Below are 57,671 nucleotides of genomic sequence, written 5' to 3' on the forward strand. Positions count from 1 at the left end.
GTAAGGGGGCTGCGAGTTGGCGTGGCAATAGAGGTACTGATCGCCAGCCCGGCACGCTCCTTTCAGGAGTGACTTGCCGGTCTGGTCAATTGCGATGTTCAAGTCACGCAGCAGCGGGCTTTTTCTTATCCTAGGTGCCTGGACGCATTGGACCTTGCCTGGTTGGTTCACCGCACTCAGCTGGCAAATCGGCGCCGGTATTCCGCCGGGGTGCAGTGCAACTCGCGCTGGAACAGACGGCGAAAGCTGGCCAGATCGGCATAACCCACCCGGCTGACAATTTCATCCAGCGGCAGGGTGCTGGTTTCCAGCAGGTGGCGCGCCGCCTGCAAGCGTAGCTGCTGCAGATAGCGCAGTGGTGGTTGTCCCAGCACCTGCTGGAAGCGTCGCATGACGGTCCGTTCACTGGCACCTACGCTGACAGCCAGTGCCTCCAGCCGGTATGGCTGATCCAGCTGCCGCTGTAGCCAGTCCTGACAGCGCAGTACCAGCTCATCGTCATGGCCGGCAAAATTTCGCATGGACATATAAGGTGCCTGACTAACCCGGTTGAGGTCGGTCAGCATCAGGCGGGCGCATGAAGTGGCCAGTTGCACACCGGCCTCTTGGCGGATCAGGCGCAAGGCCAAGTCGATATAAGAGGTGGTGGCCCCGCCACACCAGACGCCATCCGCCTCGCTGCAGGTGGCGTAATCATGCAGCTGTACCTGCGGGTAGCGCTGACGGAACCAGTGGTGCAGCCACCAGCTGACGGTTGCCTCGCGGCCATCCAGCAGGCCATGCTCGGCCAGCAGGGGGACGCCCGTACAGAACGACATGACACGGCGGCCGGCCCGATGCAGCCTTTTCGCCAATGCGCCCGCGGTCTCTTCCGCCATCAGGCGTGCTTCAAAATCACTCAGGCGATGATAGCTGATGGGCGGCAATACCAGGGTGTCAGCCTCTTCGGCTAATGACAGGTCTCCGTTTGGTGTCAGCACAATGCCGGATGCCGTGGTCACGGCTTGGCCGTCCAGGCTGAACAAGCGCCAGGCAAATGGTTGGGGCCGGTTTTTGTAGGCTGCAATCTGGTTGGCAAAATGCAGCAAGTCGATCAGCCCGGTCACGCTGCCGGCATAACAGTCCTGCAGTAGCAATACACGTAATTGATGCATGATTTTGGCAATATCGACATTTAAGTTGTCGATATTGCCACTGCGGCATGTTGATTGCCACTGCTAGACTGCCGCTTGTCGTTTACACCAGCCATCAGGCTCAGGGAAGTCAGCATGCATATCGATGAAATTTGCCGCAGCATCACCCCCGTCATCGGCCAGCCTGGCCTGTTTCAAGCCGAGGTGGATGATGGCTGGGCGCAGGGGCGTACCCTGTTTGGCGGCATACAGGCCTTGTTGGCCGTGCGTGCCATGCGAACCGCCATGCCGAACTTGCCACCGCTGTGGTCGCTGCATACCACCTTTGCTGCGCCGGCAGCTGCGGGCAGGCTTGGCTTGCAAGTGGAGATGCTGCGCCAAGGACGTTCCGCCGTACAGGTGGCGGCACGCCTGATGGCGGGCGAGCAGGTGGCGGCCATGTTTGTCGCTGTTTTCGGTGCGTCAAGAGACTCGGCCTTGTCGTTCAAGCCAGTGCTTACGCCGCTGGCTGACAATGTCAAACCCGGACCGGAGCTACCCTTTATGGCCGGCTTGTCGCCCGAGTTCACCCGGCACTATGCCTATCGCTGGGTGGAAGGCGGCCTGCCTTTCAGTGGCCATACCGCAAAGACAAACCGCATCCTGTTGCGGCAGCGTGACCCGGGCCTGATGAATGAGGAGCAGATTGTTGCCATGGCCGATGCCATTCCGCCGGTGGCCCTGTCGCTGGTGCAAGGGCATGCTCCTGCCAGCACCATCAGCTGGGAGCTGGAGTTCGTGCATCACGGCCAAGCAGTCAGCACCGAGGGATGGTGGCGCATGGATGCCAGCCTGGTTGCTGCACGAGATGGTTATGCCAATCAGGATGCACATCTGTATGGTCCGGATGGCGAACTGGTTGCGTTGTCACGCCAGGTAGTGGCGGTATTTGCCTGAGGGGGGGGCCGCGAGCGCGTCCATCTGGTCGCGTGCGGCCTATCCCAGCCAGGCTAGCACCCCGCCGTGACGGGAGCAGGTGCCACGATGGTGCTGGCTGAAGCTATAGCTGCCGTCCCGGCATTGCGCAGTGGCACCCTGTGGTTTTTGCCCGGATTTGCTGTGTGCGGGCCGGTGTACTGCGTTGCCATCCTTGTTGGTATAGCTGCCATGCTCGATCAGCTGCGTTTCGTCAGGCGGATTGCCCGCTGCTGCTGGTGCTTTGGCGTAGGTCAGTGGGCAGGCGAGGGTGGCGAGCAACAAAAGGATGGCGCGGTTCATGATGGTAATTTCAGAGTGATGGCCAATCATGACATACAAGTATTATCATATGCCAATTTTGCTACCGCCTTTCAACTGCGCGCCGCCAGCACGCAAAGGATAAATGATGCACAGCATGCCGCTCTCCATGCGCTTACCGCGTGATGTTCCCGCACAGTCTGTATTTTCCCTTGGCCATGGGGCAGTGGTGACGTTCGGCAAAAAGCGGGCTGGCTTTGTGATTGCCAGCGGCTTGTGCAGGATGGATGGCGTTTGAGCATGGCACTGTACACGCAGTCCCATGGCAAGCTGCATGCGCGTTTCGACATTTTGCTGCGACTATGGGCGGTTGCGGCTGTTTGCGCGGCAGTCTCGCATCTGGTGCTACCGGGCTGGACAGCGGCTGGTACTACCTGGGCGATGTCTGTGCACTGGCAGCGGGAAATTGCCTACTTTGACTTGTTTATTGCCATCATCTTTGGCTGGTCTGCCCGGCAAGCGGATATCCGTATCAAACGTGCGGCCACCATGCTGTTATGCGGGCTGTCCTTGCTGCTGGGGGAGAATCATCTGGAGGGGTGGCTGACCGAGGCCAAGCTGTTCCATGTATTGTTTACCCTGGGCAACGGCCTGGCCGTGCTGTGGGGGCTGGTGGCCTGTGTCAGTGTACGCAAAGCCTTGGCGCGGGCATGAGTAAAGGAAAGGACTAGCGCATATATTTGCGCATGGTCTGTTCGTAAAAACCATCCTGTTTCATGTCATTGATGGCCTTGGCCAGTCTGGCTGCTATTGCCGGTGAGAATCTGGGGCCGGAAGCCAGCCAGCTTTGGCTGCTGTATACCACTGCACCTTCCGTGGGCAGGTTGCCGTGCTGTACCTGGTAGGTCTGGTTGAAGGTGATGGATGCGCCCAGAAAGCTGCCTATCCGGCCTGCGTTCAGCATCTTGGCCATTTCGGGCAACTGGCCTTCTACGAGAGTGGATGCGCTGACGCCTTGCTGCGTCAGCCAGCTACGAATGCTTGAGCCTGATCGCACGCCGATCAAACCCCGGTTAATCGCTTGCTGCAGGGTATTGCATGGTTCAGCCCCATTGCGGGTAAAAAACCTGAAGTCCGTGGTATTGGTCACGACAATCCAGTTGAACAAAGGCTCACGCTCCGGCGTGCGGGCGAAATAAATGATCAGGGCATCAGGGCTGGCCAGCACTTCGCGCATCGCGCGGACCCAGGGGCGGATTTTGACATTTGGCACATAACCTGCCCGGCGGATGGCCTCACTGCCTATCTCTATCATCAGGCCAGGCGTGGCATCTTCTTTTTGGTTGCAGATTTTGGGCAGGTAGTCACATTCCAGGTCCAGCGTCTGTTTGCCGGGACCAGCCCAAGCGCTGACTGCGCCAAACAGCAGGCCAAGCCGCAACATCAAAGATGGCAAGGACATCAACATATGCTCCTTGGCAATGTGAAATCAATGTACTGCCTTCTTTATATAGCGCGAGATGCCTATTTTGTGCAGGCATATTCGCCCCTGGGCGGTGATTTGGCATCGTGCACAGCAACAAATTCATGACATGGTCAGCTTGTGACAAGCATGGTCTTGCGATGATCCGATTTGCGAGGAAAGTACTTGTCAATGAAATGGTCATTATTTGCGCTGACTGAAAATAGCAATCAAATCAACATTGTTAGCGGTTTGGTGATGGCTTGTGCTGCATGATGGGCGGGCAGGTGCAATCTTGTTGTGTGGCAGCCTGGCACTGAGATTGCGTGGACAATTTGTCCACGTATTCGCGAATGCGACTGACTTTGATTTTGATCAAGGGTGTTCGTTCTAGGAACTTGGCTAATTCATTTTCATATTATTATCCGCCACAAGAATTAGACCAATGTACTAAACCGTTGCAGCTTGCTGCACTTTACTCCCAGCCCACTACCCAGTCCTTGTTATGTCTGAATCGCACACCATTTCCCCTCGTTCACTCAGCATTGCCGCCAAGCTCAATCTGGTGCTTTGCCTGCTATTGATTGTTGTTCTTGGCATTGCTGGCACCTGGCTGACCCATTGGCAAGGCTTGCGCATGGAAAACCAGATGCAGCAGGAAATGCAGCAAGCAAACCGACAGGTCATCGACATGATGGATGCCTATGCTGCGCAACTTGAACGTTCGGCGGCGCTGGCGGAAGTGGCCTTGCGCAGCGTGCTGGCCGGCCCGGTGATGGTGGGAAGTGGGCGGGTGGAAAGTGCCGGCAAACAGCTGCCGCAATTGCGGATTGGCGAGCACGTCATCAATAACGCAATCAATGAGGTGGACCGTTTCACCCGCATGAGTGGCTCACTGGCCACGGTATTTGTGAAAGATGGCAGTGAGTGGGTGCGGATTGCCACTTCGGTCAAGAAAGAAGATGGCAGTCGTGCAGTAGGGACGCCGCTCAGTCACGATTCCCCAGCCTATGCCAGTCTGAATGCCGGACAGTCTTATACCGGCCCGGCACAGTTGTTCGGCCGTGACTACATGACCTTATACACCCCGCTGACCAATGAGGCCGGTCAGGTGGTGGCGGCACTGTTTGTGGGTGAGGAGTTCACTGCCAGCCTGGCCGCTTTGCGACAGAAAATCATGTCGGTCCGCTTTGGTGAGTCCGGTTACATCTATGCTTTTGATACCCGGAGTGAGCCTGGCCGCATGATGATTCACCCGCATTCGCAGGGTAAGAATCTGCTGGACTTCAAAGACAAGGACGGCATTGCCATCAACCGTGTGATGCTGGAGCAAAAGCAAGGCAGCTTGCATTACCACTGGGCCAAGCCGGGTAGTGACGAAGCAGCCCGTCCCAAGATTGCCGTGTTTGACACATTCCAGCGTTGGGGCTGGGTTGTGGCAGCCAGTAGTTATGAAGATGAATTTGCCACGCAGTTGAATGCCATGCGGATTAGGCTGGCCTTGGGTACGGTCATCATCATTGCATTGTTGTCGGCTGCCACTTATTGGGCCAGCAAGCGCTGGGTGGCACGTCCGCTGGCCGGGGCGGTAGAGGTTATCCGCAAGGTGGCGGATGGCGACCTGACCGTACATTTCGAAGTGACAAGCCAGGATGAGGTAGGCGAGTTACTGCACGCGGCGGATGAAATGAGCAGTCATCTGCGCAGCATGATCGGTGAAGTGGAAAGCAGCCTGATTTCGCTGTCGGTGCAAGCCCAGCAGCTGGTGAGCATTGCGGAAGATGTTTCTACCGCATCCGGCGAACAGAATTCATCCGCCAGCACCATGGCCGCCTGTGTGGAAGAAATGAGCAGCAGTATCAACCAGGTGGCACGCCATGCCGAACTGGCACGTGAAATGGCGGTGGATGCCAATGAAAAATCGCATAGCGGCGTCCATGTGGTTGGTCAGGCTACACAAACCATGGGGCAGATTGCGACGGCAGTGCAGCAGGCGGGTCAAACCGTAAAACAGCTGGATGGCCTGTCCGAACGCATTGCCGAAGTTGTCACCGTGATTCGTGACATCGCCGATCAAACCAATTTGCTGGCCCTCAATGCAGCCATCGAGGCAGCCCGGGCCGGTGAGGCCGGACGTGGCTTTGCCGTGGTGGCCGATGAAGTGCGTAAACTGGCTGAGCGCACCACGCAATCGACTTTGCAGATCAGCGACACGGTCAGCAAGATCCAGAGTGGTGCCCGCATGGCAGTAGAGCATATGGAGCAGGGTGTGGCTCAGGTGGAGCAGGGCGTGAGCAGTGCCGCCAGTGCCAGCAACAGTCTGCAGGCCATTCAGGAAGGTGCACGTCAGGTAGGGAGTGCCGTCAGCGGTATTTCCGAGGCACTGAGCGAGCAGGATGCTGCCAGCCGGGATATTGCGCTGAACGTGGAAAAAATCGCGCAACAGGCCGATGGCAATCATGGCAAGGCACGTGCGGCAGCCCAGTCGGCCAGCGCACTGGCTGGTCTGGCCGGCACGCTGCGTACCAGTATTAGCCGTTTCAAGCTTTAAAATCAGCCTATCCTTACCCTATACCTTGTTGGCTGGGTTATCCTGCACACTGTAATCAATCCATGACAGTGTGCAGCACCGCCGGTGCAGTGACTGCCAGCTTCCCAGTCGACACAATGACCCCTAACAATTCCATCCTGGAAGGTTTGTTGCATGAGGCCGTGCCATTGCTGCGCGGCTTGTGCAGCAATGCGCTGATCGGCGTATATGTCATTCAGGATGACCGTTTCGTCTTCGTTAACGAAAGACTGGCCAGTCTGTTCGCTTACACAGCCCAGGAGCTGTGCAGTGGCATGGGCCCGCAGCACCTGACGGTAGAAGACGATAGGCCCCTGGTGCGTGAGCAGGTGGCGCGCCGCATGAGCGGTCAAGTGCAAAGCAGCCATTACAGCTTTCGTGGTATCCGCAAGGATGGGACAGGGCTGGATGTGGAAGTATTTGGCGTCAGCACCTGTTTCGGTGGTCGGCCTGCCATCATCGGCATGTTGATTGATGTGACCGAGCGCAATGATGCCGAGCGTGCAGTGAAAGACCAGTTGCGCTTCATCACCCGCCTGGTCGACAACATCCCGAATCCGGTTTTCTACAAGGACGAGGTGGGTCGCTACATCGGTTGCAATGCCGCATTTGAACAATTCATTGGCACCCCGCGCGAGCAATTGATTGGCTATTCGGTTTTCGACCTGTCTCCACCAGACCTTGCCGCGCGTTATCACGCAGCAGACCAAAGCCTGTTCAACAGTCGTGGCACACAGATTTATGAGGCGCAAGTGCAATATGCCGACGGCAGCCGGCATGATGTGGTGTTCTACAAAGCCACTTTTGACAAGGCAGATGGCAGCCTGGGAGGCCTGGTCGGCCTGATACTAGATATCAGCGAACGCAAGCAGATGGAGCAGGCCATCTGGCACGAAGCCAATTACGACGCCTTGACCGGTCTGCCCAATTTGCGGCTGCTGCGCGACCGGCTGTCCGAGGAGCTGGAGCGTGCGCGCAGGCAAGGCAGCACATTGGCCTTGCTGTTTATCGACCTGGACCGATTCAAGGAAGTCAATGACACGCTGGGCCATCAGGTGGGGGATCAGTTGCTGATTCAGGCGGCTGAACGCATTCAGGCGGTAGTACGCAGCAGCGACACAGTCTCGCGCCAGGGAGGTGACGAATTCGTGGTCATTCTCTCGGACATCAATAACGCGCAGGCAGCCGGGATGGTGGCCAGCAAAATCATCCGCTTGCTGCACCTGCCCTTCCTGTTGGGCAGCAATGAAGTCTATGTGTCGGCCAGTATCGGTATTGCGCTATACCCTGACGACAGTACCGGACAGGAAACGCTGGTCAGTTATGCCGACCAGGCGATGTATGCCGCCAAGGCCAGCGGTCGTAATTGCTTCAGTTACTTCACGCCGTCCTTGCAAGAGGAGGCGATCCGGCGTCAAGCCATAGGCAAGCAGTTGCGTCGCGCACTGGCAGAAAACCATTTCGAGGCCTGGTTCCAGCCCATCATGCCCTTGCATAAAGGGCTGCCGGTCAAGGCTGAGGCGCTGCTGCGCTGGCATCACCCCACAGATGGCATCCGCTTGCCCGGTGAATTCATCGCCGTGGCTGAGGAAATCGGCATGATTGGTGATATTGGCAATCTGGTGTTCCAGCAAACCATGGACTTGCTACAGCAATGGCCGCAAGGGCAGGTCAGCGTCAACATCTCGCCACGACAATTGATCAGCGGCGAATGTGGCCTGTGGCCGCAGGAGATGGCGGCGCGTGGCTTGCCAGCGTCCTGTCTGGCAGTAGAAATCACCGAGAACCTGTTGCTGGATGAACGGCCGATTGTGGTGAATACCCTGCTTGGCTTTCACCAGGCAGGGATGGAAGTGAGTATCGACGACTTTGGCACCGGTTACTCCGCCATGTCCTATCTGAAAAAATTCAATATCGACTATCTGAAGATAGACCGCAGCTTCATTCAGGGGCTGGCCAATGACAACACTGACCGTGCCATTACCGAGGCGGTGATTGCCATGGGCCACAAGCTGGGCATGAAGATCATTGCTGAAGGCGTGGAAACCCAGGCGCAGCTGGATCTGCTGCTGCAGGCAGGCTGTGACTATGCCCAGGGTTATCTGTTTGCGCGGGCCATGCCGCCGGCAGACTTCATCGACTACATCCGTCAGTATCAGTCAGCATAGAATTCAATCGGCAAGTCATCCGGGCCCTGGCAGAAGAAAAAATGCCGGTCGGTAATTTCATCCAGCCGGATATCCTCACATGGCACACCTTGCTCAATCAGCGTCTGGCGCACCTGCCCGAGATGGCTCACGCGCAAGGCCAGATGGCGCAAACCGCAAGCCTCAGGCCGACTCACCCGCGCAGGGGGTGACGGGAAGCTGAACAGCTCCAGCTGACAACCATCCGGCAAGGCCAGATTCAATTTCCACGATTCGCGTTCCGCCCGCCAAACCTCGCTGATAATCGGCAAGCCCAGAATGCGATGGTAAAAGTCCCGGGCTTGCGGGTAGTCAGCCGTGATGATGGCGATGTGGTGAACGCCGTCCACCAAAGAACTGTTTGTGCGCATGTCGATAGAAAATTTATATCAATACAGAAATGGTAATCAATTGGACAAAATTACTACCGGGCAAGACAATAGCCAGCACTGACTGACACTCAGTACCCGCGGAAACCGGTCTGATCAGGACCGGTTTCAGTCGCCAGTCGCACGCTGTGCCTTGCTTGTCGTGTAGCTGGCGATCCTCCCGCTTTCGGCGGTTTCGGGCCTTGACGCCGCCGAATGCTCTTGGGGCTGGCGCCACCTGGTGGTGCCAGCCTTTTTTTATGCCTTACTTGTCGATGGTTGCTTTAAGCCAACTGGTGCGCTGCTGCCAGATGACAGGTGCCTGCCACAGCAGATGCAAGGTAGCCAGAATATTCAGAATGGCCGTGCCCAGCAGCAAGTAAGCGATGCTGCCGAATTTCTGCAGCACTACCACGCTGGCCAGTGCGGCTGCCACCATGTAGAAGCCGTTGATGATGTTGTTTGCGGCGATGGCTTGCGAGCGAAAGCTGTCCGGGCTGGAGATTTGCAGCCAGGTATACAGCGGTACGGTGAAGAAACCACCAAAGAAGCCCAGCAGTGCCACATCCAGCATGTGACGCCAACTACCCAGTTGCGTCAGGAAAGTACCCAGCGGCATCAAGGCGCCTTGATAGCGCTGCATAGCACCCAGCGCCAGGTCAGCCCCGAATACTGTCATGCCGGCGCTGCCCAGCAGCACCAGTCCCAGCTGCAGGCGACCGTGCGACAGCTTGGCACAGATGACCGAACCCAGACCGATACCGATGGAAAACAGCGCCAGCATCACGGTGTAAACCTGCGCATCCCCACCCAGGTGCAGGCGGGTAAAGGTGGGTAGCTGAGTGGTGTAGACGGCACCCATCAGCCAGAACCAGGAAATCCCCAGAATGGCACTGCGGACATCGGCAATACGCCAGGCCTGACCCACCAGCCGTACCGAATCAGCCATGAAGTTGAAGGACAGCTGCAGATCCGGCGCGCCGGGAGGGGCGGCTGGCATGCGGCGGCTGAACAGCCAGCCACACACGGCGGTGAGCAACAGCAGGGAAACAATCAGCAGCGGGCCGCCTTCAGTCATCAGACTGCCGATGATCTGGCCGATGAGAATGGCCAGGAAAGTACCCATTTCGATCATCCCATTGCCGCCTACCAGCTCGTGTTCCTTCAGGTATTGCGGCAGGACGGAATATTTCAGCGGGCCAAAGAAGGCCGAATGGCAGCCCATCAGGAACAAGGCCGCCATCAGCGGGCCTGCCGCATGCAGGAAGAAACCGACACCGGCCAGCAGCATGATGCCAATTTCGGCCAGCTTCACGCCGCGCGCGATCATTGCCTTGTCAAACCGTTCCGACAATTTGCCGGCCGTCGCCGAAAACAGGAAAAAGGGCAGAATGAACACGCCAGCCGCCATATTGACCAGCAATTCAGGAGACATGCCACTCAGGGTGAGGCCGTGATAGCTGATCAGCACCACAATGGCTGTTTTCAGCAGATTGTCATTGAAAGCGCCCAGAAACTGGGTGCCAAACAAGGGAAAGAAACGGCGTGAGCCGAAGAAACTGAAGTCTGTTTTCACGGTGGATCAGCACGGGGTGGCAGGAAGGGCATGCTAGCCTATTCCCCCCGTGCTGTCAGCCATGCTCGTGTCAAGTTGGCTGCACTTAGTGCTCATCCGGTGTGCCGGTCTTGCTGGCAGGGCTTTTGTCACTGGGGGCGCGGTCGTCGTCCATCAAGATACGATGTGCCGGGCCTTCCATATCATCGAACTGGCCGGAGCGGGTGGCCCACCAGAACACCACGGCAATGACAAATGCCAGCACGATGCTAAGCGGGATGAGCAGATAAAGACTTTCCATCAGGATTTCCGTTTGACGAGTCGCAGGGCGTTGCTCACCACGATGAGCGAACTGGCAGCCATGCCCAGGCTGGCCAGCCACGGGGTCAGGTGACCACTCATGGCCAGCGGCAGGGCCAGCAGATTATACCCGGCTGCCCACCACAGGTTCTGCCTGATTACACCAAGGGTTTTGCGCGATAGCGCCAGCGCTTGTGGAATGAGAGCCAGCTGGTCGCCCATCAGCACCATGTCGCCACTGGCGCGGGCAACATCGGTACCGCCACCCATGGCCAGCGAGACATCAGCCCGCGCCAGCACCGGCGCATCGTTGATGCCATCACCCACCATCAGCACGCGCTTGCCTGCTTGTTGCAACTGACCGACAAAGGCCAGCTTGTCCTCGGGTGTGGCACGCGCATGCCAGTCGGCAATATGCAGCGTGTCAGCCAGGTATTTAACGGCATTGCTGCCGTCGCCGCTGAGCAGATGCACCTTGATGCCGCGCTGTTGCAGTTGGTCCACCATGGTGATGGCATCGCTTCTGACCGTGTCGCCAATGGCAAACACGGCTTGCGCGCCTGCCGAGTTGGCCAGCACCACCAGAGTGCAGTCGGGCTGCCAGTCGGCGGGCAGCGTCAGGGGCTCGGTCAGGCACTGATTGATGAATTCGACCGAGCCCAGTCGCCATGCCATGCCATCAATCACACCTTCCACACCCTTGCCGGGAATGCTATCAAGTCGCGAGGTGGCTGGGCCGGGGAGTGTGCCAGCGGCCTGGCGCAGTGCTTGCGCCAGCGGATGTTCCGATGCCTGCTCCAGGGCAGCGGCAATGGCCAGTGCCTGTTCCGCAGGCAGTGTGCCCAGTTGCATTTGCTCGCGCAGGCGCATGTCGCCATGCGTCAGCGTGCCGGTTTTGTCGAATACCACATCCGTCACCCTGGCCAGGGTTTCCAGTGCGTGGCCGCGGGTGGTCAGCAAGCCCAGTGCGGCCAGATGGCCGGTGGCGGCGGTCAGTGCCGCCGGAGTGGCCAGGGACAGGGCACATGGGCAGGACACCACCAGCACCGCCACCATGATCCACAAGGCACGTGCCGGTTCGATGAAGTGCCAGGCAAGATAGCTGCCAGCGGCTGCTAGCAGCAGCAGGGCGACAAACCAGCTGGCAAAGCGGTCGGCCGCCACGGCAAGACGTGGTTTTTCGGCCAGCGCCTGATCCAGCAGACGCACAATGCCGGCCAGTCGGGTTTGCTGGCCAGTCTGGCTGATCTGCACATACAACGGGCTGCTGGTGTTGACGCTGCCGGCAATCACGCTGTCGCCAACGTTCTTGGCAATCGGTTTGCTCTCGCCACTGATCAGGGATTCATTGGCGGCACTGCTGCCGTCCAGCACCAGGCCGTCGCCGGGAATGGTTTCGCCCGGTTTCACCAGAATCACATCGCCAGCATTGAGCATGGTGACGGTGGCTTCCTCGGTATCACGGCTCTGTGGCCAGTTGCTGGCGCGGTGGGCAAATGCCGGAATCAGCTTGACCAGGCTCTCGGTAGCCTCACCGGCTTTGCGCCGGGCAATGCCTTCCAGATAACGCCCGCCCAGCAGCAGGAAGACAAACATCGATACCGAATCGAAATACACGCCGTGGGGAATCTTGTTGATCAGTGCCCACAGGCTGGCAAAGAAAGACGTGAAAATGCCGATGGTGACGGGGGTGTCCATGCCGACACGACCCGACTTCAGGTCGCGCCAAGTATTCTGATAAAAGGGGACGGCCGAGTACAACATCACCGGCAGGGTCAGGATCAGGCTGGCCCAGTGCAGCAGCCAGAGGAAGTCCGGGTCGATGTCGCCATCCGGTGCCAGGTACACCGGCACCGCATACATCATTACTTGCATCATGGACAGCCCGGCCGCCCACAAGCGGCTGATGGCCTGCTTGCGCTGCTTTTGTGCCAGCGCCTCTTGCCGTTCGGCATCATAAGGATGGGCGCGGTAGCCAATGGCCGAAATGGCTTCCAGAATCTGCGACAGCTTGATGCGGTTGTTATCCCAGCAAACCCTGGCGCGGTGGCTGGTATAGTTGATGTCCACCGACAGCACGCCGGGCAACTGGCGGATGTGCTGCTCATTCAGCCAGACACAGGCGGCGCAGGTAATACCCTCCAGCATCAACGCAGCCTCGCGGCTGTTTTCGTCGCGCTGATGGACAAAGCTTTTTTGCAACTCTTCCGAGTCATACAGCCTGATCTGCTGCAAAATATCTGCCGGCAAAGCCTCGGCTTGCCGTGCGCCTTGCGTGCGGTGGGCGTAGTAGTCGGACAGGCCGGAATCAATAATGGTCTGGGCGACGGCCTGGCAACCTGCGCAGCAGGTGGCTTCGGTCTTTTCCCGGTAACGCACCGGAAAGTCGACAGCGTCGGGAACGGGCAGGCCGCAATGGAAGCAGTGATCAGTCATGGCGCGCCATTGTAAACAATACTCGAATGCATTGCTTGATCTGGCTCAGTTTCATGCAGTGCGGATTCTGCCTGAGTACAGGCGGCATAAGGAAAGGCAAGCAAGATGATGCAGGCAGTTTTGCAAGACGCACCGGGCGGGGTGGAAACGCTTTATATCGGAGAAGCGCCGCGTCCGCAGCGCCAGGTTGGCCAATTGCTGGTGCAGGTGATGGCGGCCGGTGTCAACCGGGCCGACATTGTACAGCGTGATGGCCATTATCCGCCGCCGCCCGGTGCCAGTACCATTTTGGGTCTGGAGATCGCCGGCGTGGTGGTGGAAGCCGACGCCAATAGCCCCCATCAACCGGGCGATGCCGTGTTTGGCCTGGTGGCGGGCGGTGCCTATGCCGAATATGCCGTGCTGGATGAAGTGCTGGCCATCGCCAAGCCGGATGAAATGTCCTGGGTGGAAGCGGCCAGCCTGCCGGAGGCCTGGATGACGGCATGGTTGAATCTGGTGCAGGTTGGGCAGATCGAAGCCGGAAAAAGCCTGCTGATCCATGCCGGAGCCAGCGGGGTGGGTGCCTGTGCCATTCAGCTGGCCTGCTTGCTGGGTGCACACCCGTTTGCCAGTGCCGGCAGCGCAGACAAGCTGCAATTCTGCCGTGCGCTGGGTGCCGAGCATGTATTCAACTACAAGGAAACGCCTGCCTTTTCCCGTCTGGTAAAAGAGTGGGGAGGGGTGGACATGATTCTGGATCCGGTAGGCGCTGCGTATCTGGCAGAAAACCTGGCGTGTCTGAAGCAGGACGGACGTCTGGTGAATATCGGCATCATGGGTGGTGGCAAGGCTGAGCTCAATCTGGGGATGGTGCTGATGAAACGGCTGTCTGTCATTGGCTCCACCTTGCGTTCCCAGCCACTGGCAAAAAAGGCCCCACTGGCGCAGGCACTGGCCAACACCATTCTGCCGGCCATCACGGCGGGCAAGCTGAAAACCACGGTGGATAGCTGCTATCCCTGGCAGCAAGTGGCAGATGCCCATGCCCATATGGAAGCCAATGCCAATCTGGGCAAGGTAGTGCTGACCTTCTACCCTGTCATGACGGCGTAATCTTCAGCACGTACTGTGTGCGCCGTGGGAGGTGTTTCACCTCTGACTGGTATGGATGGGATTCGGGGCGATGCGGCTATCGCCCCCTTTTTTTGCCCAGCGTTTCCAGACTGTGTTTCAGGCATGAAAAAAGCCTGCCGCATTGTACTGGCAGGCTTTGGCTGAGTGCAGCTTGATTACGCGGCTGTCGGGCTGACTGGCAAGGGCGACAGCGCTTCAATCAGCGCCACTTCCTGAGAGTAAGACAGGTTCTTCATCTTGAGCAGCAGGGCTTCGCCATCCACCCTGAAGTGCTGATCCAGCTCCTCGTCGATCATGCAGGCTTCCACTGCCAGCCATACTCCGCGGCAGGAGGCTGCTTCTTCAAAGCGCACATTTTTCAGTACATGTGCAATCAGTTGCAGTTCTGCGTCGCTAAACTGGCGTGACAGCACAGCCTGTTCGCGACGCACGATTTCCGCGTAGCGGTCGCAAATCTGCTGTACCCGCGCATCGTCACCATAATGATGCGGCTCGGCGGAGCTGGCGAGGTCGGTGTGATCAAACCAGGCATCAATCAAAGGCTTCAGCTGCGGCAAGTCCTCTTGCCACACGCGATGCAGCTCATCACGGAAATGCGCATTGTCGGTAAAGGACAGCTCGTCAAACGGCATGGCGGGCATGACTTGCTCTTCCAGCGTGCGATTGCCCACCCAGACGCGGCCTTCTTCGTCGCGGCTCACCGCGCCGCGCCATACCGATTGTTCTTCGGTGGCCAGGTTGTCGACATGAATTTCGACATAGGGCAGGGCAGGCTCGTCCAGTCCTTCATCTTCGGTGACCAGGCGCAGCGTGATGTCGAACATGCCATGCTTGAACACTTCCAGCAGCTGCAGCCCATCGTCGTGGCCGGCCAGGATGAATTTGTCCGGTGTTTCATAGACAGCCACGTCAGTCGTGTGCTGGGCCGGTTTCATCAGTTTGGCCGACAGCTCGTCTGCCAACAGGTTGGCATCGTTGTGATGCACGGAAAAACCGGTGCGATAACCTTCGTGTTCATGCCACAGGGCGTCCCAGTCATACATGGTCGACTCCTTGAGAATCTGTGTTTGCGTGGATTTCGGCGCGCAGTGTAACCAAATCATCATTGCTTGTCGCGATAATGCTTTGGGCAGTTGGCGCTGTACGTGATAGAATCTTACGATTTTTCCGCTTCAACCGACCGAATTCCGAAAATGACACGACAGATTCGTAATATTGCCATTATCGCCCACGTGGACCATGGCAAAACCACCCTCGTTGACCAGTTGCTGCGCCAGTCCGGCACCTTCCGCGAGAACCAGCAGGTAGATGAACGCGTAATGGACAGCAACGATCTTGAAAAAGAGCGTGGCATTACCATTCTGGCCAAGAACACCGCCATCGATTACGAAGGCGTGCACATCAACATCGTGGACACTCCGGGACACGCCGACTTCGGCGGTGAAGTGGAGCGTGTACTGGGCATGGTAGACGGCGTGCTGCTGCTGGTGGATGCCGTTGAAGGCCCGATGCCGCAAACCCGTTTCGTCACCAAGAAAGCCCTCGCCCTGGGCCTGCGCCCTATCGTAGTGATCAACAAGGTTGACCGTCCGGGCGCACGTCCTGACTGGGTTGTGGATCAGACTTTCGACCTGTTCGACAAGCTCGGCGCCACCGACGAACAACTGGATTTCCCCATCATCTACGCTTCCGGCCTGAACGGCTTTGCCAAGCTGGAACTGGATCAGGAATCCGACAACATGCGTCCGCTGTTCGACACCGTGCTGAAGCATGTTCCGCTGCCGAACGGTAGCGCAGATGCACCGCTGCAACTGCAAATCTCCGCGCTGGACTACTCCACCTATACCGGCCGTCTGGGTCTGGGTCGCATCCTGAATGGTCGCATCAAGCCGGGTCAGCAAGTTGTCGTGATGAACCATGAAGAGCAGGTTGCTGCCGGCCGTATCAACCAGCTGCTGGGCTTCAAGGGCCTGGAGCGTGTGGAAGTGGCCGAAGCCGAAGCCGGTGATATCGTGATCATTTCCGGTATCGAGGATATCGGTATCGGCGTCACCATCTGTGACAAGGACCAGCCGGCTGGCCTGCCGGTACTGTCGGTGGATGAACCGACCCTGACCATGGACTTCATGGTGAACTCTTCGCCGCTGGCCGGTACCGAAGGCAAGTTCGTGACCTCGCGTCAGATCCGTGACCGCCTGACCAAGGAACTGCTGACCAACGTAGCCCTGCGCGTTGAAGAAACCGAAGACTCCGACGTGTTCCGTGTTTCCGGTCGTGGCGAACTGCACCTGACCATCTTGCTGGAAAACATGCGTCGCGAAGGCTTTGAAATGGCCGTAGCCAAGCCGCGCGTGGTGTTCAAGGAAATCAACGGCGAGAAGTGCGAGCCGTACGAAAACCTGACCATCGACCTGGAAGATGATCATCAGGGCGCCATCATGGAAGAAATCGGTCGTCGCCGTGGCGAACTGACCAATATGGAATCCGACGGCATGGGTCGTACCCGCCTGGAATACCATATTCCGGCACGTGGCCTGATCGGCTTCCAGTCCGACTTCATGACCATGACCCGTGGTACCGGCCTGATGAGCCACGTATTTGACGACTACGCACCGGTCAAGCCGGACATGCCGGGTCGCCATAATGGCGTGCTGATCTCCCAGGAAAACGGCGAAGCCGTTGCCTATGCACTGTGGAAGCTGGAAGACCGTGGCCGCATGTTTGTTTCCCCGGGCGACAAGCTGTACGAAGGCATGATCATCGGCATCCACAGCCGTGATAACGACCTGGTGGTAAACCCGGTGAAGGGCAAGCAGCTGACCAACGTTCGTGCCTCCGGTACTGACGAAGCCGTGCGCCTGACCACCCCGATGAAGATGACCCTGGAGTCGGCTGTTGAATTCATCGATGATGACGAGCTGGTAGAAATTACTCCGAAGTCCATTCGCATCCGCAAACGCTACCTGCAAGAGCACGAGCGCCGCAAGATGAACAAACAAAGCTCCTGATCAAAAGGCGCAATGACAAAGGCAGCGAAAGCTGCCTTTTTTTGTTATTTACCTTCATATGTAAGCAAATATTTATTTGACTGGGGTTTATTTGATAGTTATAAATACAAGTGCGAGGTTTCCCGCCTCGTATCTATCCCCGCTAAACGTTTGATCCCGGTCCCCGCCGGGATTTTTTTTGTCCGTTTCTGGGGGTGTTGCACAATTTCCAGCACACAGAGTGCCACATGTTCGCACCGCTGGACATCGCTCTGCGCTGCTGCCGGCATGTTGCAGATCATTCAGACTATTGACACAGCACGGCAGGAGAGATCAACTCTTGCCCTCACGTGGGAGCTGGCAACAACCGCACCCTAGCACAATTCATGGCCAGAACACTGGCACTTGCCCGACAAATAACAGCGGGCAATGGAGAACAATCAATGAAATTGCACTTGCTGGCGCTGCTGGCGCTAATGTCTGGTCTTTCTCCGCTCGCACAGGCGGGGCGTGCCCTGGTATTTTGCGCCGAAACCGCGCCGGAAGGCTTTGATCCCGCCTTATGGGACAGCGCTTCTACTTATAACGTGACACGGCAGATTTTCCAGGGACTGGTCGCGTTCAAGCGGGGAGGGGCCGACATCATTCCGGCACTGGCCAGCAAATGGGAATTATCACCGGATGGGCTGACTTATACATTTCATCTGCGCAAGGGGGTACGTTTTCAGACTACCGATTATTTCAAGCCGAAAAGCGGTTTTTCTGCCGATGATGTCATGTTCACCGTGCAGCGCTGGACGGATCCGGCCCTGCCATTCAACCTGGCATTCAAAACGCAGCTGCTAGGCCCGGCCAATTCGGGGCTTGCATCATCGATTCAACGCATCGAAAAGGTGGACCCGTACACGGTCCGCATTGTGCTGAAACAGCGCAATGCCGCCTTCCTGAGCTTTCTGGCGATGGGTTTTGCCGGCATGCAATCGGCCGAGTACGCCAATCAACTATTGCAGCAACATCGGGCCGCGGATATCAACCGCTTCCCGGTTGGCACGGGCCCTTATCAATTCAAGAGTTATGCCAAGGATTCTGCCGTACGATTTGCGGCCAACCCCTCGTACTGGGGCCACCCCCAGCAAACCGGCAGCCTGATTTTTGCCATTGTCACCGACCCGCAGGTGAGGATTCAGAAGTTGAAAAATAATGAATGCCAGATTGCCGCGGCGGTGCGTGAGGATGATCTTGATGGTTTGCAGTCCGACCCGGCCATCAAGCTGGTCAGCACGGGTGCGATGAATATTTCCTATCTGGCTTTTAATTTGCAGCGCCCGCAGCTGGCCAAGCGCGAGGTGAGGGAGGCACTGGATATTGCGATTGATCGCAACGCCTTGTTCAAGGCACTGTTTCCCAAAGGGGGTGCCATACAGGCCATCAACCCTTACCCGCCAAGCGTATGGAGCTGGAATCCGCGTACCCGCAATGAATACAATCCGGCACGGGCGCGCCAGCTATTGGCCAGGGCAGGGTATCCGGATGGTTTTACCATCAATCTGTGGGCCTTGCCGGTACAACGCCCCACCAACCCCAATGGCAAGCTGATGGCGCAGATGATTCAGCAGGATTGGGCCAGGATCGGCGTCAAGACCACCATCCAGAGCTACGAATGGGGCGAATACCTGCGCCGTGCGGCGCAGGGCGAGCACGATGTGTACATGAGTGGCGTAACCAGCGACTCTGGCGATCCAGATGACTTCCTGTCCACCTCGCTATCGTGTGCAGTCAGCAAGGGCGGGCAGAGATTCTGCAATGCCGAATTCGATCAGCTACTGGAAAAAGCCAGACAAGTTGCCGATCGCAAACAGCGCACGGTCTATTATCTGAAGGCGCAGGAAATCTTCAAGCGCGAACGTCCGTGGATCACCATGGCGCACTCGCGTATTTACATTCCGCTGCGCAAGGAGGTGGAGGGCTTTGTAATGAACCCCAATGGCTCCTTCGGCTTTGAGGATGTGCGCTTGCGCTAGGCTGGTTTGCAGCCGCGGCTGGCATAATAAGAAAAGGCCGCTTGCGCGGCCTTTCAAGTTTTGCCCTTCATTTTTCATGCCGTTTCTGGTGCGTGTCAGCGAGGTCCCCACCCGATGCTGACTTTGCTCACGGCTTGTGCGTACTTCCGGCTACTTCGCATCTTCCCCGATGCTATTCTCCCGCTGCAGTGACCCTCCCCAGGGCCGGTCTGCTTGTTCACCCAGTATTCAAGGCTTGTTCTCTTCGTTTGGCTTTGCTTGGCTGTCTGACGCTTTGATCATAACTCTGCTGCATGCTTGCCGCATCGCCAACATGACAAAAACCACGAAAATATACTAAGTAAAAATACGTGGTGTGGCAAAAAAGTCATTTTTATTAATCGTCGTTAACAAAACATTCGACTAAAACGTAATAAATCACACGAAAACTCGCTAGTTTTCACGCTTGCCGCTTGGTCAGCGGCTGTCCTTTACATTTTTTCTCCGCAAAAATTAATGCATACAAACGCGTATGTATTTAAAATGCCGGTACTGCATCATGAACTGGGCAGCCATGCACTGGCTCAGCGCAGCTTTCATAAAATCAAGAACTGGAATGTCTATGCACATCAAGCAAGCCACACCCGCACTCAAGGCTGTTGCCGCTTTGCTGCTGACAGCCGCACTGAGCAGCTGCGGTCAGTCGCAAAACGCCGGCATGCCTGCTGCCGGCCCGGCCAGCGTCGGCGTGATCACGCTGCAGCCGCAGGATACTGTCATCACCCGCGAACTGCCAGCGCGTATTTCCGCCTTCACTGTTGCCGAAATCCGCCCCCAGGTTGGCGGCATTATCCAGAAACGCCTGTTTACTGAAGGTAGCAACGTCAAGGCAGGCCAAGTCCTGTATCAGATCAACCCTGACACCTATCAGGCCGCCTATCAAACAGCCCAGGCCAGCCTGGCCAAGGCCGAGGCGACACTGACCTCGGCTGACTTGAAAGCCAAGCGCTATTCGCAGCTGGTTGAAATCAAGGCCATCAGCAGCCAGGACAACGATGACGCGCGAGCTGCCCTGCTGCAGGCGCGCGCCGATGTGGCCACCGCCAAGGCTGCAGTGGAGACTGCCCGTATCAATCTGGCTTATACCCGCATTACCGCGCCAGTCAGCGGCCGGATCGGCAAATCCAGCGTGACCGCAGGTGCGCTGGTCACGGCCAATCAGACCACGGCCCTCGCTACCGTACAGCAGCTGTCCACTGCCTATGTGGATATGACCCAGTCCAGCACCGATTTGCTGCGTCTGCGTCGTGACTTTGCCAAGGGCGCTTTGCAGAACCAGTCTGGCAAGGCCAAGGTAAAGCTGATCCTGGAAGACGGCAGCGAATATGCACAGCCTGGTGAGCTTGAGTTCTCTGACATTACCGTTGATTCAGGCACCGGCATGGTGACCTTGCGCGCCACCTTTGCTAACCCGACTGGTGAGCTGTTGCCCGGCATGTTTGTGCGCGCACGGCTGGAGCAGGGTGTGCGTCATAACGCCTTGCTGGTTCCTCAGCCTGCCGTGAGCCGCAACCAGAAAGGTGAGGCCGTGGTCATGGTGGTAGACCGGGATAATAAGGTGCATGCCCGCACCATCAAGACCAGTCAGACCATTGGTGACAAATGGCTGGTGGATGGCGGCCTGCAAGGCGGCGAGCGCATCGTGGTGGAAGGCCTGATGAAGGTGCAGGATGGCGCCACCGTCAAGCCCGAGCCGCTGAAGTCCAATGCCTCTGCCGCCAAGTAAATCAGGGAAAGATTCATGTCCAAATTTTTTATCGACCGGCCAATCTTTGCCTGGGTGATTGCCATCGTGATCATGCTGGCGGGTTTGTTGTCGATCCGTAGCTTGCCGATATCGCAATATCCGGCCATTGCACCGCCGCAGATCGCCATCAACGCCACTTATCCGGGCGCGTCGGCCAAAACCGTAGAAGACAGTGTCACTCAGGTGATCGAACAGAAAATGCAGGGTATCGACCACCTGCGTTACATGAACTCCACCAGTGATGACACCGGTGCGGTCACCATTACCATGACCTTCGACGCCGGGACCAATCCGGATACCGCGCAGGTACAGGTGCAAAACAAGCTGCAATCGGCCATGGCCACCTTGCCGACCGTGGTGCAGCAGCAGGGCATTACCGTCACCAAATCAGCGCGTAACTTCCTGATGGTGGTGGGCTTTGTTTCCGAAGACGGCAGCATGACCGGCACTGACCTGGGCGATTACGTTGCCAGTAATCTGCAGGATTCGCTCAGCCGGGTGAACGGAGTAGGGGAAGTCACCTTGTTTGGTTCGCAATACGCCATGCGTATCTGGCTGGACCCGAACAAGCTCAACAGCTACCAGCTGACTACCGCAGACGTCACCACGGCCATTACCGCCCAAAATGCGCAGGTATCGGCCGGTCAATTGGGCGGCCTGCCTGCCAAACCGGGTCAGCAGCTGAATGCCACCATCGTGGCGCAAACCCGCCTGTCCAGCGCCGAACAGTTTGGCAAGATCTTGCTGAAGGTAAGTGCCGATGGCTCGCGCGTGCTCCTGAAAGACGTGGCCCGTATCGAGCTGGGTGCGGAAACCTACCGCACCAAAGCCTTGTTTAATGGCAAACCGGCAACCGGTGTGGCCATCAAACTGGCTAGTGGGGCCAATGCGCTGGATACCGCTCAGGCCGTGCGCAACAAGGTGACCGAACTGTCGGCCTACTTCCCCAAGGGTGTGAAGGCGGTTTATCCCTACGACACCACCCCCTTCGTGAAGATTTCCATCGAAGAAGTGGTCAAGACCCTGGTTGAAGCCATTGCCTTGGTGTTTGTGGTGATGTACGTCTTCTTGCAAAACTTCCGCGCCACGCTGATTCCCACCATCGCCGTGCCGGTGGTGCTGCTGGGTACTTTTGGTGTGATGGCGGCTACCGGCTTTTCCATCAATACACTGACCATGTTCGGTCTGGTGCTGGCCATCGGCCTGCTGGTGGATGATGCCATTGTGGTGGTAGAAAACGTGGAGCGGGTGATGAGCGAGGAGGGCTTGCCACCGCGTGAAGCCACCCGTAAATCGATGGGGCAGATTACTGGCGCGTTGATCGGTATTGCGCTGGTGCTGGCTGCGGTGTTCGTGCCGATGGCCTTCTTTGGCGGCTCCACCGGGGTGATCTATCGCCAGTTCTCCATTACCGTGGTGTCCTCCATGGCGCTGTCGGTGCTGGTGGCGCTGGTGCTGACTCCGGCACTGTGTGCCACCTTGCTCAAGCCGGTAGAGAAGGGTCATGGCGTCGGTCATGAATACACCGGCGTATTCGGCTGGTTCAACCGCACCTTCGACCGTAATAACGAGCGTTATCAGGGCATTGTGTCGCGCATGCTGACCAAGAGCCTGCGTTATATGGTGATTTACGCTGGCATCATCATTGCCATGGCGGTGTTGTTCATGCGCCTGCCCACGTCCTTCCTGCCGGAAGAAGACCAGGGCATCCTGTTTACCCAAGTGCAATTGCCACCGGGTGCCACGCAGGAACGTACCGATGCTGCGCTGCTGCAAGTACAAAAGCACTTCCTGAACGACCCTGCCGTCAGCTCGCTGTTTACCGTTTCTGGCTTTGGTTTTGCCGGTAGCGGTCAGAACATGGGCCTGGGCTTTGTCCAGCTCAAGCCCTGGGACGAGCGCAATCGCCCGGACCTCACCGTCAAGGCTGTGGCTGGCCGGGCCATGGGTGCTTTCAGCCAGATTCGCGACGCGATGATCTTTGCCTTTGCCCCGCCAGCCGTGATGGAACTGGGTAATGCGTCCGGCTTCGACCTGCAATTGCAAGACCGTGCAGGGCTGGGGCATGACAAGCTGATGGCTGCGCGTAACCAGTTGCTGGGCATGGCGGCGAAGAATCCCAAGCTGATGGCAGTACGACCCAACGGCTTGAGTGACAATCCGCAATACCTGCTGGATGTCGACCACGAAAAAGCCAATGCACTGGGCGTGTCGGTGTCGGACATCAATACCACCCTGAGTACGGCAATTGGCTCCAGTTACGTCAATGACTTCATCGACCGTGGCCGTATCAAGAAGGTATACCTGCAAGGTGATGCGCCTTATCGCATGTCGCCGGAAGATTTGTCCAACTGGTATGTACGCAACAGCAGCGGTGCCATGGTGCCATTCTCGGCCTTTGCCAGTTCGCACTGGGGCTTTGGTTCTCCGCGTCTTGAGCGTTATAACGGCCAGTCGTCGGTGGAAATCCAGGGCTCTCCGGCAGCTGGCGTCAGTACCGGTACGGCCATGACGGAAATGGAAAACCTGATCAAGCAATTGCCTGCCGGCATTGGTTTTGAATGGACCGGTCTGTCTTATGAAGAACGCTTGTCCGGCTCTCAGGCCCCGGCACTGTATGCCATTTCCTTGCTGATTGTGTTCCTGTGCCTGGCTGCGCTGTATGAAAGCTGGTCGATTCCGTTCTCGGTGATGATGGTGGTGCCGCTGGGCGTGATTGGTGCCTTGCTAGCAGCCAGCCTGCGCGGGCTCACCAATGACGTGTACTTCCAGGTAGGTTTGCTCACCACCATTGGTCTGGCGGCGAAAAACGCCATTTTGATTGTGGAGTTTGCCAAGGAGCAGCAAGAGCACGGCAAGGAATTGATTGCCGCCACCATGGAAGCCGTGCGCATGCGTCTACGTCCCATCCTGATGACTTCGCTGGCTTTCATTCTGGGTATTTTGCCGCTGGTTATCAGCCATGGCGCGGGCTCAGGCAGCCAGAACGCCATTGGTACTGGCGTAATGGGCGGCATGATTTCTGCCACCGTGCTGGCAATTTTCCTGGTTCCGGTATTCTTCGTGGTCGTCCGCCGTCGCTTCCCGCCCAAGAAACTGGCGGATGACATGCACGGCATCAGCAAGGAGGGCCTGTAATGTCCCGCTTTATCAAGGTTTTCAGTCTGGGCATGCTGGCTAGTGCGCTGGCGGGCTGCTCGCTGATTCCGGTTTACCAGCAACCGGCCAATGTATTACCCGCTCAATGGCCTACTGGTCCGGCCTACCAGGGCGTTCCGGCTGACAAGGCTGGTAGCACGGATGCTGCTCAATTGGCCTGGCAGCAATTCTTTACCGACCCTGCCATGCAGCGCTTGATCCGCCTGGCACTGGAAAACAACCGCGATCTGCGCGTGGCGGCTTTGAATATCGAAACGGCAAGAGCGAGCTACCAGATTCAGAAGGCCAATCTGTTTCCGGTCATCAGCGCCAGCGGCAGTGGCACCAATCAGCGCATTTCTGCCAATAGCAGCAGCACCGGCAGTGCCTATATCAGCCACAGTTACAGCGCAGGCCTGGGTTTCAGTGCTTACGAACTGGATATCTTTGGGCGCCTGTCCAGCTTGAAGCAACAAGCACTGGAAAACTTCTTCTCGCTGGAAGAAACCCGCCGCAGCACGCAAATTTCGCTGGTTGCCGAAGTGGCCAATGCCTACCTGACCTTGCTGGCAGACCGCCAACATCTGAAGGTGGCTGAAAACACACTGCAATCACAACTGGCTTCGCTGGAACTGACACGCCGCAAGCTGGAACTGGGTGCAGCCACCGACCTGGACCTGAGCAGTGCCGAAACCACGGTGCAATCTGCCCAGTCGGCCCAGGCCAGTTACCAGAGCCAGGTGGCGCAGGACGAAAACGCGCTGACGCTGCTGCTGGGTACGGCCCTGCCGGATGATCTGCGCAGCAGCAATGCCCAGCTGCTGCCGGGACAGCTGGCAGACCTGCCAGCCGGTCTGCCGTCCTCCTTGCTGCAACGCCGCCCGGACATTCTGGCGGCCGAACACGACCTGAAAGCGGCCGATGCCAATATCGGTGCGGCACGTGCCAAGTTCTTCCCCAGCATCAGCCTCACGGCAAGTGCCGGAGCCAGCTCCAGCAACCTGTCTGATCTGTTCAAGGCGGGCAGTGGAGCCTGGTCGTTCAGCCCGTCCATCAACCTGCCCATCTTCAATGCCGGCAGCTTGAGTGCCAATCTTGAATCAGCCAAAGTGGCGCGGGAAATCGCGGTTGCCAAGTATGACAAGGCCGTGCAGACCGCATTTCGCGAAGTGTCCGACGCGCTGGCTATTCGCGGCACCGTGGGAACCCAGTTGAAGGCGCAACAGGCACTGGTACAGTCCAGCCAACGCAGTTTGCAATTGTCCGAAGCGCGATTCAAAGCGGGTATTGACAGCTATCTGACCTTGCTGGTGGCGCAGCGTACGCTCTACAGCGCGCAGCAGGATCTGATCAGCACGCAACTGTCGCAGGCCTCTAACCTGGTAACGCTGTACAAGGTACTGGGAGGGGGGTGGCAGCCGGTAGAGCAGGGCAGCAAAGGCGGGTAGAATCCCGGCCTTTCTGCAGGTAATACGGGAGTGCGCGTCAGTGTGCTCCCCGAAAAAACAGAATGACCGGGCAATGTACCCGGTCATTTTTTCCGGATGGATGACGTCATGGCACGCAAAACGAAAGAAGAAGCTGACAAAACCAGGCAGCTGTTGCTGGATGCAGCAGAACATCTGTTCTGGGAACAAGGCGTCAGCAAAACCACACTGGCCAGCATTGCCGAATACGCCGGCCTGACCCGCGGCGCCATCTACTGGCACTTTGACAACAAGGCGGACTTGTTTAACGCAATGTGTGATCGTGCGTTTCCTCCATTCGAAGAAATGATGGAGGTATTGCTACAAGCCGGCCACTGCCCGGAACTCAACCCGGCACAGCGGCTATGGCTGCACAGTTGCGGCGTGTTGCGACTGGTCACCACCACACCGCGCATTGCGCGGGTTATCGGCATCATCAATCTGCGTTGCGAATACGTGGGCGAAATGCAGAATTCCCATTTGATGGACCGCAACTGGCTGATGGAAAAGGTAGGCAATCTGCACACCATCCTCAGCCAGGCTGCCGCAGCCGGACTGGTACGTCCAGGAATTGATCTGGCTTGCGCTGCCGGCTGCCTGCATTCAACGATTTGCGGCTTGATCGACAGCTGGTTGCTTAATCAGGTGGTGGACCTGGTTCAGGATGCCGACAAACTGCTTACGCCTTTCTTTGCCGGCGTCTTCCTGGATGAGTGCTGGCTGCGCAAGTCTCCGGCCCACAGCTGATTGTTCACATCAGACTGTCCATACATGCCAATTCTGACTACACTGTCATGCGCGGTTAATCGCCTGTCTTTTTGGCTGGCCCGCATGGCTAACTGTTCATGTCAGCGAGTAAATAATGTTTAAAAAGATATTCGGCGGCTTGCTCAATCGGGGAGAGCAGGTCACACCGGAAACTCCCCAGGCAGCCCAAGCGCCCGTGCAAGTGGAAGAGGCTGCCGCAAGCAGCGCACCTCTCAATCTGCCGCAAACACTGGGCTTTGTTTCCCACCAGCCCATTCAGGACAAGTCGCAGCGCATTGTTGCCTATGAGTTCTCGGTCAAGGATGGACTAAGTGGCAGTCGTACCGCAGCCGGCCGGCGCACGTTTGACCGCCTGTTGTTCAGCACGCTGAAGAACATGAACATCTTCCGTTTGCTGACTTTCCGCCGTGCCTTTATTCATGTCTCGCTGGCCTCACTGGATGAATTGCCCTCGCTACAGCTACCTTCGGACAGCACCATTTACCTGCTCGATTTGCTGGAAGGTGAACAACTGACCGAAGACCTGATTACCCAACTCGATGGCTTGCGCGCAGCAGGGCTGCGATTTGCTGTTGAGCCTGCCCGCTATGGCAGCAGCCCCACAGCACTGGAGCTATATCAAAGGTTGGATTATCTGGTGTTGGACTTTGCCGCTCCCAATACCCGCGCCTTGTTTCCCTTGCTGGAACAACTGCCGCAGCGTTATCCGCAACTACGCTGGTTGGCACGCAACATCAATACCGCAGAAGAACTGGCGCTGTGCCGCCATGCCAAAAACAATGAGCGGTTTGCCCTGTTTCATGGCTCGTATCTGTCAGTTGCCCAGCAAAGGGTAAGCCAGAAAGAAGGGGCGAATCAGGGCAGGGTGCTTGAAATCATGCGCCTGCTGCGTGCCAATGCACCCACAGCAGATGTTGAAGCCCAGTTCAAACTGGACTCCGTATTACTGTTCAAGCTGCTGCGCTTTGTCAATTCGCCAGTCAATGGCCTGTCGCGCAAGATCCAGACCATTGAAGACGGCCTTATGTTGCTTGGGCGCAATGCCTTGTTCAAATGGCTGTCCCTGTTACTTTTCACCTCGGAAAGCGATAGTGGCGCCACCTTGTCTTTGCTGGAAAAATCCCTGATCCGCGCTCATTTCATGGAAGAACTTGGCATCGTACGCGGCAACAAGCTTGAGGCCGAACACTTGTTCCTGACCGGCATGTTCTCCTTACTGGGTGATTTGCTCAGCATGCCGCTAAGCGAAGCTCTGGAACCATTGGACCTGCCGTTCATGATTTCGGATGCCTTGTTGCACGACAAGGGCCTGTTTGCCGCGCCATTGCAACTGGCTAAAGCCTGCGAACAGGATGACAGCAACAGCATCACCCGTCTGGCAGCCAGCATGGAAGTGGACATTGGCCAGGTTAACAGTGTCTACATGGAAGCCGTGGTCTGGGCGCAAGAAGTACTGAGCGAAAGCGAAGTGCAAAGTAATGTCGACAGCGTATGACCAGTCAGCTGTAACAAAAAAGGCCTCACGGGGCCTTTTTTGATACCCATTGCCAAGCAGCTGACGCGAGAGCGGTGAGGCCTTGACTGCTTGTGGTCAGGTATTAAGTTTCTGGGATGATATTTGCATTATTTGACATAATATATATTATGCGAACTAAAGTATTCACATACGGAGGATTGCTTATGGAAGTAAATGACTTCTCAGTCATCGTTCGCATCAGTACCATGTAGTTCTCCACCCACCTGACGGAAAGATACGAATCATGCAATATCGCAAGCTGGGCGACACAGATGTATCAGTAAGCGTGATTGCTCTGGGAACCATGACCTGGGGTGAACAGAATACCGAAGCCGAGGCGCATAGCCAGATTGACCTGGCGCTTGAACATGGGGTGAATCTGCTAGATGCTGCAGAAATGTATCCGGTTCCACCTCGCCCGGAGACACAAGGCCTGACAGAGTCCTATATTGGCAGCTGGTTAAGAAAAACCGGCCTGCGTGATCGCATCGTGCTGGCTAGCAAGGCGGCAGGTCCGGCTACCGACCCCAAGCGGCCAAGTCATTTTCGTGATGGCAACCCTCACTTTGATCGTAAGAATCTGACGCAGGCGCTGAACGATAGCCTGCGACGTCTGCAGACTGATTATCTTGACCTGTACCAGCTGCACTGGCCGGACCGTACTGCAAACACATTTGGTACTCTGGGTTTTCCTTGGCAGGATGACCCGGTCGGCAGTACGCCGATTGAAGAAACACTGTCCATCCTGCAGGAATTCATTCGTGATGGAAAAGTCCGCGCCATTGGCCTGTCCAATGAAACGCCATGGGGTGTGGCGCAGTTTCTGAAGGCTTCGGAGAATCTTGGCTTGCCACGCGTGGTGAGTATCCAGAACCCGTACAGCCTGCTAAACCGGCTGTATGAAATTGGCCTGTCAGAATTCAGCCGACGGGAAAATGTCGGTTTGCTGGCTTATTCGCCGCTGGCCTTTGGTGTGCTGACAGGTAAATACCTGAATGGCGCACGACCAGCCGGCGGCCGCCTGACCTTGTTCGATCGTTTTACCCGCTACAGCAGCCCGACAGCTGCTGAGGCGAGCAAGGCTTATGTGGAACTGGCGCAGCAGCATGGAATCAGTCCGGCGCAACTGGCCCTTGCCTTTGTCAACAGCCGTCCGTTTGTCACCAGCAATATCATTGGTGCGACTACGCTGGCACAGTTGCAGGAAAATCTGGATAGCATCCACGTCACGCTGAACGATGAAGTACTGCGGCAGCTGGAAGCCATTCATGCGCGAATTCCCAACCCCTGCCCTTGATCTGGCCATGCAAGCATGAAAAAGCCCTGCATTGCAGGGCTTTTTCTTTTAAATGCGCAAGCAATACGCTTAGGCAATTTCTTTTTCGCGCTGATACATGGCATAGCTGAAAATCGGCCAGCCGGAAGCCAGTGCCTGCTCCAGGGTCAGCTGTTGCGGCTGCCAGTGTTCCGGTTGCTCGTCGTCAAATTCACCGAAAACATCATACAGCGTAGCTGACAGTACATCGTCCAGCTCATCTGCCGACTTCATCTCAACAATAATGAAGTCATACATTTTTTCCCATTCGCTGGAATTGCGCATCGGAACCTTGAAGAACACCATACTGATACTCCTGTTTGTCATGCTGGCCGCAAGAAGGCTGCGGTCATGCTTGCTGATTTAACGGCGCTATCTTAACCATTTGGCGCAAATAGTTCACCCCCAAATCAGCGTATTCATTCATCACTCCCCTCTTCTGCCACATCACTAAGCAGATGCCCAGGGAGTTGCTTGCTGTGCTTGATACCCATCTTACGCAGACGTTCCGCGCTGGCCAGCAGATTGCCACGTCCAGACGAGAGCTGGCGCATGGCATCGCCAAAAACCTCGCGGGTACTGTCCAGCTGTTTGCCCAGTTTTTCCATATTGCTGACAAAACCGGCAAACTTGTCGTACATGGCACCACTTTGTCGGGCAATTTCCTGTGCGTTCTGATTCTGGTACTCGTAACGCCAGATGCTGGCCACGGTACGTAGCGTGGCCAGCAAGGTGCTGGGACCGACAATCATGATGCGGCGTTCAAAAGCCTCGTTAAACAAGCTCATGTCATGCTGCACCGCCAGCAAGTAAGCGGGCTCCACAGGAATGAACATGAAAACAAAATCCACAGTATTCAGCCGGTACAGGTCCTGATAGCGCTTTTCGGACAAGCTGCGTATGTGTTGGCGGATGGCGGCGACATGTGCCTTAAGCGCCTGTTCGCGGGCGGGCTCGTCGCTGCTAGCGACATAGCGCACATAGGCGTTGAGGCTCACTTTGGAATCCACTACCAGCTGTTTGCCTTCTGGCAGGTCGATAACCACATCGGGCTGATAGCGCTTCAGGCCATCTTCTGTTTCCAGTACATCGGACACCTGCACACGGTACTCACGATCCCGGCTCAAGCCCGACGTTTCCAGTACCTTCTCCAGCACCATTTCACCCCAGTTGCCCTGAGCCTTGTTGTTGCTGCCGGTCAGTGCCTGGGTCAGGGCGATGGCATCCTGGTTCAGGCGGGTGTTCATCTCTTGCAGGCGGCGCAATTCCTGCTCCAGGGTCAGGCGTTCCTTGGAGTCCTTGTCGTAGGTGTCCTGCACCAGTTTGCCAAAGCCCTGAATGCGCTCGTGCAAGGGCCCTAGCATGGCTCCCAGGCTCTGCTGATTCTGCTCGGCAAAGCGTTTGGACTTTTCTTCCAGGATGTCATTGGCCAGCGCTTTGAACTGATTGCTGAGCGTCTCTTTGGCCTCGGTCAGCAAGGCCAGTTTATCTGCCGCTTGCTGACGTTCCATGTGCAGCATGGTTTGCAGCTCTTGCTCACGATTGCTCAGGCGGACCAGTTCCTGGGCCTGTTGCTGAAGCTGTTGGCTTTGCCGCTGCCAGTCGTTGCGCGTTTGCTCCAACTGGCGGGCCTGCTCCTGCTTGCTGGCCCAGTGGGCTGCCGTTTGTTGCTGTGCTTCAGCCAACTGTGTCCGCAAGTCGTTCAGCTCCCGGGATTGAACATCAGACTGCTGGCGTAACTGCTGTAATGATTCCTGTAGGGATTCCAGCCGCGCTTGCAAGCCCGCTTCTTGCTGCAGCCATTGCTGGCGCTCGCTTGCATGGCGCTGCAGTCCCCGGAAACAGGCTAGCAGGCTCGCGGAGGTACATAGCAACAGCAGGCCCAATATCAGTTCTGTCATGATTTTCTTTTCGGCAGGATGACAATCGAGCCAGCATAGCGAACATGATTGAATTTGTACATATTCATGTCAAAGTGGTCGGTGGCAGCCAAGAATATTCTCCATGCAGGCAAAGACTATTCCGATTTTGCCCTGATTGACGCCCTGACAGGCTTGCCCTGCTCCTTTGCTGGCTAAACTTGTGCCCTCGAAAACTCGCCATTCACACACGCCATGTTTGATAGCACGCTTTTCCTTGAGCACCTGCGCCAGCGCAATCCCCACCAACCGGAATACCTGCAAGCAGTCCATGAAGTATTCGAGAGTTTGCAGCCCTTCTTGCGGCAGCATCCGCACTACACCGATCAGGCTTTGCTGGAGCGTCTGGCCGAACCTGAGCGCATCATCATGTTCCGTGTGTGTTGGACGAATGATCATGGTCGGGTGCAGGTCAATCGTGGATACCGGGTGCAACACAGCATGGCCATTGGCCCGTACAAGGGCGGGATACGCTTTCATCCCTCAGTGAATCTTTCTGTTCTCAAGTTTCTGGCTTTCGAACAAACACTTAAAAATGCACTCACCACCCTGCCCATGGGCGGTGCCAAAGGCGGATCAGACTTCAACCCCAAGGGCAAGAGCCAGGCCGAAGTCATGCGCTTTTGTCAGGCCTTTGCCTGCGAGCTTTACCGCCACATCGGCGCCGACACGGATGTCCCGGCAGGTGATATCGGCGTGGGTGGACGTGAAGTTGCCTATATGGCAGGCATGGTGAAAAAGCTGGGTAATCGGGCGGATTGTGTGTTTACCGGTAAAGGCTTGAGCTTTGGCGGCTCGCTGATGCGGCCGGAGGCAACCGGATTTGGCACCGTATATTTTGCTCAAGAAATGCTTAAGACGCGGGGCTTGTCACTGGAAGGCATGCGGGTGAGTGTGTCGGGTTCTGGCAATGTGGCGCAGTATGCCATCGCCAAAGCCATGGAACTGGGTGCCAGAGTCCTGACTGCCTCGGATTCAAGTGGCACGGTTCTGGATGAGCAGGGTTTCACCCCGGCCAAGCTGACCGAGCTGATGGATGTCAAGAACCGTCAGTATGGACGCATCAGCGATTACGCAGCGCGACTGGGCCTGCCCTTCTTGCTGGGCAAGCGCCCCTGGCAGGTAGCTGTTGATGTGGCCCTGCCCTGTGCCACACAGAACGAACTGGATGAAAATGATGCGCGCAGTCTGATTGCCAATGGCGTGTGCTGTGTGGCCGAAGGTGCCAATATGCCATCCACCTGGCAAGCCGTGCAATGCTTTGAACAGGCTGACGTGCTGTATGCCCCCGGCAAGGCCAGCAATGCTGGTGGCGTGGCAACCTCGGGGCTGGAAATGAGCCAGAATGCAGCGCGTATCAGCTGGACGCACGGGGAAGTCGATGCGCGCTTGCATGCCATCATGCAGGGCATACACCAGGCCTGTGTCAATCACGGGCGCGGGGAGGATGGACGTGTCAGTTATGTACGCGGAGCGAATATAGCCGGGTTCGCCAAAGTGGCCGATGCCATGCTGGCGCAGGGTCTCATCTGATTTTTATTGCGCAAGTGCGTGGCTGACAAACCCTGGCGCGGGCGCAATAATTGCGCCTTACACTTTGGTTTCATCATTCATGCGCTGCCTTTTATTGTTCATCCTGATAGTTGGTCATGCCTGGGCCGACGGCCCGACCTTGCCAGCCCATTTGCAGCTGGCCCGGCAACTGCTTGCAGAGGTCAGCCCCGAGCACAACAGCTATCAGCATCATGGCTGGGTGCGTTGGCAAGGCGATACCGGCTTGCTGGGCCGAGCCGAATACAGCACGGTGCAAACGGATTGCAGTGGCTTGCTTGATGCCATTTTCCAGCGTACCGACAGTCTGGTGCTGGATGGCGTGCGCAGAACTTACTGGAAGGAATACCCCAAGGCCGAGAATTACTACGCCGCAATTGCCGCTGGTCAGGGCTTCGTCCGGCGCGAGCGCATGCAGGATGTGGAAGCAGGTGATGTTTTTGCCGTGCGTTACCTGCATGCCAAGGACACCGGCCATGTAATGATCGTCAACAGCAAGCCGGAAATCTTGGATCCTCCGCTGCCACCCTTGCGGGAAGGAAGCACCCAATGGCGGATGGAGGTGATCGACTCGGCCGGAGCGCACTGGAAAAATGACACACGCTACCGGGAGGATGGCAGCAAGCAAACCGGAATCGGGCGTGGCTGGGTACGCATTTATGCGCGTGTGGATGGCAGCCTGACTGGCTGGAGCTGGTCTACCGGGCCGGCCAGTAAATTTCGCGACGACGATCAACTGGCCATCGGTCAGCCGGTTTATCCACAATAATCATCGCGCATGGACGGCATCAGTCTGCCGCCACCCAATGCTGTAGGTAGATTTGCAGCTCCTTGCGCCCTTGCCATTCATTGGCCACCAGCTGATACACCGCATTGATATTGTCGGGCAGCCAGTCCACCTGATTGAACAGCATGGCGTCGAACTCCTGTCCTTGCTTGGCAATGCGCAGCTTCAGATGCTTATCACCCACCACGCGCTGGCTCATTACGGCAAAACGGTCGTGGAAATACGGCACTGGGAAGCCTTGCCCCCACACCTCGGACGCCAACTGCTCGGCAAAGGGCAGATGGAGTTCGCGCGCATCCAGGCTGCCATCGGTTTCGATGGTGCGGGTGAGCTGGTTTTCGTCCAGCAACTCACGCGCCACCTGCTCGAATGCCTGCTGGAATTCGGCAAACCTTGCTTCTGCCAGCGTCATGCCTGCCGCCATGGCATGGCCGCCAAATTTCAGGATCAAGCCTGGGTTGCGCTTGAACACCAAGTCCAGCGCATCACGCAAATGGAAACCGGGAATCGAACGGCCGGAACCCTTGATTTCGCCTTCATCGCCGGGTGCAAATACGATGGCCGGGCGGTGGAAACGTTCTTTCAGCCGCGAGGCGACAATGCCCACGACCCCTTGATGCCAGTCATCCCGGTACAAGGTAAGGGTGTAGCGGTCTTCCGGGTCGATGCTGGACAGCACCGCCAGGGCTTCATCCTGCATGCCGTGCTCGATGACCCGGCGCTCGCGGTTTAGCCGGTCCAGCTCTTGCGCCAGCGTCATGGCTTGGCTTTCCGTACCGGACAGCAAGCAGGCAATGCCCAGACTCATGTCATCCAGACGACCGGCTGCATTCAGTCGGGGGCCCAAGGTAAAGCCCAAGTCAAAGGTATTGGCCTTGTAATGTGCGCGCCCGGCAATGCGGAACAGTGCGGCGATGCCGGGCACCATGCGGCCGCTACGCATGCGGCGCAGGCCGTTTTCCACCAGAATGCGGTTGTTTTGATCCAGCCGTACCACGTCGGCTACCGTGCCCAGTGCTACGTAGTCCAGCAATTCGCCCAGATTGGGTTCGGTCCGTCCAGCATAGATACCGCGTTGGCGTTGCTCGGCACGCAAAGCCAGCAACACATAAAACATCACCCCTACCCCGGCCAGATGCTTGGAAGGAAAGGCGCAGCCCGGCTGATTCGGGTTAACGATCAAGGCCTGCGGCAAGGTGTCTCCGGGCAGGTGGTGGTCGGTAATCAGTACCTCGATGCCCAATGCCCGTGCCCGCTCCACCCCGGCCACGCTGGCGATGCCGTTATCAACGGTGACGATGATGTCCGGCTTGCTTTGCGCTGCCAGATCGACAATTTCCGGGGTCAGGCCGTAACCGTATTCAAAACGGTTCGGCACAATGAAGTCCACCTTGCCGCCCAGCATGGACAACCCTTTTACCGCCACCGAGCAGGCAGTTGCCCCGTCGGCGTCGTAGTCGGCCACCACCAGCATGCGTTGCCCGGCCGCAATCGCATCGGCCAGCCGACTGGCCATGGCCGTGATGTTCTTCATGCTGTGATAAGGCAGCAGCGCTTTGAGGCTGTAGTCCAGCTCATCCGACCCGGCGATGCCGCGGGCGGCATACAGCCTGGCCATCAAGGGGCTCAAGCCCTGGGCAATCAGTGCTGTGTGGTATTGATCGGGAATGTTGCGGGTAACAATGCGTGACATGAAGTTCTCAATACAGGGTGGCGGGTGATTGCGGGCGCTGCCAGAATTTCCACACGTCACGGCGACGAATGCGCAGGTTGAACCCGGCGGCGCCATGGCATTGCAGCTGCAATTCGGCCAGTTTTCCCTGCTTTAGCGTCTGCAATAGTGGCTGGAACCAGTCGGTTTCCATGCGCTGCAATTGTTCGCGCCAGCCCCAGGCATCCCGGTATTGCGCTGCTGACAGCAAGGCGTCCTGCACCACGACCACATGGCTGTCGGCTGCCTGCGTGGTGCAGCGCGCCATCAGCCCGGCAAAGTCATAAGGCATGGCATCTGTGGTGCAATCAGACTGCTGCAGCAAGATGTCGTCATCGCATAGCAGCAGGTCAGCGGGCTCTTGCTTTGCAAGCGGGCTTGCCGCTGGGCCATCACCCCACAGCCAGACACTGTTGACAGCCAGTTCACCCTGCATTTCGCGGGCGTCATTCACCGGATGGGTATAAAGCAGCATCTGCATCTCGTTAAGCAGGCGACTCCAGTGCAAACCACGCTCGCCTGCGGGCAGATGCTCATTCACGTTTTCGCCTACCGCATCCGGCAGCGGGGTGAATTGCGCCTGGCTGGGCTCTGGCAGTTGCAGCAACCAGCGCCCCGGCTCGATGGCATGGAAGGTCAGGCCATCTTCGGCAAAGTGCTGGTTCAGGCTTTGCACCATGGCATCGGCTTCATCCTGCGACAGTCGCATCACGCCGACATCGGCCAGCAAGGCACGGTCGCGATCGATGCGCACGTGTACCGGGTCTGCCAGCAACCAGTGATCGCCCGTCAGTCCGGCGCGTGCTGCCAGCGCGTGAGCCAGACCGTGCAAAGGAAAGCAAGCAGCACCGCCATACAGCTTGGTCAGGGACACAACCTGGCTGCGTCTGTGGCCGCGTCCCAGCAGGCAAGACAAATCGGGCAATGACAGCCCGCGGCAAACTTCGGCGCCATCATGGGCGTCCAGCCAGGCAAGTCCTGGCATCAGCAGGGTGAGCTTCATTATTGTGATATTTCAGATCGGCAAAGGAGTCGGCAATCGGCCATCTCCTGCCTGTGACAAGATGGCTGACCACGCAAAGCGCCGTACTTGCGACGGGAAATGTCTGCAATGCATGGCAAACCCTGTATATTGCAGTGCAACTGCAAGGCAGGCAGCAAAGAGCGGGATTATCGCAAACTGGCGGGATTACCGCAAAACCGCCTGCCCCTTTGTTGTGTATGGCGTGGTGTGCATCACCTTGCCCTGAATAAAAAGCCGACCCGACATGATTGAACGCTATATCGGACTGATGTCCGGCACCAGCCTGGATGGCGTGGATGCCGTTTTGCTGGAAATGAATGCCCAAGGCAAACCGCAAGTGGTGGAGGACTGCTTCCTGCCCTTCCCCGCTACCGTGCGCGAACAAATCTTGCAGTTGCAGGCCATCGGCCACAACGAACTGGACCTTGCCGCCCGCCTGGGGAATACCTTGGCGCGCATCTATGCCGAAGTCGTGGCACAACTGCTGACCAAGACCGACCTGCCCGCTTCGGCCATTCACGCCATTGGCTGTCATGGCCAGACCATCCGTCATGCCCCGCATGCCGGATATACCTTGCAGATTGGCAATCATGCACTGCTGGCCGAGCTGACTGGCATCGATGTGATTGGTGATTTCCGCAGCCGCGATGTGGCTGCCGGTGGCCATGGCGCCCCGCTGGTGCCAGCCTTTCATCAGGATGTATTTGCCAGTGACAAGGAAAACCGCGTCATCCTGAATATAGGCGGCATCAGCAACCTCACACGGCTGCATCGCAGCCTGCCGGTAATCGGTTTTGACTGCGGCCCTGGCAATATGTTGCTGGACGCCTGGTGTCAGCGCCACACCGGCAAGGCCTATGACGCCAATGGCGATTGGGCCGCCAGCGGCCAACTGCATCAGCCTTTGCTGCAGCAAATGTTGGCAGATGACTATTTCAAGCTGCCGCCGCCAAAAAGCACCGGACGGGATTTGTTTGATCTTAACTGGCTGGATCAACAACTTGCCACCTGGCCCACTCTTGTTGCGGCGGATGTCCAGCACACGCTGCTGCAATTGACTGCACACAGCATTGCCGGCGAGATACGCCGCCACTGCCCGGAAACACAGAGCCTGCACGTGTGTGGTGGTGGTGCGCACAATGCGGCATTGATGCAAGCGCTGCAACAGCAGCTGGCGGACATCCGCATTTGCAGTACAGCTGAATTGGGCTTGCCAGTGCATCAAGTGGAAGCCGCTGCATTTGCCTGGCTGGCCTGGCGTTTTTGTCACCGCCTGCCTGCCAACCTGCCGGAGGTCACGGGTGCAGCTGGCTTGCGCGTGCTCGGTGCGCTCTATCCGGCCTGAAACCCTTGTCTCAACAGCAAAGTCTGACAACTGCAAGCACGCCAAACAGCCTTGTCAGGCTATAATCACCCCCTGTCCTAGCCTTAAACGAGAAAAATGCGACTTTTCAAAAGAAAGGCCGTCGTCAAGAACAGCCAGACACCATTGCCCCCCAAGCTTGCCAGCCTGCTACGTGAAGCATGGTGGTTGCTGATGGCGGTGGCTGCGGTCTACCTGGTACTGGTATTGGCCAGCTACTCACCACAAGACCCTTCCTGGTCGCACAGCTCATCCGACCCCACCGTGCGCAACTACGGTGGCGCCTTTGGCGCATGGCTGTCAGATATGCTGCTTTATATCTTCGGCTTGTCCGCCTGGTGGCTGGTGGTGTTTTGCCTAGTGGCCATCGCCTGGGGTTATCGTCGCATGGAAACCCTGGGGTTCCGCCTGAATCCGATGACGCTGGCGGCCATGGGTGGTTTCTTCCTGTTGCTGCTGTCCAGTTCCAGTGTTGAAGGCATCGTGCTGGCCGGCAAGCAAATCAATCTTCCGCTGTCTCCGGGCGGCATGCTGGGCCACTGGCTGGGCAAGGCGCTGGCGCATGGCCTGGGGCAATCTGGTGCCTACCTCTTGCTGTCCGTCACCGCAGCCATCGGCTTTTCACTGTTTACCGGCCTGTCCTGGCTGGACATCATGGAAAGAATCGGCGGCACACTGGAAGATGGCGTGCTGAAGGTTTGGCATGCCTGGCAGGCACGCAAAGACCGGGAAATCGGTCGCGAAACCGCCCAGCAACGTGAAGTCAAAGTCAGCAGCGAAAAGAAAAAGCAGGAAGACAAGCCGCCGGTGCGCATTGAAGCCACGACAGCGGAAATTGCGGTATCACCCAAGGCGCAAAAGCCGGTGCAACAGTCGCTGTTTGCCGACCCCAATAGCGGCGAATTGCCCGGCCTGAGCCTGCTGGAAGCACCCAAAGATCAGCACGAGCCGGTTTCTGCCGAGACGGTCGAGTACACATCCCGCCTGATCGAGCGCAAGCTGGCCGACTTCGGCGTGGATGTGAAGGTGATTGCCGCCTACCCCGGGCCGGTGATTACCCGCTACGAAATCGAACCTGCCGTGGGTGTCAAAGGTGCGCAGATCGTCAACCTGATGAAAGATCTGGCCCGCGCCCTGTCACTGGTGTCGGTGCGGGTGGTGGAAACCATTCCGGGCAAAACCTATATGGGCCTGGAGCTACCCAACCCCAAGCGGCAGATTGTGCGACTGTCGGAAATCATCGGCTCGGATGGCTATCAGAACATGAGCTCCCGCCTGGCCATCGCCGTCGGCAAGGATATTGCCGGTCAGCCGGTTTCGGTAGACCTAGCCAAAATGCCGCATGTGCTGGTGGCCGGCACCACAGGCTCGGGCAAGTCTGTGGCCATCAACGCGATGATTCTGTCCTTGCTGTACAAATCCACCGCGCGCGAAGTCCGACTGATCATGGTCGACCCCAAGATGCTGGAGTTGTCAGTCTATGAGGGCATTCCACACCTGCTGGCACCGGTGGTGACCGACATGAAACAGGCCGCCAACGCGCTTAACTGGTGCGTGGGCGAAATGGAGCGGCGCTATCGCCTGATGTCCAAGCTGGGCGTGCGCAATCTGGCTGGCTACAACCAGAAAATCAAGGATGCCGAAAAGACTGGCGAGAAGATTCCCAACCCCTTCAGCCTGACCCCGGAAACGCCAGAGCCGCTCGACACCCTGCCCCTGATCGTGGTGGTGATTGACGAATTGGCCGATCTGATGATGGTGGCCGGCAAGAAAATCGAAGAACTGATCGCCCGCTTGGCACAAAAAGCTCGTGCCGCAGGCATTCATCTGATTCTGGCCACCCAGCGCCCGTCGGTTGACGTGATTACCGGCCTGATCAAGGCCAATATTCCCACCCGTATTGCGTTCCAGGTATCCAGCAAGATCGACAGCCGCACCATTCTGGACCAGATGGGCGCAGAAACCCTGCTAGGCCAGGGCGACATGTTGTACCTGCCGCCAGGATCCGGCTACCCGAACCGGGTGCATGGTGCCTTCGTGGCAGACGAAGAAGTCCACCATGTGGTGGAATTCCTGAAAACAACCGGCGAGCCGGATTACATCGAAGGCATACTCAGCGGTCAGGCCGAAGCGGATGAAGCCGGTGCACCCGCTGGCGGCGATGTGGATGGCAATGGCGAGGCCGACCCACTGTATGACGAAGCCGTGGCCATTGTCGTTAAAACCCGCAAGGCGTCGATTTCTTCGGTGCAGCGACATTTGCGCATCGGCTACAACCGCGCGGCACGCCTCATTGAGCAAATGGAAATGGCAGGCCTGGTTTCTGCAATGGAAACCAATGGCAACCGCACGGTGCTGGCACCGGCGCGCGACGACTAAGCCGTGATCAACCTTTCAGACTGCCGGCCCCGTGCCGGCGGTTACAACCTGTACAGGTAGCGAGAACCCCATGTCCGGATACCTTCCAGAACCACCATTCAGCCACGACCAACAAGCTCGCATCGGCATCCTGCTGATCAATCTGGGCACGCCCGAAGCGCCAACCGCTCAGGCCGTACGCCCTTATCTCAAGCAATTCCTGTCCGACACCCGGGTCATTGAAATTCCCAAGGCCATCTGGTGGCTGATCCTGAATGGCATCATCCTCAATACCCGACCAAAGCAGTCGGCCGAAAAATATGCCAGCATCTGGCGAGCAGAGGGCTCCCCCCTGTTTACCTACACCCGCCAACAGACCAGTCTGCTCAAAGGCCTGCTGGGTGAGCGCGGTCTGCGCAATGTGGTGGTGGATTTCGCCATGCGTTACGGTCAGCCATCGGTCGAGTCCGCCATCATGAAGATGCGCGCCCAAGGCGTGGACCGACTGCTGGTGATCCCGCTCTACCCGCAATACGCTGGCTCCTCCAGCGCAACAGCACTGGATGACGTCTATCGTGTGCTGATGAAGCTGCGCAACATGCCGGAGTTGCGCACCGTGCGTCACTTTCATGATGACGCTGGCTATATCGATGCCTTGGCACAGAAGGTAGAGACCCATTGGCGAGCACATGGCCGACCGGAAAAGCTGCTGATGAGTTTTCATGGTGTACCACGCTTCACCTTGGACAAAGGTGACCCCTATCACTGCGAATGCCTGAAAACCGGGCGACTACTGGCAGAAAAGCTGGGGTTGAATCGAGAGCAATATGTGGTGAGTTTTCAAAGCCGTTTTGGCCGGGCGGAATGGATTCAACCCTATACCAGTGCAATGCTGGAAAAACTGGGTAAAGAAGGCTGCAAACGGCTTGATGTGATTTGCCCCGGATTTGTCGCAGACTGTCTGGAAACGCTGGAAGAAATAGCAATGGAAGGCAAGCACACCTTCCAACAGGCTGGCGGAGGCGATTTCCGCTACATAGATTGTCTGAATGACAACCCGCAGTGGATTGCAGCATTGGCCGATATTGTGGAGAAAAATCTCCAAGGCTGGCAGGAAGTTATAGAACAAGATGCCACGTTGCGCCAGCAGCGCGCGAAAGCGCTTGGTGCGGCGTGTTGACGGGATGGAAAATAATTTGTCAGCCAATGAATAAACCCCGTTGACACCCGCGCAAACTGCTCCCCATAATCAGCGCAGCTGGTGGCCATTCCATAAGAATGACCTGAATCAGTAAGGGGTAAAGTCTGAATTTTAATCAGACTACCCGCAGAGATCGCCAAGTCTACATAGATAAGATCAGGGGAAATAAAATATGAATAAGTATGCTCGTCTGAGCCTCATCGCTGCCGCTGCCATGACCCTGGCTGCTTGTGGCAAACAAGAGCAACCGGCTGCTGGCGCAGCTTCCGCTCCGGCCGCTGCCGCTGCTGGTGGTGATGTCACCGTCAAGATCGGTCAAGTATCCCCCATGTCCGGCCCGATTTCGCATCTGGGCAAAGACAATGAATTTGGCGCCAAGCTGGCCATTGAAGACCTGAACGCCGAAGGCGTTGAGATTGGTGGCAAGAAAGTCAAATTCGAACTGGTTTCCGAGGATGACCAGGGCGATCCGAAAATCGGTACCCAGGTTGCCCAGCGCCTGGTAGATGCCGGTGTGGTTGGCGTGGTAGGTCACTTGAACTCCGGTACCACCATCCCGGCTTCCAAGATCTACTCCGACGCCGGCCTGCCGCAGATCTCCCCGTCCGCTACCAACCCGGACTACACCAAGCAAGGTTTCAAGACCACCTTCCGCGTGATTGCCAACGACGTACAGCAAGGTACTGCGCTGGGTCAATTTGCTGCTGACGGCCTGAAAGCCAAGAAGGTTGCCATTATTGACGACCGTACCGCTTATGGCCAAGGTCTGGCTGACGAGTTTGAAAAAGCCGTCAAGGCCAAGGGTCTGGAAGTGGTTAAACGTGAGTTCACTACCAACACGGCAACCGACTTCAACGCCATTCTGACCTCCATCAAGGCAACCAAGCCGGACGTCATCTTCTACGGCGGCATGGACGCGCAAGCCGGCCCGCTGGCCAAGCAGATGGACCGTCTGGGCATCAAGGCCAAGCTGATGGGTGGTGATGGCTGGCAGACACCGGAATTCATCAAGCTGGCTGGTACCGCTTCTGAAGGCCAGTACTCCTCCAGCTGCGGCGTTCCGCGTGACAAGATGCCGGGCTTCGCTGCCTTCAACGACAAGTTCAAGGCCAAGTTCAACACCGAAGTACAAATCTACGCACCGTATGAATACGATGCCGTACGTGTACTGGTTGATGCCATGAAGCGTGCCAAGTCCACTGATCCGAAGGTATACCTGCCTGAAGTCGGCAAGACTGACTACACCGGCGTTACTGGCAAGATTGCCTTCGACGACAAGGGCGACATCAAGAATGGTGCCGTTACCGTGTATCAGGTCAAGAACGGCAAGTGGGAAGTGGTTTCCACCGTTGGTGGTAGCGCTCCGGCAGCAGCCAGCGCAGCCCAGTAATCCTCGCCTTACCCTCGAAAAAGCGCAGCCCAGGCTGCGCTTTTTTTGTTTCTGCCGCTTCTACGGCATTGAATAACCGACGACGATCTGATGTGGATCAGCCGGAAAGGTTGACGAAATGCTGCAGAACAACAAAAATGTGCGGGTCAGTGGCGTCGATTGTATCCATTCAACGCCATCAACAGACCCCAACACCCCCGGGGTGTGCTGACATGAAATGCCAAAAGCTTTCGTGGCGAATGACCCTTATCAAATTCTAATTAGACCAGGGCATTTCCATGTATCTCCCACGTATTACCCTTATCGCCGCCGCCGTATTGGCACTGACTGCCTGTAACAAGCAAGACGCTGCCGCCCCGCAACAAAACGCATCCGCCGCCGCTGGCGCAAGCGATGCTGTCGTCGTAAAGATTGGCTCTGCCAATCCGCTGACCGGCCCGTTTGCGCACTGGGGCCGTGATGCCGACAATGGCGTCAAGCTGGCCGCAGAAGAAGCAACTGCTGAAAACCTGAAACTCGACGGTAAGCCGGTCAAGTTTGAAGTGGTTTCCGAAGATGACCAGGCCGACCCGAAAACAGCCACCCAGGTAGCGCAGCGCTTTGTGGACAACAAGGTTGCCGGTGTAATCGGCCACCTAACCTCCGGTGCCGCCATTCCGGCGTCCAAAATCTATTCGGACGCAGGCATTCCGATGATTGCCGGTTCGGTAACCAGCCCCAAGTTCACCGAGCAAGGCTTCAAGAACACCTTCCGCATCATCGCTAATGACCAGCAGCAGGGACAGGCGCTGGCCAAATTTGCCGTGGGCGACCTGAAGCGTAGCCGTATTGCCATCATTGACGACCGCACCACCTACGGCCAAGGCCTGGCGGATGACTTTGCCAAGTCGGTTGAGGCAGCCGGCGGCAAGGTGATCAAGCGCGAATTCACCACCAACAGCGCCACCGACTTCATGTCCATCCTCACCTCCATCAAAGGTGAGAAGCCGGATCTGGTGTTCTACGGCGGCATGGACGCGCAAGCCGGCCCGATGGTCAAGCAGATGCGCAAGCTAGGCATCACTGCCGACTACATGGGCGCTGACGGTGTAAATACTGCTGAATTTGCCAAACTGGGTGGCAAGGATGCAGAAGGCAGCTATGCCTCCAGCGCTGGCGCACCCAAGGAAAGCATGCCCGGCTTTGCTGCGTTCAACGACAAGTTCAAGAAGCGCTTCAATGCCGACATCCAGGCCTACGCGCCCTATACCTACGATGCTACCCGGGTGATGATCGAAGCTATGAAACGTGCAGGCTCGGCCGATCCGACCAAGTACCTGCCGGAGATTGCCAAGACCAAGCTGCAAGGCGTTACCGGCGACATCGCCTTTGACCCCAAGGGCAATATCGTCAACGGTACCGTCTCCCTGTACCAGCTGAAAAACGGCAAGTGGGAATCGGTGGCCAAGCCTGCCGCAGCGGCAGCCAGCGCAGCACAATAAGCGCACTTGAGCCCAAACAAAAACGGCAGCCACAAGCTGCCGTTTTTGCATGATGGACTCCGTTCAGTCGCGGAAGACTGCGGCCTGTCGTGTCATGGTTGCCATTCCCGCTTTCTGGATGTCTTCAGACAGCAGCATGGCTGCATTCCAGGTGGCCACGTGGTTGAGACTGTCCGCAACGCTGTGATCGCGCGCGTAATTCAGCATCTCCTTGCTGCCGCGCACTGCCAGCGGTGACTTGCTGGCGATCAGTACAGCTGTTTCCAGTGCAGCTGCCAGCACACCATCAGCATCGGGCAATACCCGGTTTACCAGACCAAAACGCAATGCCTCATCTGCCGAGACATCCCGGCCAGTCAATGCCATTTCCCTGGCAATCCCTTGCCCAACCACTGCAGGCAAACGCTGCAGCGTACCGACATCCGCCACCATGCCGATATCCACCTCGCGCACGCCAAACACGGCATCTGCTGCGGCAAAGCGAAAATCCGCCGCCAGGGCAATATCCAGCCCGCCACCAAGGCAGGCACCATGAATGGCGGCCACCACCGGCTTGCGGCAGCGCTCCAGGCTGGACACATTGTCCTGCAATTGCAGAATCAGCCGTCGCAGCTTCTCGCGCTGACGACCTTCGCACTCGTCGGCAATGGCACCCTGAATGCCCAACAGCATGGACAGGTCTATGCCAGAACAGAAATGCCTGCCCTGCCCGGCCAGCACCACCGCGCGTACCGCAGCTTCGGCATCGGCCCACTCCATGACCGACTGCAGCTCCTGCCACATGGTCTGGTTCAATGCATTGGCCTTGTCCGCCCGATTAAATCGTACCAAAGCCACCTTGCCCTGCAACTCAACATCAAAAGTCTGCCATTGCATGCCAGTGCTCCTTATTGGGGGCGCTTTTTGGGCACCCAGGCCCACACCATTTCACAGACCACCGGTGATTCGCCTGATTCGTCCGTCACTGTGACATCCACCAGCACATCCCCCTTGTCAGTGGTGTACATGGTGCGAATCTGCTCATCCGTCAGCGTGGCCACCGCACGCATGTCACCCTGCGCGCGCTTGACGTAATTGACCTTCATCGACTTGAGCAGCATCAGCTTGTCATCCGGCACATTCATGCCCACGACAAAGCCGCTCGCTGTTTCGGCCAACAGCGCCATGGCGGCAGCATGCACGCCCTTGATGTGGTTTTGCACCTTGCGCTGATTGCGGATGGAAACGGTCAGGCTGGTATGCCCTGCCTGCTCAAAGCGAATGCCGGATGTGGCCAGGAACGGCACAAAACGACCAAATAACAAGGAAAGTACCGTACTGCGCAGGCCGACTGGCAGTCGGCCCACTTTGTCGGCGATGCGACTCATGCTGTTTTTCTGATAATCCATGCTGTTAGCCCTCTGTTTTATGTCATGGAAGTGGAACATCCAGGCCTAGCAAGGCCCGGATCTGGATCTTAAGCACCTCAATCACTGCCTGATCAGTGCGCGCCAGTTGCAAGCCGCCCTGCAAGGCTGCCAGCATCAGCAAACCCATGGCTTCCGGCGTACCGGCATAAACCATGCTGCCATCAGCGCGTCCGCGTGCGGCAATACTGACTGCCCAGTCGCGCATTTCATCGACAAAGGCATTGGCTTCCTGCTGCATTTCTTGCGGCAGGGTCTGGTATTCGGTGGTCAGGATGCCGCTGGGACAGATTTGCTGGTCACGCTCGAAATAGGCATCGGTCAGGGTGTAGTACTGCTCCAGCTGCTGGGCGGGAGTCAGGGCCAGCTGCGCTTCGACAAAACGCTGAAAGCGGCGACGGTAACGCTGGATCAGCGCCACGCCAAGGTCGGTTTTCTTCGGGTAGTGATAGTGAATGGCAGCATTGCGCACGCCCAGCGCCGAACTGATGTGCTGGTAGCTGAAAGCGTTATAGCCACGCGTCAACAACAGCTCCTCGGCGATATCGAGAATGCGTTTGCTGGTATCGGTTTTGGCATCGGTGGCAGTTTTCATCAGCAAACTTTACTTACTGGTTAGTAAGGTGTCAATCGAATGGCTCCAGCGCTGGACAGGCATGGCATATCGGTTATGATGGACGGTATTTGGCCAACCCTGAGACCGGACTTTTCCGATGCGACTCAAATTCAGCAAGATGCATGGCCTGGGCAATGACTTCATGGTAATTGACGGTGTCAGACAAACCGTCTCCCTCGATACCGACAGAATCCGCCAGCTTGGCAACCGCCACTTCGGCATTGGTTTTGACCAGCTGCTGCTGGTGGAATCCCCCCAGGAAGAAAACAACGATTTCCGCTACCGCATTTTCAATAATGACGGCAGTGAAGTGGAGCAGTGCGGCAATGGTGCACGCTGTTTTGCCAAGTTTGTCTGCGACCAGAAGCTGACCAACAAAAAAGCCATCCGGGTTGAAACCGCCAAAGGCGTCATCATTCCGGAATACCTGGGCCAGAACCAGGCAGTGGTTGATATGGGCGTACCGCGCTTCCGTCCGCTGGACATCCCGTTTGTGGCCGAAGGAGAAGCCATCACCTACCCGCTGGATACCGGCGGCTACAGCTGCGACATCAGCGTCGTCTCCATGGGGAACCCGCACGCGGTACAGGTGGTCGATAGTGTCGATACCGCGCCAGTGAAGGAGCTGGGTGCGCTGATCGAAACCCACCACCGCTTCCCCGAAAAAGTGAATGCAGGTTTCATGCAGATTGTTTCGCGCCATGAAATCCGCCTCCGCGTGTTCGAACGCGGAGCGGGCGAAACCCTTGCCTGTGGCACCGGAGCTTGCGCAGCCGTAGTGTCAGGCATCCGTCGCGGCTTGCTGGATGCCAAGGTGCTGGTACATACCCGCGGTGGCGATCTGCAGATTGAATGGCATGGCGAAGGCCAGCCCGTGCGCATGACCGGCCCGGCCATGACGGTATTCCAGGGTGAAATCGAAGTCTGATTAAGCGGTGCGTATTGGCTTACTACAAGGAGAATGTTGATGCAAAGCGATGAGGTTCTGGCCTTTCTGGACAAGCACCCGGACTTCCTGCAACACCATGCCGACCGCTTCGGCCTGCGCAGCCCTGCCACGCAAGACCGGGTGGTGGTATCGCTGGCTGACCGGCAGATGCTGGAACTCAAGGACCGCAACCGCCAGCTGGAAGCGCACCTGCATCAACTCATTCTCCATGGCGAAGCCAATGACCAGATCATCCATAGCGCTCACCGCTTATCCCTGGTGCTACAGCGCTGCCTGAATTTGCAGCAGGTGGTGGATGGCCTTGCCAGCTGCTTCAAGCAGGACTTCGCACTGGACCGCATGGCCTTGCGCCTGTGGCACCCGGCGGCAGAGTCATCTCCGCTTTACAATGCGCGGCACGAAGTCCAGGCATTGGCTCGCAACCTGTCTGCGCCCTATTGCGGTCCGTATGTCAATGACGAAGTGCTGAGTTGGTTTCCGTCCACGCCGGTGCTGCAATCCTTCAGCCAGATCCCGCTGACTGATGTCAGTGGCGCACGTTTCGGCCTGCTGGTGCTGGCCAGTGACGATGCACAACGCTTTACCTTCGATATGCATACTCACTATCTGGCGCAGATGGGAGAAATCATTTCCGCCGCCCTGCTACGCGTACTGGGACAAGCATGACGGCAACTCTTGGAGGCTGGCTGCTGATCCTGCTGCTGCTGGCATATTTCCTGCACATTCTCTGGCGTCAGATTGCAGAACGCAGCCCAGTCGCCATTGCCAGTTTCATCGCCGCGTATTTCGTGCTGGCTGCTTTTTTCCGCCTGAGCGAGCCCTACACCCCGCTGCGCCCAGTCTGGCTGCCATTTGTCTACAGCTATGCGTGGCTAGCCGTTTCAGCAGCCATCTGGTTACCGGCCAGCGCCAGTTTGAGCCGCCACGGCCTGGCATTCCCCGCAGATACACCTCGCATCTCGGCCTTGCTGGTCTCTCAACTGACGCTGACTCTTGGCTGTCTGCTGACCTCACCCATGCTGGACTGGCGACCACTGGCAGCCTATGTGATGCTCCCCCCCATGATGGTGGTTATCAGCTACTTGCTCTACCGCCTGTTCCTGTTTTTGCTGCTACGTAACAAACAAGGCGTGCTCCGCTGGAACATACTATTGGCATGCGTGCTGCTGTCACCGTTTTTTTGTAGCTTCCTCGGTGGTTGGCTGGCTCCGCTCCTCCTGGGCTGGACCTGAATCAGCAAATATAAAAAAACCGGCAAAAGCCGGTTTTTTCCTTGAAGATACCTGCTGCTCAAGCCAGATTGCGCCCCAGGGCGGTGGCCAGCACCGACAACTGCTGCATCAGCGTTTCGAACTCTGCCGGATTGAGCGCCTGTTCACCATCACACCAGGCATTGGCCGGGTCTGGGTGAATGTCCAGCATCAGCCCATCCGCCCCCGCTGCCAGCGCCGCCTTGGCCAGGGAGGGCACCATCCATGCCTTGCCCGCAGCGTGACTGGGGTCGACCATTACCGGAAGGTGGGTTTCCCGCTTCATGACGGCGATGGAAGATAGGTCCAGCATATTGCGATATGACGTTTCGAAGCTGCGCACGCCACGCTCACAGAAAATAATGTTGTGGTTGCCACCGGCTGCGATGTATTCGGCAGCCATCAACCATTCACTCAAGGTGGAGGACGGTCCGCGCTTCAGGATGACGGGCTTGTTGATGCGCCCTACTTCCTTGAGCAAACCGACATTCTGCATATTGCGCGCGCCGATTTCGATGACATCAACGTCATACTCGAGAAATGCATCCAGCAGGCGCACATCCAGCAATTCGCTCACCATGGGCAAGCCCTGACGCCGCGCCTCCTGCTGCAGAATATCCAGCCCTTCCACACCAACCCCCTGGAATGCATAGGGGCTGGTACGCGGCTTGAACGCACCACCGCGTAGCAGTTTGCCGCCCTGCTGACGCACCAGTTGCGCAGATAATGCCATTTGTTCCGGTGTTTCCACGGCAGCAGGACCGGCAATCACATGAATGGCCGGACCACCGATAGACAGCCCTCGAACCTGCACCACACTGTCGGCAGGATGCACCTCACGCGAGACAATGCGGTATTCCTTCACCACCCGCATGGCGCGTTCCACGCCCGGCATCAGGGCAAATGCATCCGGACTGAATACGCGCTCATCCCCGACCGCGCCAATAATGGTGCGCTCGGTCCCGCGTGAGACATGCTCGCTCAGGCCGGCAGCGCGAATTTTGTCCACCACCGCCTGAATATGCTCATCCTGTGCGTAACGGTTCATCACGATAATCATGTTTATTTCCTGGCGATGGGATTGGCTTGGTTGTTATTGGGCCAGATTTTAGCAGACGGGCGACTATTTACGTAAATGCTGCCATTGCCGTGACATGCGCCTGCCCATGCGCGACCAGACCGTGGAACGCCGCAGTCTGGCACGCACGGCATCCAGCAGGCGATGGGCAGCCTGCCAGGCCGGAGATGCAGCAAGGCGATCATGCACATAGCTCTTGAACTGTATGAACAGCTGATAGGCTCGGGCAAACCATTGCACCCGCATCAGCTGATTACGCGTCAGTGTAAACAAACGCGCCGCCACCGCAGTACCCAGCAGCTTGGCCAGCAGGATAACCAGCAAACCCAACACGGCATGACCACGGCTGATCAGCAATACTGCCGCCAGCTTGACCGGAAGCAAACCCAACACTGGTAGCAAAAACAGACTGAGCGCCACGGCTGGCGCAGCACGTGCCACGGCAGATTCCAAGCGGCGCAACACCGGCCAGCGCCCCAGGCGGGCCAGTAAATCAGACAGTTCGTCCCAAGCGAATTCTTCGAAGGCAATCAACAAGGCTGCCAGCAGCACCAAGGGGCCGGTCAGCAGGCGACGCAAACGCCAGAACAAGGTTTTGCGCCTTACTGCACAGTCATCATTCATGTTCAACCCCCTGGGACGATGTCATGCCAGATGGGGTCAAGTCTTTGCCAGATCAAGCCATTTGGCTGTCTGTTTTGGCTGATAAGCACGCATGGCTTGCAGCAATTGCTTTATATCAGCTGAATGGCTGAATAAATCCATATTGCCCTGTGGCACGAAGCCTTCCGTTACGGCATGGCGACTGAGCGCCAGCAACGGCTGGAAGAAACCGGCAATATCCAGCAGGCCTACTGGCTTGTCGTGTACCGACAGCTGGGCCCAGGTCAGGATTTCAAACAGCTCGTCAAAGGTGCCAAAGCCACCAGGCAAGGCAACAAAACCATCTGCCAGCTCGGCCATCAGGGCCTTGCGCTGATGCATGGTTTGCGTGACATGCAGCTCTGTCAGGCCCAAATGGGCAACTTCCTTGGCCTTGAGAAATTCGGGAATCACGCCAATAACCTTGCCACCGGCGGCCAGTGCAGCATCAGCAGCCACGCCCATCAAGCCCACCTTGCCGGCACCATACACCAGAGTAATACCCTCTTCGGCCAGCGTGCGGCCAAATGCGGCCGCAGCGGCTTGGTATTCAGGACGCGCACCTTTGTTGGATCCACAAAACAAACACAAGGACTTCATTCACATTCTCCAAAAAGAGTACAGCCGGGCGGATTGCTCCGGCCCGGCTGCACTGATCACGATTGTTATTACAGCACCGCTTGCGGATAGGAACCGAGCACTTTGACAAAGGACGTGCGCTCTGACAGGCCAGCCAGGGCTGTTGCGACATTGGCATCGTCATGATGCCCTTCCATGTCGATGAAGAAAACGTAGTCCCACAAACCGGCACGAGAAGGACGCGATTCGAACTTGGTCATCGACACGCCGTTGTCTGCCACCGGTGCCAGCAGTTGATGCACCGCACCCGGACGATTGGGTGCTGCCACCACGATGGAAGTCTTGTCCAGACCCGTCATGCCGACTTGCTGATTACCCAGCACCAGGAAGCGCGTAGTGTTATTGGGTTCGTCTTCGATGTTTTCAGCCAGTTTGACCAGACCATAGCGTTCGGCAGCGGCCTGACCGGCAATGGCAGCGGCATTGGCATCTTCACCTGCCAGCCGCGCCGCTTCGGCATTGCTGGCCACCGACACCCGCTCAACCTGTGCGGGCAGATTCTTGTTCAGCCATTCATGGCATTGCGCCAGTGCCTGGGCATGGGCATACACCCGGGTAATGCCATTCATGCCATCCTGTTTGCGTAGCAGATGATGATGAATGCGCAGCACCACTTCACCACAAATGCGCAACGGGCTGCTGACCATCAAGTCCAGCGTGCGGCCAACTGCGCCTTCGGTGCTGTTTTCTACCGGGGCCACCACATAATCCAGCGTGCGGGATTCCACCAGACGGAAAGCTTCATCCACCGATGCGCAGGCCACGGTACGTGCTGCGTGACCAAAATGCTTGATGGCAGCCAGCTGGGTGAAGGTGCCTTCCGGCCCCAGGTAGGCAATGGAAAGCGGCTTTTCCAATGCCAGGCATTCTGACATGACCTCGCGGAACAGTCGGGCCACGCTTTCATTCGGCAAGGGGCCTGGATTGAGCTGCTGGATACGGCGCAGTACCTGGGCTTCCCGTTCCGGACGGTAAATGATGCCACCACCCTTGATTTCACCGATTTCACGAGCGTGACTGGCACGGCTGTTCAGCAGATGGAGGATCTGGGTATCGATGGCGTCGATGGCATCGCGATGTTGCTTCAGCAGTTCTTCTGACACGTAATCAATCTTTCACTATGACAAACTGGCCTTTTCCAATCTGGTAAGTTTCCGCGAGATAGCCTTCCGTCGCAAGCACCAGTCGAATGAAATCAGCACATTCGTCCGGATGCGACAGGACATTATCCACCACGATCAGGCCGCCATGGCGCAGAATCCTGCACAGATCAGGCCAATAATCCACATATCGGCTGCGATCTGCATCCAGAAACACCACATCCACGCTGCCCGCAGCAGCTTGGTGCAAATAGACGGCTGCGTCCATGCAATGCAGATCCACCTTGTGTTGCAAGGCAAAATCCTGCAAATGCTGCGCGGCTTGCTGCTGCTTGGCAGGCAGGACATCCAGACTGGAGATGCGACCATCCCCGTCACGCAAGGCCAGTGCCAGCCACAAGGTGGAATAACCGTTGGATGTGCCGATCTCCAAAACATGCTGCGGATTGGCATGTCGCAATAGCTGATAGAGGAAGCGCCCGGTATCTGGCGTGATGAACAGGTTTTTCAATGCGCGTTCGGTAGTGACGGCATCGTGATGCTCGCCCTCTTCCCAGATGGCGTGCAAACGGGCAAATAATTCGGTACTCAGCATACAAGCTCCTGACGTTTCAAAAACAGGCAGTTATCAAGTCGGAAAATGCCATGACAAAGCGCGGTTGCTGATACATCAACAGCAGGATCACCAGCAACAGGCATAGCACGACATACCAAGCGGATTTCATGCAGCGGCCTTGTCGGCAAAGGCGGCGGATGGCTGCTCGCGAATTGGCAGATTGGCCAGCGCGGCCAGCACACCCAGCACAATGGCAATGCCCCATACGATGTTGTAATTGCCGTTCAGATCGTACAGCTTGCCTCCCAGCCACACACCAAGAAAGCTGCCCACCTGATGCGAGAAAAACACCGCACCTGACAGCATGCCAAGATGCTGTACGCCAAACTGGCTGGCAATCACGCCATTGGTCAGCGGCACGGTTGATAGCCACAAAAAGCCCATCACCGAGGCGAATATCAGAACGGATGGCACTGTCAGCGGCAAAATCAGGAACAGGCCGATAGCGATGCTGCGCGCCAGATAAATGCCAGCCAGCAGGGGTGGCTTGGCAAAACGGCTGCCTGCTTCGCCAAAGATGAAGGTCCCGAAAATATTGAACAGGCCGATCAGGGCCAGCGCCAGGCTGGCGATATTGCCACCCATGCCATGATCACGCAGATAGGCTGGCAGATGCACCCCGATAAACACCACCTGGAAACCACAGACAAAATAGCCGGCCATCAGCAGGCGGAAACCTTTTTCGGTCCAGGCACGGGCAAAGGTATGCAGCATGCCTTGCAGCAGGTGCGGATGAGCCTGTGTCGTGCCGGCTTGCGGCATCGAGCCTGCCTGACGGGTTAGTGCACGTCCCAGTGGCAGCATCAGCAGCGCACAGACACCCAGTACCAGCAAGGAGGGCAGCCAGCCCATGCCATCAATCAGCGACCGCTCAATCGGCACCATGGCAAACTGGCCGAAAGAGCCGGCAGCAGCAGTCAAACCCATGGCGCGTGAGCGATAGGCAGCGGGCACGGTACGACCCAATACACCAAAAATGACGCTATAGGTGGTGCCTGACAAGGCCAGCCCCAGCAAGACGCCGGCGGACAGCGAAAACAGTACAGGTGTGGCCGACACGGTCATCAGCAGCAGGCCCAAGGCATACAGCAGGCCACCACCCAGCAGTACCTTGCCCGGCCCGTGCCGGTCGGCCAGAGCCCCGGCAAACGGTTGAGCCAGGCCCCAGATCAGGTTCTGCATGCCCAGTGCAAAAGCGAAGCTTTCGCGTGTCCAGCCAAAGGCACTAGTCATGGGGGGCATGAAAAAGCCGAAGCCGTGGCGAATACCCATGGCTAGCGAAACGATGAGGCCGCCCGCAAGCAGCAAGCGTTGAATGGAGCGGTCCATGGAATGATTTCCGATATTGTTATGGTCATCCATCATAAAACCGCAGCGCACAAGAAAAAACCCGTGTTAACCACGGGTTTTTGTACACAGTGTAATGCTGGCAGAACAATCCGCCCTGACGAATGAGTCTTAGCCGTTCTGACGGGCGAAGTCCTGCATGAAGCTGGCCAACGCTTTCACCCCTTCAATTGGCATGGCGTTGTAGATGGAGGCGCGCATGCCACCCACCACACGGTGCCCCTTGAGCTGGATCAGCCCGTTCTTGCGCGCTTCCATCATGAAGCTTTCTTCCAGCGCTTCGTCTTTCAGGCGGAATACCACATTCATGCGCGAACGGAAGGGCTCGTCGATATGGGTGGTGTAGAAGCCTTCACTGGCCTGGATGGTGTGATACAGCAGGCCGGCCTTTTCCGCATTGCGGCTTTCCATGCCCTTCACCCCGCCCTGCTGCTTCAGCCACTTGAATACCAGACCAGCAATATAGATGGGATAAGTGGCCGGGGTGTTGTACATGGAGTCGGCGTCGGCATGCACCTGATAGTTGAGCATGGTGGGCAGGTCGGCACGGGCACGCCCCAGCAGGTCTTCCCGTACCAGCAACACCACCAGGCCGGACGGGCCGATATTCTTTTGCGCACCGGCGTAGATCAGGCCGAACTTGCTGACATCCACTTCGCGCGACAGGAAGTCGGAGGACATGTCACACACCAATGGCACGCCCAGATCAGACGGGACAAAGGGGAATTGCAGGCCGCCGATGGTTTCGTTCGAGGTGTAGTGCAGATAGGCGGCATTGGGGTCGCGCTGCCAGCTGTCCTCTGACGGCACGTAGGCGAAGTTGCGATCTTCGCTGCTGGCTACCACGTTGACATTGCAATAACGGCGCGCTTCCTTGATGGCCAGCTTGGACCAATGACCGGTATTGACGATGTCGACCGATTGTTTGTCGCCCAGCAGATTGAGCGGCACCATGGAAAACTGCATGGAGGCGCCGCCTTGCAGGAACAGCACCTTGTAACCGGCCGGCACCTGCATCAGCTCGCGCAGGTCTTGCTCGGCATCATGGATAATTTCCATGAATTCCTTGCCGCGATGGCTCATTTCCATCACGCACATGCCGGAACCATGCCAGTCCAGCATTTCACTTTGGGCTTGCGCCAGAACGTCGTGGGGTAAAACTGCCGGTCCGGCGGAAAAGTTATACACCTTGGCCATGTCTGTCCTCAGTCATTGCTTCAAACTTGCGGCATGACCAGATCAGGCCATGCCTGTGTGTGTCACTGCGTCAGCAGGAAGTGGGCCCGTGCCACAGCCACCGGCTTGCGGCGGTCCTCTTGCCAGGCCTCTATCAATACATGCGCCACGCGCTTGCCCTGCTTGGTGATTTCACAACGGGCAAACAGGGTTTGCGGACGGCCGGAACGCAGGTAATCCAGCGAAAAATCGACAATCTTGGGCGCTTCCAGCGATTCGCGATGCCAGATCAGGTGCAGCAGCGCCGCATTTTCCAGAAATCCGCCAATCAATCCACCATGCAGTGCCGGCAAGACGGTATTGCCGACATTGCGCTCGGCAAACGGTAGCTGGAACAACAGCTCGCCTGCTTCGTCTTCCAGCATTTCCACGCCCATCAGCCTGGCATAGGGAATGGCATCAATCAGGCCGGTGAAGTCTTTGGCGTCGCGCAGCGTGGCCAGTTTTTCCATGAAGTCGCTCATGGTTTTGGCTCCTGCAGCATCGAGGCACGACTGGATTCACGCATGAAGGTGGCGACTCCGTGGGCGATGGGGTCTGCCGGGTCGTCGTGATAGCACACCGCGCGGGTGAAGGCGATCTGGCTGGCCAGGCGATAACACTCTGCCCTGCAGTATATGGCCTTGCCCGGTGTAGCTGCCTTCAGGTAATCGATGCGCAGGTCCAGCGTGGCGATGGTTTCGAAATCAGGCAGGCAGGCGGTGACCGAAACGGCACTGGTGGTATCCACCAGCGAGGTAATCACCCCGCCGTGAATGGTGCCGCTGGCAGGGTTTCCTACCAGGTCCTCCCGCCACTCCACCTTGAGCACCGGGCGGCGCCCCTCGGTGCCCAGATACTGGAAGCCAAGGGTGGCGCAGTGCGGCAAGGAGACGAAGAGCTTGCTCATCGTCTCCAGTACCTGCGGATTGGCAGGCGTTGCCGTCATGCCTCGGCATCCCCTGCGCTGGGAGCATCGGCGGCGGGTGCGACAACATCTTCACCGTTAACCACTTCACCATCGGCAACTTCGACTTCCTCGTCCGACTCGCCTTCTGCCACCTTTTCCAGGCCGATCAGCTTCTCACCCTCATCCAGGTTGATCAGGCGTACGCCTTGCGCCGAGCGGCCAGTTTCACGTACTTCAGACACCTTGGTGCGGATCAGCACGCCGCCGGTGGTGATCAGCATCACATCGTCGCTGTCTTCCACCAGGCTGGCTGCCACCAGCTTGAGGCCGGTCTTGTCGGTCAGGTCCATCGCAATCACGCCCTGGGTGCCACGGCTGGTATGACGGAACTCGCCGGTGCGGGTGCGTTTGCCATAGCCGCCATCGCTGGCGGTCAGCACTTGCTGCTCTTCCGAGTTGGTCACCAGCAAGGAAATCACCTGCTGGTCTTCGCCCAGCATCATGCCGCGCACGCCACCGGCGGTACGGCCCATGGCGCGCACGTCGGTTTCACTGAAGCGCACAGCCTTGCCGGCGTCGGAGAACAGCATGATCTGGTCGTTGCCGGAGGTCAGTGCCACGCCGATCAGGTTGTCACCTTCATCCAGACGGACAGCGATGATGCCCGCGGTACGCGGACGGGAGAAGGCTTCCAGCGGGGTTTTCTTTACGGTGCCATTGGCGGTGCACATAAAGATGAACGGGCCCTTGGCCTTAAGGGCTGCGGTTTCGTCGTCTTCGTTTTCGTCGCACACGGCTTCGGCGTCGGTAAAGGCCTTGATTGGCAGCAGTGCGTTGATCTTCTCACCATCGGCCAGCGGCAGCACATTCACCATCGGCTTGCCACGGCTGTTGCGGCCGCCTTGTGGCAGGTCGTACACCTTGATCCAATAGCAGCGACCCTTGCTGGAGAAGCACAGCACGTAGTCGTGGGTATTGGCCACAAACAGGGTGTCGATGAAATCGTCATCCTTGGTGGCGGCAGCCTGCTTGCCACGACCGCCACGGCGTTGCGAGCGGTAGTCATCGATCGGCTGGGTCTTGATGTAGCCGGTATGGGAGATGGTCACCACCATGTCTTGCGGGGTGATCAGGTCCTCGATATTGATGTCGCCGCCGAACGGTTCGATTTCTGAACGTCGGCCGTCGCCAAACTGGGTCTTGATGGCCAGCAGTTCGTCGCCGATGATCTGATTGATACGTTCCGGACGTTCCAGAATGTCGATCAAATCCAGAATGATGGCCATGATGTCGCGGTATTCGCCGACGATCTTGTCCTGTTCCAGGCCGGTCAGGCGCTGCAGGCGCATTTCCAGGATGGCCTGGGCTTGCGCGTCGGACAGGCGGTAGCCGTCCGGGTGCAGACCAAACTCGGCATCCAGTCCGTCCGGACGGGCCTTGCTCTGGTCCACACGCGACAGCATCTCTTCCACCAGCTCGGAGCGCCAGGCACGCGCCATCAGCGCCACCTTGGCAGCCGGCGGGGTTTCCGAGGCCTTGATCAGCGCGATGATGTCGTCAACATTGGACAGTGCAACGGCCAGACCTTCCAGGATGTGGCCACGCTCACGCGCCTTGCGCAGTTCGTAGATGGTGCGACGGGTAACGACTTCGCGGCGGTGACGCAGGAATTCGTCGATGATCTGCTTCAGGTTCAACAGGCGCGGCTGACCATCGACCAGTGCCACCATATTGATACCGAAGCTGTCTTGCAGCTGGGTGAGCTTGAACAGGTGGTTGAG

The 57,671-nt window shown here is 57.5% G+C and carries 48 protein-coding genes (1 of these 48 running past the window's edge); 23 read left to right on the forward strand and 25 right to left on the reverse strand.

The genetic code is table 11. The features are described from left to right. Nucleotides 1-176: 176 nt before the first annotated feature. Nucleotides 177-1,154 carry a GlxA family transcriptional regulator gene (locus HWX34_RS16695; protein ID WP_178973310.1) on the reverse strand — a complete coding sequence of 326 codons (978 nt, stop codon included), beginning with the start codon at nucleotides 1,152-1,154 and terminating at the stop codon, nucleotides 177-179. Nucleotides 1,155-1,268: 114 nt separating this feature from the next. Between HWX34_RS16695 and HWX34_RS16700 the strand changes: the two genes are divergently transcribed. Beyond that, nucleotides 1,269-2,069 (forward strand): acyl-CoA thioesterase II, encoded by an 801-nt coding sequence (locus HWX34_RS16700; RefSeq protein WP_178973311.1) that lies wholly within the window; start codon nucleotides 1,269-1,271, stop codon nucleotides 2,067-2,069. Between the two features lie 39 nt (nucleotides 2,070-2,108). Here HWX34_RS16700 and HWX34_RS16705 read toward each other — a convergent pair whose 3' ends face one another. After that, the gene (locus tag HWX34_RS16705; protein WP_178973312.1) at nucleotides 2,109-2,390 is read right to left on the reverse strand and encodes a DUF3761 domain-containing protein; all 282 of its coding nucleotides are present in this window, start codon (nucleotides 2,388-2,390) and stop codon (nucleotides 2,109-2,111) included. Nucleotides 2,391-2,648: 258 nt separating this feature from the next. On the opposite strand from HWX34_RS16705, the gene HWX34_RS16710 reads away from it, so the two are divergent. Beyond that, the gene (locus tag HWX34_RS16710) at nucleotides 2,649-3,062 is read left to right on the forward strand and encodes a hypothetical protein (protein ID WP_178973313.1); all 414 of its coding nucleotides are present in this window, start codon (nucleotides 2,649-2,651) and stop codon (nucleotides 3,060-3,062) included. A gap of 13 nt (nucleotides 3,063-3,075) precedes the next feature. Here HWX34_RS16710 and HWX34_RS16715 read toward each other — a convergent pair whose 3' ends face one another. Beyond that, nucleotides 3,076-3,810 (reverse strand): ABC transporter substrate-binding protein, encoded by a 735-nt coding sequence (locus HWX34_RS16715; protein WP_178973314.1) that lies wholly within the window; start codon nucleotides 3,808-3,810, stop codon nucleotides 3,076-3,078. Nucleotides 3,811-4,315: 505 nt separating this feature from the next. Between HWX34_RS16715 and HWX34_RS16720 the strand changes: the two genes are divergently transcribed. Together HWX34_RS16720 and HWX34_RS16725 are read left to right on the forward strand one after the other, a co-directional pair. Beyond that, a complete protein-coding gene (locus HWX34_RS16720; protein ID WP_178973315.1) occupies nucleotides 4,316-6,361 on the forward strand; it encodes a methyl-accepting chemotaxis protein in 2,046 nt (681 codons plus the stop codon). Nucleotides 6,362-6,477: 116 nt separating this feature from the next. Next, nucleotides 6,478-8,547 (forward strand): bifunctional diguanylate cyclase/phosphodiesterase, encoded by a 2,070-nt coding sequence (locus tag HWX34_RS16725; RefSeq protein ID WP_178973316.1) that lies wholly within the window; start codon nucleotides 6,478-6,480, stop codon nucleotides 8,545-8,547. Here HWX34_RS16725 and HWX34_RS16730 read toward each other — a convergent pair. The 4 genes from HWX34_RS16730 to HWX34_RS16745 form a co-directional block, all read right to left on the reverse strand. Continuing rightward, nucleotides 8,535-8,915 carry a VOC family protein gene (locus HWX34_RS16730; protein ID WP_370459770.1) on the reverse strand — a complete coding sequence of 127 codons (381 nt, stop codon included), beginning with the start codon at nucleotides 8,913-8,915 and terminating at the stop codon, nucleotides 8,535-8,537. The two genes, HWX34_RS16725 and HWX34_RS16730, sit on opposite strands and share 13 nt — an antisense overlap. Before the next feature lie 283 nt (nucleotides 8,916-9,198). Then, nucleotides 9,199-10,509 (reverse strand): MFS transporter, encoded by a 1,311-nt coding sequence (locus tag HWX34_RS16735; RefSeq protein WP_178973318.1) that lies wholly within the window; start codon nucleotides 10,507-10,509, stop codon nucleotides 9,199-9,201. Nucleotides 10,510-10,594: 85 nt separating this feature from the next. Continuing rightward, nucleotides 10,595-10,789 (reverse strand): cbb3-type cytochrome oxidase assembly protein CcoS, encoded by a 195-nt coding sequence (gene ccoS, locus HWX34_RS16740; RefSeq protein WP_178973319.1) that lies wholly within the window; start codon nucleotides 10,787-10,789, stop codon nucleotides 10,595-10,597. Then, nucleotides 10,789-13,224: a heavy metal translocating P-type ATPase gene (locus HWX34_RS16745; RefSeq protein ID WP_178973320.1), complete on the reverse strand. Its 2,436-nt coding sequence runs from the start codon at nucleotides 13,222-13,224 to the stop codon at nucleotides 10,789-10,791. Before HWX34_RS16745 ends, ccoS begins: the two co-directional genes overlap by 1 nt. A 105-nt stretch (nucleotides 13,225-13,329) precedes the next feature. Between HWX34_RS16745 and HWX34_RS16750 the strand changes: the two genes are divergently transcribed. Then, the gene (locus tag HWX34_RS16750; protein ID WP_255497301.1) at nucleotides 13,330-14,319 is read left to right on the forward strand and encodes an NAD(P)H-quinone oxidoreductase; all 990 of its coding nucleotides are present in this window, start codon (nucleotides 13,330-13,332) and stop codon (nucleotides 14,317-14,319) included. 176 nt (nucleotides 14,320-14,495) lie between these two features. Here the strand turns inward: HWX34_RS16750 and HWX34_RS16755 are convergent, their stop codons facing one another. Then, nucleotides 14,496-15,383 carry a hypothetical protein gene (locus HWX34_RS16755; RefSeq protein WP_178973321.1) on the reverse strand — a complete coding sequence of 296 codons (888 nt, stop codon included), beginning with the start codon at nucleotides 15,381-15,383 and terminating at the stop codon, nucleotides 14,496-14,498. Between the two features lie 150 nt (nucleotides 15,384-15,533). On the opposite strand from HWX34_RS16755, the gene typA reads away from it, so the two are divergent. The 8 genes from typA to HWX34_RS16795 all read left to right on the forward strand — a co-directional run bounded on the left by typA (nucleotide 15,534) and on the right by HWX34_RS16795 (nucleotide 29,319). Further along, on the forward strand, nucleotides 15,534-17,348 hold the full coding sequence (gene typA, locus HWX34_RS16760; protein WP_178973322.1) for a translational GTPase TypA: 1,815 nt from the start codon (nucleotides 15,534-15,536) through the stop codon (nucleotides 17,346-17,348). A gap of 422 nt (nucleotides 17,349-17,770) precedes the next feature. Further along, a complete protein-coding gene (locus tag HWX34_RS16765; protein WP_178973323.1) occupies nucleotides 17,771-19,348 on the forward strand; it encodes an ABC transporter substrate-binding protein in 1,578 nt (525 codons plus the stop codon). A 601-nt stretch (nucleotides 19,349-19,949) separates the two neighbouring features. Then, nucleotides 19,950-21,113 carry an efflux RND transporter periplasmic adaptor subunit gene (locus HWX34_RS16770; RefSeq protein WP_178973324.1) on the forward strand — a complete coding sequence of 388 codons (1,164 nt, stop codon included), beginning with the start codon at nucleotides 19,950-19,952 and terminating at the stop codon, nucleotides 21,111-21,113. A gap of 15 nt (nucleotides 21,114-21,128) precedes the next feature. Then, nucleotides 21,129-24,272 carry an efflux RND transporter permease subunit gene (locus tag HWX34_RS16775; RefSeq protein WP_178973325.1) on the forward strand — a complete coding sequence of 1,048 codons (3,144 nt, stop codon included), beginning with the start codon at nucleotides 21,129-21,131 and terminating at the stop codon, nucleotides 24,270-24,272. Beyond that, nucleotides 24,272-25,720, forward strand: a complete 1,449-nt coding sequence (locus tag HWX34_RS16780) for an efflux transporter outer membrane subunit (RefSeq protein WP_178973326.1) — start codon at nucleotides 24,272-24,274, stop codon at nucleotides 25,718-25,720. The genes HWX34_RS16775 and HWX34_RS16780 overlap by 1 nt, the downstream gene beginning before the upstream one ends. Before the next feature lie 108 nt (nucleotides 25,721-25,828). Further along, entirely contained in the window at nucleotides 25,829-26,485 is a 657-nt protein-coding gene (locus tag HWX34_RS16785; RefSeq protein ID WP_178973327.1) for a TetR family transcriptional regulator, read from the forward strand. Nucleotides 26,486-26,600: 115 nt separating this feature from the next. After that, nucleotides 26,601-28,001 carry an EAL and HDOD domain-containing protein gene (locus HWX34_RS16790; protein WP_178973328.1) on the forward strand — a complete coding sequence of 467 codons (1,401 nt, stop codon included), beginning with the start codon at nucleotides 26,601-26,603 and terminating at the stop codon, nucleotides 27,999-28,001. Between the two features lie 265 nt (nucleotides 28,002-28,266). Next, nucleotides 28,267-29,319 carry an NADP(H)-dependent aldo-keto reductase gene (locus HWX34_RS16795; RefSeq protein ID WP_178973329.1) on the forward strand — a complete coding sequence of 351 codons (1,053 nt, stop codon included), beginning with the start codon at nucleotides 28,267-28,269 and terminating at the stop codon, nucleotides 29,317-29,319. A 69-nt stretch (nucleotides 29,320-29,388) separates the two neighbouring features. Here HWX34_RS16795 and HWX34_RS16800 read toward each other — a convergent pair whose 3' ends face one another. Together HWX34_RS16800 and rmuC are read right to left on the reverse strand one after the other, a co-directional pair. Then, a complete protein-coding gene (locus HWX34_RS16800) occupies nucleotides 29,389-29,643 on the reverse strand; it encodes a hypothetical protein (RefSeq protein WP_045846938.1) in 255 nt (84 codons plus the stop codon). A gap of 113 nt (nucleotides 29,644-29,756) precedes the next feature. After that, the gene (gene rmuC / locus HWX34_RS16805) at nucleotides 29,757-31,238 is read right to left on the reverse strand and encodes a DNA recombination protein RmuC (RefSeq protein ID WP_178973330.1); all 1,482 of its coding nucleotides are present in this window, start codon (nucleotides 31,236-31,238) and stop codon (nucleotides 29,757-29,759) included. Between the two features lie 213 nt (nucleotides 31,239-31,451). Between rmuC and gdhA the strand changes: the two genes are divergently transcribed. Further along, nucleotides 31,452-32,789: an NADP-specific glutamate dehydrogenase gene (gene gdhA / locus HWX34_RS16810; RefSeq protein WP_178973331.1), complete on the forward strand. Its 1,338-nt coding sequence runs from the start codon at nucleotides 31,452-31,454 to the stop codon at nucleotides 32,787-32,789. A gap of 79 nt (nucleotides 32,790-32,868) precedes the next feature. Beyond that, nucleotides 32,869-33,576: a hypothetical protein gene (locus HWX34_RS16815; protein WP_178973332.1), complete on the forward strand. Its 708-nt coding sequence runs from the start codon at nucleotides 32,869-32,871 to the stop codon at nucleotides 33,574-33,576. Nucleotides 33,577-33,595: 19 nt separating this feature from the next. Here HWX34_RS16815 and recJ read toward each other — a convergent pair whose 3' ends face one another. Together recJ and HWX34_RS16825 are read right to left on the reverse strand one after the other, a co-directional pair. Further along, the gene (recJ, locus tag HWX34_RS16820; protein WP_178973333.1) at nucleotides 33,596-35,287 is read right to left on the reverse strand and encodes a single-stranded-DNA-specific exonuclease RecJ; all 1,692 of its coding nucleotides are present in this window, start codon (nucleotides 35,285-35,287) and stop codon (nucleotides 33,596-33,598) included. A gap of 7 nt (nucleotides 35,288-35,294) precedes the next feature. Beyond that, entirely contained in the window at nucleotides 35,295-36,308 is a 1,014-nt protein-coding gene (locus HWX34_RS16825; protein WP_178973334.1) for a hypothetical protein, read from the reverse strand. Nucleotides 36,309-36,573: 265 nt separating this feature from the next. On the opposite strand from HWX34_RS16825, the gene HWX34_RS16830 reads away from it, so the two are divergent. The 5 genes from HWX34_RS16830 to HWX34_RS16850 all read left to right on the forward strand — a co-directional run bounded on the left by HWX34_RS16830 (nucleotide 36,574) and on the right by HWX34_RS16850 (nucleotide 44,122). Further along, nucleotides 36,574-37,674 carry an anhydro-N-acetylmuramic acid kinase gene (locus HWX34_RS16830; RefSeq protein ID WP_178973335.1) on the forward strand — a complete coding sequence of 367 codons (1,101 nt, stop codon included), beginning with the start codon at nucleotides 36,574-36,576 and terminating at the stop codon, nucleotides 37,672-37,674. Nucleotides 37,675-37,770: 96 nt separating this feature from the next. After that, on the forward strand, nucleotides 37,771-40,071 hold the full coding sequence (locus HWX34_RS16835; protein ID WP_178973336.1) for a DNA translocase FtsK: 2,301 nt from the start codon (nucleotides 37,771-37,773) through the stop codon (nucleotides 40,069-40,071). A 70-nt stretch (nucleotides 40,072-40,141) separates the two neighbouring features. After that, complete coding sequence (hemH, locus tag HWX34_RS16840; protein WP_178973337.1) at nucleotides 40,142-41,230, forward strand: ferrochelatase; 1,089 nt, start codon at nucleotides 40,142-40,144, stop codon at nucleotides 41,228-41,230. Nucleotides 41,231-41,423: 193 nt separating this feature from the next. Further along, nucleotides 41,424-42,641, forward strand: coding sequence for a branched-chain amino acid ABC transporter substrate-binding protein (locus HWX34_RS16845; RefSeq protein WP_178973338.1), 1,218 nt, complete (start codon nucleotides 41,424-41,426; stop codon nucleotides 42,639-42,641). 278 nt (nucleotides 42,642-42,919) lie between these two features. Continuing rightward, nucleotides 42,920-44,122: a branched-chain amino acid ABC transporter substrate-binding protein gene (locus HWX34_RS16850; protein ID WP_178973339.1), complete on the forward strand. Its 1,203-nt coding sequence runs from the start codon at nucleotides 42,920-42,922 to the stop codon at nucleotides 44,120-44,122. A 63-nt stretch (nucleotides 44,123-44,185) separates the two neighbouring features. Here the strand turns inward: HWX34_RS16850 and HWX34_RS16855 are convergent, their stop codons facing one another. The 3 genes from HWX34_RS16855 to HWX34_RS16865 are packed head-to-tail and all read right to left on the reverse strand — an operon-like array spanning nucleotide 44,186 to nucleotide 46,123. Further along, a complete protein-coding gene (locus HWX34_RS16855) occupies nucleotides 44,186-44,998 on the reverse strand; it encodes a crotonase/enoyl-CoA hydratase family protein (protein WP_178973340.1) in 813 nt (270 codons plus the stop codon). 11 nt (nucleotides 44,999-45,009) lie between these two features. After that, nucleotides 45,010-45,489 (reverse strand): DUF4442 domain-containing protein, encoded by a 480-nt coding sequence (locus HWX34_RS16860; protein ID WP_255497314.1) that lies wholly within the window; start codon nucleotides 45,487-45,489, stop codon nucleotides 45,010-45,012. A gap of 43 nt (nucleotides 45,490-45,532) precedes the next feature. After that, nucleotides 45,533-46,123 carry a TetR/AcrR family transcriptional regulator gene (locus HWX34_RS16865; protein ID WP_178973342.1) on the reverse strand — a complete coding sequence of 197 codons (591 nt, stop codon included), beginning with the start codon at nucleotides 46,121-46,123 and terminating at the stop codon, nucleotides 45,533-45,535. 118 nt (nucleotides 46,124-46,241) lie between these two features. On the opposite strand from HWX34_RS16865, the gene dapF reads away from it, so the two are divergent. The 3 genes from dapF to HWX34_RS16880 are packed head-to-tail and all read left to right on the forward strand — an operon-like array spanning nucleotide 46,242 to nucleotide 48,325. Continuing rightward, nucleotides 46,242-47,072 (forward strand): diaminopimelate epimerase, encoded by an 831-nt coding sequence (dapF, locus tag HWX34_RS16870; protein WP_178973343.1) that lies wholly within the window; start codon nucleotides 46,242-46,244, stop codon nucleotides 47,070-47,072. A 39-nt stretch (nucleotides 47,073-47,111) separates the two neighbouring features. Then, nucleotides 47,112-47,759, forward strand: coding sequence for a DUF484 family protein (locus HWX34_RS16875; protein ID WP_178973344.1), 648 nt, complete (start codon nucleotides 47,112-47,114; stop codon nucleotides 47,757-47,759). Continuing rightward, nucleotides 47,756-48,325, forward strand: a complete 570-nt coding sequence (locus HWX34_RS16880) for a hypothetical protein (protein WP_178973345.1) — start codon at nucleotides 47,756-47,758, stop codon at nucleotides 48,323-48,325. The genes HWX34_RS16875 and HWX34_RS16880 overlap by 4 nt, the downstream gene beginning before the upstream one ends. A gap of 58 nt (nucleotides 48,326-48,383) precedes the next feature. On the opposite strand, the gene aroF is transcribed toward HWX34_RS16880, so the two are convergent. The 10 genes from aroF to gyrA all read right to left on the reverse strand — a co-directional run. Then, nucleotides 48,384-49,403 (reverse strand): 3-deoxy-7-phosphoheptulonate synthase, encoded by a 1,020-nt coding sequence (gene aroF, locus HWX34_RS16885; protein ID WP_178973346.1) that lies wholly within the window; start codon nucleotides 49,401-49,403, stop codon nucleotides 48,384-48,386. A gap of 63 nt (nucleotides 49,404-49,466) precedes the next feature. Continuing rightward, the gene (locus tag HWX34_RS16890; protein WP_178973347.1) at nucleotides 49,467-50,045 is read right to left on the reverse strand and encodes a hypothetical protein; all 579 of its coding nucleotides are present in this window, start codon (nucleotides 50,043-50,045) and stop codon (nucleotides 49,467-49,469) included. 36 nt (nucleotides 50,046-50,081) lie between these two features. Further along, nucleotides 50,082-50,663, reverse strand: coding sequence for a TIGR00730 family Rossman fold protein (locus HWX34_RS16895; protein WP_178973348.1), 582 nt, complete (start codon nucleotides 50,661-50,663; stop codon nucleotides 50,082-50,084). A gap of 68 nt (nucleotides 50,664-50,731) precedes the next feature. Continuing rightward, nucleotides 50,732-51,805 carry a prephenate dehydratase gene (gene pheA, locus HWX34_RS16900; RefSeq protein ID WP_178973349.1) on the reverse strand — a complete coding sequence of 358 codons (1,074 nt, stop codon included), beginning with the start codon at nucleotides 51,803-51,805 and terminating at the stop codon, nucleotides 50,732-50,734. A 4-nt stretch (nucleotides 51,806-51,809) separates the two neighbouring features. Further along, complete coding sequence (locus HWX34_RS16905) at nucleotides 51,810-52,397, reverse strand: O-methyltransferase (RefSeq protein ID WP_178973350.1); 588 nt, start codon at nucleotides 52,395-52,397, stop codon at nucleotides 51,810-51,812. A 126-nt stretch (nucleotides 52,398-52,523) separates the two neighbouring features. Then, a complete protein-coding gene (locus tag HWX34_RS16910) occupies nucleotides 52,524-53,747 on the reverse strand; it encodes an MFS transporter (RefSeq protein WP_178973351.1) in 1,224 nt (407 codons plus the stop codon). Between the two features lie 129 nt (nucleotides 53,748-53,876). Then, nucleotides 53,877-54,962, reverse strand: coding sequence for a 3-phosphoserine/phosphohydroxythreonine transaminase (gene serC, locus HWX34_RS16915; RefSeq protein WP_178973352.1), 1,086 nt, complete (start codon nucleotides 54,960-54,962; stop codon nucleotides 53,877-53,879). 62 nt (nucleotides 54,963-55,024) lie between these two features. Continuing rightward, nucleotides 55,025-55,465, reverse strand: coding sequence for a PaaI family thioesterase (locus HWX34_RS16920; protein WP_178973353.1), 441 nt, complete (start codon nucleotides 55,463-55,465; stop codon nucleotides 55,025-55,027). Further along, entirely contained in the window at nucleotides 55,462-55,929 is a 468-nt protein-coding gene (locus tag HWX34_RS16925; protein ID WP_178973354.1) for a PaaI family thioesterase, read from the reverse strand. Before HWX34_RS16925 ends, HWX34_RS16920 begins: the two co-directional genes overlap by 4 nt. Further along, on the reverse strand, nucleotides 55,926-57,671 hold the 3' portion of the coding sequence (gene gyrA, locus HWX34_RS16930) for a DNA gyrase subunit A (protein WP_178973355.1). The gene runs 954 nt beyond the window's last position; 1,746 of the gene's 2,700 nt are visible here — the last part of the coding sequence; the start codon falls outside the window, past its right edge; its stop codon occupies nucleotides 55,926-55,928. The genes HWX34_RS16925 and gyrA overlap by 4 nt, the downstream gene beginning before the upstream one ends.

Source organism: Aquitalea sp. LB_tupeE (assembly GCF_013391415.1).
In the GTDB taxonomy this organism is placed as follows: Bacteria; Pseudomonadota; Gammaproteobacteria; order Burkholderiales; family Chromobacteriaceae; genus Aquitalea.

What these genes read in the sequence shown, in the direction of transcription:
- HWX34_RS16695 (WP_178973310.1), bottom strand. Translation starts at nt 1,154, where the DNA reads ATGCATCAATTACGTGTATTGCTACTGCAGGACTGTTATGCCGGCAGC.
- HWX34_RS16700 (WP_178973311.1), top strand. Translation starts at nt 1,269, where the DNA reads ATGCATATCGATGAAATTTGCCGCAGCATCACCCCCGTCATCGGCCAG.
- HWX34_RS16705 (WP_178973312.1), bottom strand. Translation starts at nt 2,390, where the DNA reads ATGAACCGCGCCATCCTTTTGTTGCTCGCCACCCTCGCCTGCCCACTG.
- HWX34_RS16710 (WP_178973313.1), top strand. Translation starts at nt 2,649, where the DNA reads ATGGCACTGTACACGCAGTCCCATGGCAAGCTGCATGCGCGTTTCGAC.
- HWX34_RS16715 (WP_178973314.1), bottom strand. Translation starts at nt 3,810, where the DNA reads ATGTCCTTGCCATCTTTGATGTTGCGGCTTGGCCTGCTGTTTGGCGCA.
- HWX34_RS16720 (WP_178973315.1), top strand. Translation starts at nt 4,316, where the DNA reads ATGTCTGAATCGCACACCATTTCCCCTCGTTCACTCAGCATTGCCGCC.
- HWX34_RS16725 (WP_178973316.1), top strand. Translation starts at nt 6,478, where the DNA reads ATGACCCCTAACAATTCCATCCTGGAAGGTTTGTTGCATGAGGCCGTG.
- ccoS (WP_178973319.1), bottom strand. Translation starts at nt 10,789, where the DNA reads ATGGAAAGTCTTTATCTGCTCATCCCGCTTAGCATCGTGCTGGCATTT.
- HWX34_RS16745 (WP_178973320.1), bottom strand. Translation starts at nt 13,224, where the DNA reads ATGACTGATCACTGCTTCCATTGCGGCCTGCCCGTTCCCGACGCTGTC.
- HWX34_RS16750 (WP_255497301.1), top strand. Translation starts at nt 13,330, where the DNA reads ATGATGCAGGCAGTTTTGCAAGACGCACCGGGCGGGGTGGAAACGCTT.
- HWX34_RS16755 (WP_178973321.1), bottom strand. Translation starts at nt 15,383, where the DNA reads ATGTATGACTGGGACGCCCTGTGGCATGAACACGAAGGTTATCGCACC.
- typA (WP_178973322.1), top strand. Translation starts at nt 15,534, where the DNA reads ATGACACGACAGATTCGTAATATTGCCATTATCGCCCACGTGGACCAT.
- HWX34_RS16765 (WP_178973323.1), top strand. Translation starts at nt 17,771, where the DNA reads ATGAAATTGCACTTGCTGGCGCTGCTGGCGCTAATGTCTGGTCTTTCT.
- HWX34_RS16770 (WP_178973324.1), top strand. Translation starts at nt 19,950, where the DNA reads ATGCACATCAAGCAAGCCACACCCGCACTCAAGGCTGTTGCCGCTTTG.
- HWX34_RS16775 (WP_178973325.1), top strand. Translation starts at nt 21,129, where the DNA reads ATGTCCAAATTTTTTATCGACCGGCCAATCTTTGCCTGGGTGATTGCC.
- HWX34_RS16780 (WP_178973326.1), top strand. Translation starts at nt 24,272, where the DNA reads ATGTCCCGCTTTATCAAGGTTTTCAGTCTGGGCATGCTGGCTAGTGCG.
- HWX34_RS16785 (WP_178973327.1), top strand. Translation starts at nt 25,829, where the DNA reads ATGGCACGCAAAACGAAAGAAGAAGCTGACAAAACCAGGCAGCTGTTG.
- HWX34_RS16790 (WP_178973328.1), top strand. Translation starts at nt 26,601, where the DNA reads ATGTTTAAAAAGATATTCGGCGGCTTGCTCAATCGGGGAGAGCAGGTC.
- HWX34_RS16795 (WP_178973329.1), top strand. Translation starts at nt 28,267, where the DNA reads ATGCAATATCGCAAGCTGGGCGACACAGATGTATCAGTAAGCGTGATT.
- HWX34_RS16800 (WP_045846938.1), bottom strand. Translation starts at nt 29,643, where the DNA reads ATGGTGTTCTTCAAGGTTCCGATGCGCAATTCCAGCGAATGGGAAAAA.
- rmuC (WP_178973330.1), bottom strand. Translation starts at nt 31,238, where the DNA reads ATGACAGAACTGATATTGGGCCTGCTGTTGCTATGTACCTCCGCGAGC.
- gdhA (WP_178973331.1), top strand. Translation starts at nt 31,452, where the DNA reads ATGTTTGATAGCACGCTTTTCCTTGAGCACCTGCGCCAGCGCAATCCC.
- HWX34_RS16815 (WP_178973332.1), top strand. Translation starts at nt 32,869, where the DNA reads ATGCGCTGCCTTTTATTGTTCATCCTGATAGTTGGTCATGCCTGGGCC.
- recJ (WP_178973333.1), bottom strand. Translation starts at nt 35,287, where the DNA reads ATGTCACGCATTGTTACCCGCAACATTCCCGATCAATACCACACAGCA.
- HWX34_RS16825 (WP_178973334.1), bottom strand. Translation starts at nt 36,308, where the DNA reads ATGAAGCTCACCCTGCTGATGCCAGGACTTGCCTGGCTGGACGCCCAT.
- HWX34_RS16830 (WP_178973335.1), top strand. Translation starts at nt 36,574, where the DNA reads ATGATTGAACGCTATATCGGACTGATGTCCGGCACCAGCCTGGATGGC.
- HWX34_RS16835 (WP_178973336.1), top strand. Translation starts at nt 37,771, where the DNA reads ATGCGACTTTTCAAAAGAAAGGCCGTCGTCAAGAACAGCCAGACACCA.
- hemH (WP_178973337.1), top strand. Translation starts at nt 40,142, where the DNA reads ATGTCCGGATACCTTCCAGAACCACCATTCAGCCACGACCAACAAGCT.
- HWX34_RS16845 (WP_178973338.1), top strand. Translation starts at nt 41,424, where the DNA reads ATGAATAAGTATGCTCGTCTGAGCCTCATCGCTGCCGCTGCCATGACC.
- HWX34_RS16850 (WP_178973339.1), top strand. Translation starts at nt 42,920, where the DNA reads ATGTATCTCCCACGTATTACCCTTATCGCCGCCGCCGTATTGGCACTG.
- HWX34_RS16855 (WP_178973340.1), bottom strand. Translation starts at nt 44,998, where the DNA reads ATGCAATGGCAGACTTTTGATGTTGAGTTGCAGGGCAAGGTGGCTTTG.
- HWX34_RS16860 (WP_255497314.1), bottom strand. Translation starts at nt 45,489, where the DNA reads ATGAGTCGCATCGCCGACAAAGTGGGCCGACTGCCAGTCGGCCTGCGC.
- HWX34_RS16865 (WP_178973342.1), bottom strand. Translation starts at nt 46,123, where the DNA reads ATGAAAACTGCCACCGATGCCAAAACCGATACCAGCAAACGCATTCTC.
- dapF (WP_178973343.1), top strand. Translation starts at nt 46,242, where the DNA reads ATGCGACTCAAATTCAGCAAGATGCATGGCCTGGGCAATGACTTCATG.
- HWX34_RS16875 (WP_178973344.1), top strand. Translation starts at nt 47,112, where the DNA reads ATGCAAAGCGATGAGGTTCTGGCCTTTCTGGACAAGCACCCGGACTTC.
- HWX34_RS16880 (WP_178973345.1), top strand. Translation starts at nt 47,756, where the DNA reads ATGACGGCAACTCTTGGAGGCTGGCTGCTGATCCTGCTGCTGCTGGCA.
- aroF (WP_178973346.1), bottom strand. Translation starts at nt 49,403, where the DNA reads ATGATTATCGTGATGAACCGTTACGCACAGGATGAGCATATTCAGGCG.
- HWX34_RS16890 (WP_178973347.1), bottom strand. Translation starts at nt 50,045, where the DNA reads ATGAATGATGACTGTGCAGTAAGGCGCAAAACCTTGTTCTGGCGTTTG.
- HWX34_RS16895 (WP_178973348.1), bottom strand. Translation starts at nt 50,663, where the DNA reads ATGAAGTCCTTGTGTTTGTTTTGTGGATCCAACAAAGGTGCGCGTCCT.
- HWX34_RS16905 (WP_178973350.1), bottom strand. Translation starts at nt 52,397, where the DNA reads ATGCTGAGTACCGAATTATTTGCCCGTTTGCACGCCATCTGGGAAGAG.
- HWX34_RS16910 (WP_178973351.1), bottom strand. Translation starts at nt 53,747, where the DNA reads ATGGACCGCTCCATTCAACGCTTGCTGCTTGCGGGCGGCCTCATCGTT.
- serC (WP_178973352.1), bottom strand. Translation starts at nt 54,962, where the DNA reads ATGGCCAAGGTGTATAACTTTTCCGCCGGACCGGCAGTTTTACCCCAC.
- HWX34_RS16920 (WP_178973353.1), bottom strand. Translation starts at nt 55,465, where the DNA reads ATGAGCGACTTCATGGAAAAACTGGCCACGCTGCGCGACGCCAAAGAC.
- HWX34_RS16925 (WP_178973354.1), bottom strand. Translation starts at nt 55,929, where the DNA reads ATGACGGCAACGCCTGCCAATCCGCAGGTACTGGAGACGATGAGCAAG.